This window comes from uncultured Veillonella sp., from assembly GCF_963524655.1.
Taxonomy (GTDB): domain Bacteria; phylum Bacillota; class Negativicutes; order Veillonellales; family Veillonellaceae; genus Veillonella.
Map to the genome: position 1 here is coordinate 1 of NZ_CAURHA010000013.1, position 43,162 is coordinate 43,162.

40 protein-coding genes and 1 riboswitch are annotated in these 43,162 nt (G+C 39.9%); of the genes, 7 read left to right on the plus strand and 33 right to left on the minus strand.

All coding sequences use genetic code 11. The features are described 5' to 3' along the window. Positions 1 to 176 precede the first annotated feature (176 nt). A complete protein-coding gene (locus tag RYM16_RS04025; RefSeq protein ID WP_314982461.1) occupies positions 177 to 1,085 on the plus strand; it encodes a hypothetical protein in 909 nt (302 codons plus the stop codon). 87 nt (positions 1,086 to 1,172) lie between these two features. Here the strand turns inward: RYM16_RS04025 and atpC are convergent, their stop codons facing one another. The 16 genes from atpC to RYM16_RS04105 form a co-directional block, all read right to left on the minus strand. After that, positions 1,173 to 1,580, minus strand: a complete 408-nt coding sequence (gene atpC / locus RYM16_RS04030; RefSeq protein ID WP_314982463.1) for an ATP synthase F1 subunit epsilon — start codon at positions 1,578 to 1,580, stop codon at positions 1,173 to 1,175. Between the two features lie 3 nt (positions 1,581 to 1,583). After that, on the minus strand, positions 1,584 to 3,008 hold the full coding sequence (gene atpD / locus RYM16_RS04035; RefSeq protein ID WP_314982465.1) for a F0F1 ATP synthase subunit beta: 1,425 nt from the start codon (positions 3,006 to 3,008) through the stop codon (positions 1,584 to 1,586). A gap of 18 nt (positions 3,009 to 3,026) precedes the next feature. Further along, a complete protein-coding gene (gene atpG / locus RYM16_RS04040; RefSeq protein WP_009352465.1) occupies positions 3,027 to 3,881 on the minus strand; it encodes an ATP synthase F1 subunit gamma in 855 nt (284 codons plus the stop codon). Positions 3,882 to 3,884: 3 nt separating this feature from the next. Then, entirely contained in the window at positions 3,885 to 5,423 is a 1,539-nt protein-coding gene (atpA, locus tag RYM16_RS04045; protein WP_273298065.1) for a F0F1 ATP synthase subunit alpha, read from the minus strand. Between the two features lie 16 nt (positions 5,424 to 5,439). Next, positions 5,440 to 5,991, minus strand: coding sequence for an ATP synthase F1 subunit delta (gene atpH, locus RYM16_RS04050; RefSeq protein WP_009352269.1), 552 nt, complete (start codon positions 5,989 to 5,991; stop codon positions 5,440 to 5,442). Between the two features lie 4 nt (positions 5,992 to 5,995). After that, positions 5,996 to 6,493 (minus strand): F0F1 ATP synthase subunit B, encoded by a 498-nt coding sequence (atpF, locus tag RYM16_RS04055; protein WP_009352521.1) that lies wholly within the window; start codon positions 6,491 to 6,493, stop codon positions 5,996 to 5,998. 18 nt (positions 6,494 to 6,511) lie between these two features. Further along, positions 6,512 to 6,739, minus strand: a complete 228-nt coding sequence (atpE, locus tag RYM16_RS04060) for a F0F1 ATP synthase subunit C (protein WP_004695064.1) — start codon at positions 6,737 to 6,739, stop codon at positions 6,512 to 6,514. Positions 6,740 to 6,759: 20 nt separating this feature from the next. Next, entirely contained in the window at positions 6,760 to 7,458 is a 699-nt protein-coding gene (gene atpB / locus RYM16_RS04065; RefSeq protein ID WP_105097425.1) for a F0F1 ATP synthase subunit A, read from the minus strand. A 169-nt stretch (positions 7,459 to 7,627) separates the two neighbouring features. Beyond that, positions 7,628 to 7,864, minus strand: coding sequence for a hypothetical protein (locus RYM16_RS04070; protein ID WP_314982467.1), 237 nt, complete (start codon positions 7,862 to 7,864; stop codon positions 7,628 to 7,630). Between the two features lie 142 nt (positions 7,865 to 8,006). Continuing rightward, positions 8,007 to 8,201: an AtpZ/AtpI family protein gene (locus RYM16_RS04075; protein WP_314982469.1), complete on the minus strand. Its 195-nt coding sequence runs from the start codon at positions 8,199 to 8,201 to the stop codon at positions 8,007 to 8,009. Position 8,202: 1 nt separating this feature from the next. Further along, positions 8,203 to 9,345, minus strand: a complete 1,143-nt coding sequence (gene wecB / locus RYM16_RS04080; protein ID WP_314982471.1) for a non-hydrolyzing UDP-N-acetylglucosamine 2-epimerase — start codon at positions 9,343 to 9,345, stop codon at positions 8,203 to 8,205. Positions 9,346 to 9,402: 57 nt separating this feature from the next. Then, entirely contained in the window at positions 9,403 to 10,554 is a 1,152-nt protein-coding gene (locus RYM16_RS04085) for a glycosyltransferase family 4 protein (RefSeq protein WP_273298076.1), read from the minus strand. 34 nt (positions 10,555 to 10,588) lie between these two features. Next, entirely contained in the window at positions 10,589 to 11,947 is a 1,359-nt protein-coding gene (locus RYM16_RS04090; protein ID WP_314982473.1) for a PFL family protein, read from the minus strand. An 8-nt stretch (positions 11,948 to 11,955) separates the two neighbouring features. Further along, a complete protein-coding gene (locus tag RYM16_RS04095) occupies positions 11,956 to 12,231 on the minus strand; it encodes an ACT domain-containing protein (protein ID WP_009352316.1) in 276 nt (91 codons plus the stop codon). 114 nt (positions 12,232 to 12,345) lie between these two features. Further along, positions 12,346 to 13,983, minus strand: coding sequence for a phosphoglucomutase (locus tag RYM16_RS04100; RefSeq protein WP_314982475.1), 1,638 nt, complete (start codon positions 13,981 to 13,983; stop codon positions 12,346 to 12,348). A gap of 204 nt (positions 13,984 to 14,187) precedes the next feature. Continuing rightward, positions 14,188 to 15,120, minus strand: a complete 933-nt coding sequence (locus tag RYM16_RS04105; RefSeq protein ID WP_105097431.1) for a YitT family protein — start codon at positions 15,118 to 15,120, stop codon at positions 14,188 to 14,190. Positions 15,121 to 15,325: 205 nt separating this feature from the next. Between RYM16_RS04105 and ispE the strand changes: the two genes are divergently transcribed. The 4 genes from ispE to RYM16_RS04125 all read left to right on the plus strand — a co-directional run bounded on the left by ispE (position 15,326) and on the right by RYM16_RS04125 (position 20,295). Then, positions 15,326 to 16,222 carry a 4-(cytidine 5'-diphospho)-2-C-methyl-D-erythritol kinase gene (gene ispE, locus RYM16_RS04110; RefSeq protein WP_314982477.1) on the plus strand — a complete coding sequence of 299 codons (897 nt, stop codon included), beginning with the start codon at positions 15,326 to 15,328 and terminating at the stop codon, positions 16,220 to 16,222. Beyond that, positions 16,219 to 16,917 carry a GntR family transcriptional regulator gene (locus RYM16_RS04115; protein WP_314982479.1) on the plus strand — a complete coding sequence of 233 codons (699 nt, stop codon included), beginning with the start codon at positions 16,219 to 16,221 and terminating at the stop codon, positions 16,915 to 16,917. The genes ispE and RYM16_RS04115 overlap by 4 nt, the downstream gene beginning before the upstream one ends. Before the next feature lie 282 nt (positions 16,918 to 17,199). Beyond that, complete coding sequence (locus tag RYM16_RS04120) at positions 17,200 to 18,639, plus strand: sodium:alanine symporter family protein (protein WP_105081621.1); 1,440 nt, start codon at positions 17,200 to 17,202, stop codon at positions 18,637 to 18,639. A gap of 399 nt (positions 18,640 to 19,038) precedes the next feature. Next, complete coding sequence (locus RYM16_RS04125; RefSeq protein ID WP_054748267.1) at positions 19,039 to 20,295, plus strand: Glu/Leu/Phe/Val dehydrogenase; 1,257 nt, start codon at positions 19,039 to 19,041, stop codon at positions 20,293 to 20,295. 88 nt (positions 20,296 to 20,383) lie between these two features. Here the strand turns inward: RYM16_RS04125 and RYM16_RS04130 are convergent, their stop codons facing one another. The 7 genes from RYM16_RS04130 to RYM16_RS04160 form a co-directional block, all read right to left on the minus strand. After that, positions 20,384 to 20,875: a QueT transporter family protein gene (locus RYM16_RS04130; protein WP_314982481.1), complete on the minus strand. Its 492-nt coding sequence runs from the start codon at positions 20,873 to 20,875 to the stop codon at positions 20,384 to 20,386. Between the two features lie 581 nt (positions 20,876 to 21,456). Next, on the minus strand, positions 21,457 to 22,146 hold the full coding sequence (queC, locus tag RYM16_RS04135) for a 7-cyano-7-deazaguanine synthase QueC (protein ID WP_314982483.1): 690 nt from the start codon (positions 22,144 to 22,146) through the stop codon (positions 21,457 to 21,459). A 68-nt stretch (positions 22,147 to 22,214) separates the two neighbouring features. Further along, entirely contained in the window at positions 22,215 to 22,970 is a 756-nt protein-coding gene (locus tag RYM16_RS04140) for an exodeoxyribonuclease III (RefSeq protein WP_274204157.1), read from the minus strand. A 152-nt stretch (positions 22,971 to 23,122) separates the two neighbouring features. Further along, on the minus strand, positions 23,123 to 23,350 hold the full coding sequence (locus RYM16_RS04145) for a hypothetical protein (RefSeq protein ID WP_009352277.1): 228 nt from the start codon (positions 23,348 to 23,350) through the stop codon (positions 23,123 to 23,125). A gap of 13 nt (positions 23,351 to 23,363) precedes the next feature. Next, on the minus strand, positions 23,364 to 24,182 hold the full coding sequence (locus RYM16_RS04150) for a sulfurtransferase (RefSeq protein ID WP_314982485.1): 819 nt from the start codon (positions 24,180 to 24,182) through the stop codon (positions 23,364 to 23,366). Positions 24,183 to 24,363: 181 nt separating this feature from the next. Then, a complete protein-coding gene (locus RYM16_RS04155) occupies positions 24,364 to 24,768 on the minus strand; it encodes a (deoxy)nucleoside triphosphate pyrophosphohydrolase (protein WP_314982487.1) in 405 nt (134 codons plus the stop codon). Between the two features lie 8 nt (positions 24,769 to 24,776). Next, positions 24,777 to 27,680 carry a DEAD/DEAH box helicase gene (locus RYM16_RS04160; protein WP_314982489.1) on the minus strand — a complete coding sequence of 968 codons (2,904 nt, stop codon included), beginning with the start codon at positions 27,678 to 27,680 and terminating at the stop codon, positions 24,777 to 24,779. Between the two features lie 315 nt (positions 27,681 to 27,995). Between RYM16_RS04160 and RYM16_RS04165 the strand changes: the two genes are divergently transcribed. Then, a complete protein-coding gene (locus RYM16_RS04165) occupies positions 27,996 to 28,931 on the plus strand; it encodes a YiiG family protein (RefSeq protein ID WP_265137815.1) in 936 nt (311 codons plus the stop codon). A gap of 42 nt (positions 28,932 to 28,973) precedes the next feature. Here RYM16_RS04165 and RYM16_RS04170 read toward each other — a convergent pair whose 3' ends face one another. From RYM16_RS04170 to RYM16_RS04215, 10 genes are all read right to left on the minus strand, one after another. Further along, positions 28,974 to 30,527 (minus strand): ABC transporter substrate-binding protein, encoded by a 1,554-nt coding sequence (locus tag RYM16_RS04170; RefSeq protein ID WP_314982491.1) that lies wholly within the window; start codon positions 30,525 to 30,527, stop codon positions 28,974 to 28,976. Positions 30,528 to 30,933: 406 nt separating this feature from the next. Further along, positions 30,934 to 31,749 (minus strand): dipeptide/oligopeptide/nickel ABC transporter ATP-binding protein, encoded by an 816-nt coding sequence (locus RYM16_RS04175; protein ID WP_314982493.1) that lies wholly within the window; start codon positions 31,747 to 31,749, stop codon positions 30,934 to 30,936. Beyond that, the gene (locus RYM16_RS04180; RefSeq protein ID WP_314982495.1) at positions 31,742 to 32,539 is read right to left on the minus strand and encodes an ABC transporter ATP-binding protein; all 798 of its coding nucleotides are present in this window, start codon (positions 32,537 to 32,539) and stop codon (positions 31,742 to 31,744) included. The genes RYM16_RS04175 and RYM16_RS04180 overlap by 8 nt, the downstream gene beginning before the upstream one ends. Positions 32,540 to 32,551: 12 nt before the next feature. Then, positions 32,552 to 34,120, minus strand: coding sequence for an ABC transporter substrate-binding protein (locus tag RYM16_RS04185; protein ID WP_314982497.1), 1,569 nt, complete (start codon positions 34,118 to 34,120; stop codon positions 32,552 to 32,554). A gap of 160 nt (positions 34,121 to 34,280) precedes the next feature. Beyond that, positions 34,281 to 35,102: a nickel transporter permease gene (gene nikC, locus RYM16_RS04190; protein WP_288992300.1), complete on the minus strand. Its 822-nt coding sequence runs from the start codon at positions 35,100 to 35,102 to the stop codon at positions 34,281 to 34,283. Then, positions 35,102 to 36,040 (minus strand): nickel ABC transporter permease, encoded by a 939-nt coding sequence (gene nikB, locus RYM16_RS04195; RefSeq protein WP_314982499.1) that lies wholly within the window; start codon positions 36,038 to 36,040, stop codon positions 35,102 to 35,104. The genes nikC and nikB overlap by 1 nt, the downstream gene beginning before the upstream one ends. A gap of 161 nt (positions 36,041 to 36,201) precedes the next feature. Then, positions 36,202 to 36,389: riboswitch (cobalamin riboswitch) on the minus strand. Positions 36,390 to 36,780: 391 nt separating this feature from the next. Then, entirely contained in the window at positions 36,781 to 38,112 is a 1,332-nt protein-coding gene (potE, locus tag RYM16_RS04200; RefSeq protein WP_274204167.1) for a putrescine-ornithine antiporter, read from the minus strand. Positions 38,113 to 38,669: 557 nt separating this feature from the next. Next, entirely contained in the window at positions 38,670 to 40,097 is a 1,428-nt protein-coding gene (gene argH / locus RYM16_RS04205) for an argininosuccinate lyase (protein WP_314982501.1), read from the minus strand. Then, positions 40,097 to 41,308 carry an argininosuccinate synthase gene (locus RYM16_RS04210; RefSeq protein WP_009352478.1) on the minus strand — a complete coding sequence of 404 codons (1,212 nt, stop codon included), beginning with the start codon at positions 41,306 to 41,308 and terminating at the stop codon, positions 40,097 to 40,099. The genes argH and RYM16_RS04210 overlap by 1 nt, the downstream gene beginning before the upstream one ends. 325 nt (positions 41,309 to 41,633) lie before the next feature. Beyond that, positions 41,634 to 42,440 carry a biosynthetic peptidoglycan transglycosylase gene (locus tag RYM16_RS04215; RefSeq protein ID WP_105098077.1) on the minus strand — a complete coding sequence of 269 codons (807 nt, stop codon included), beginning with the start codon at positions 42,438 to 42,440 and terminating at the stop codon, positions 41,634 to 41,636. A 363-nt stretch (positions 42,441 to 42,803) separates the two neighbouring features. Here RYM16_RS04215 and RYM16_RS04220 point away from each other — a divergent pair, with 363 nt between their 5' ends. Next, on the plus strand, positions 42,804 to 43,082 hold the full coding sequence (locus tag RYM16_RS04220) for a metal-sensing transcriptional repressor (RefSeq protein WP_009352282.1): 279 nt from the start codon (positions 42,804 to 42,806) through the stop codon (positions 43,080 to 43,082). The last annotated feature ends 80 nt before the right edge of the window (positions 43,083 to 43,162 follow it).

The window sequence follows — 43,162 nt, forward strand, 5'->3', positions numbered from 1 at the left end:
GAGCGCCTGCCTTACAAGCAGGATGTCGGCAGTTCGATCCTGTCATCGTCCACCAGACCAAAGGAGCAAGCATACTGCTTGCTTCTTTTTTTTGTATATGTGATATAATAGTACCAGTTGTTTTGTTTGTAATTTTAAATTGTGATTTTAAAAGAGTTTTATTAAGAGGAGGAATTATGTTTCGTAACTTCGGACTCTGTAAACGTCCCCTACTTTCAGTACTAGGTGTACTACTTGCATCTACATTAGCAACAGCTAATGCTGCTACAATTGATATGAGTCAATTGATTTCTAATGGAGCTAAACCTGTCATAATTAGTTCTACGACAGCCAACCAAAATAGTGCTGCACCTATCGTAAATATCGAAACCAATACACAGCCTACTACAAAGGTGGCAAATACACCTGTATCTACACCAATTTCTGTCACTCCAGAAAAGGCGACTATTAATCCATCTAACGCTAATTATGATGGCCATTTAGAGAACTTCCCGAGCCGTAAAGTAACGATTGTTGTACCGGCTAAATTACGCAATGAAAATACAGCACAATTTGGTCATTATATGACAGATCGCTTGTCTAATACGCTTAAATATCCGTATTATGATACTGCTATTGTAAGTACTAATACACCAACTGCACAAATCAGAGCTGTTGATCTTGCTCAAATTGCAGCGGCCCAAAATTCTGAAATTGTTATTATGCCAGTACCATTACAAGACATCTATGTACAAGTTAATGGTGTTAATAGTCCATATGCATATAACGATGAAGATCGTGAAATCTACATTACTGCAAAAGTGAATGCATTATTGTACTACTACGATGTAAACGACAAAGTTGTTCACACTGTTCGTACAGGCTTCAACCAAACTGATGATTCTTTGACTATGCCAACACATAAGGCTGTTTGGAACAAAGTTATGACCGTATTACTTGATAAACTGCCATACAAACGCATTCCGACAGACCGTGACCGTTACCAAGCACCTGGTATTAACTCTGAAACACCAGTTGTACTTGATTTCCAAGTAGAACAACCTAGAAATACAGCGTACTCCTTAAAAGGCGTTAGCGTATTATAATGAACAAATAATTTAATAACACCTAAATACGCACTAACACGTAAAATACGTACAACAAAAGGCTAGCCCCTCGGCTAGCCTTTTGTCTTATAGTTGTTTAGTTACATGCAAACGCAATAAGGCACGTTGCAATGCCGCTTCTGCTCGCTCTACATCAATATCAGGTGTAGGATTAGCCAAACGGCCTTCAGCACGCTCTTTGGCACGCTGAGCACGTTCCACATCAATAGATTCTGGATCTTGGCAATCTGGTGTTACAATACTCACCTTATTATGTTCGATCTCACAGAAGCCACCAAATACAGCAAGTTCACGAGATGTTCCATCTGGTTGATCAATGCGTAAAGGCGCTAAGTCTAATGCAATAATCATAGGTGCATGATTTGGCAAGATACCAAAAGCACCATCGATAGCCTTACCTACGAAAAAAGTAGACTGACCTTCGAATACGACTGCATCAGGTGTAATTATTTGTAGGGTCATAGGTTCCGCCATGGATTATTCCCCCTTCTCTTGCATTTCCTTTGCTTTTTGAACGGCTTCATCAATGGTACCAACCATGTAGAATGCGCCTTCTGGCAATTCATCATGTTTACCATCTAAGATTTCTCTAAAGCCTCTCAATGTTTCGGACAATGGTACGTATTTACCAGGAGAACCTGTAAATACTTCAGCTACGAAGAACGGTTGACTCAAGAAACGTTGAATCTTACGCGCACGAGATACTGTGAGTTTATCTTCGTCAGACAATTCTTCCATACCAAGGATTGCGATAATATCTTGAAGATCTTTATATTTTTGCAATACTTCTTGCACGCCACGCGCTACAGCGTAGTGTTCTTCACCAAGTACATGTGGGTCCAAAATACGGCTTGTAGAATCTAACGGATCCACCGCTGGATAGATACCAAGTTCCGCAATGGAACGAGACAATACTGTTGTCGCATCCAAGTGAGCGAATGTCGCCGCTGGAGCAGGGTCAGTTAAGTCATCGGCAGGTACGTATACAGCTTGTACAGAAGTAATAGAACCTTCTTTTGTAGATGTAATACGTTCTTGTAATGCCCCTACGTCATTAGCCAATGTAGGTTGGTAACCTACGGCGGATGGCATACGACCTAAGAGGGCAGATACTTCAGAACCCGCTTGGATAAAGCGGAAAATGTTATCGATGAACAAGAGCACGTCTTGTTTCTTCACATCACGGAAGTATTCAGCCATTGTAAGGCCTGTAAGGCCTACGCGCATACGAGCCCCTGGTGGCTCATTCATTTGGCCATATACGAGGGCTGTTTTGTTGATAACGCCGGACTCTTTCATTTCATTCCACAAGTCATTACCTTCACGAGTCCGTTCGCCTACACCGGAGAATACGGAGTAACCACCGTGCTCTGTAGCGACATTGTGAATCAATTCCATGATCAATACGGTTTTACCTACACCGGCACCACCGAAAAGACCGATTTTACCACCTTTTACGTATGGAGCAATAAGGTCAACGACCTTAATACCTGTTTCCAAGATTTGTGTATCTGGAGAAAGGTCATCAAATTTAGGTGCTGGACGGTGAATCGGCCATTTTTCATCAGCTGCAACTGGAGCTGGATCATGGTCTACAGTTTCACCAAGTACGTTAAAGATACGGCCCAACACGCCTTCCCCTACAGGGACGGAAATAGGATTGCCAGTATCTTCCGCTTCCATATTACGTGTCATACCGTCAGTAGAGCTCATCGCAACGCAACGAACTGTGTCGTCACCTAAATGTTGCATAACCTCTACTACGATTTTTTGTCTATCGTGTGCTTTATGGTCATGGTAGACGTGGATGGCGTTGTAGATGGCTGGCAAATGACCAGCATCGAAGCGCACGTCTACAACTGGGCCGATGACCTGCACAACTTTACCAATATTATTACTCATCGACAGATGTCTCCTTATTTATTGCAAGGCATTAGCGCCACCAACGATTTCAGAAATTTCGTTTGTAATACTAGATTGACGCAACTTGTTATATTCAAGGCCTAAGGACTCAATGAGTTCCCCTGCATTATCTGTAGCAGATGTCATGGCAGTCATACGAGCACCTAATTCACTAGCTGCAGATTGCAACAATCCATTATAAACAGTAATTTCTAAATATTTTGGTAGCAACGCCTCCAAGACAGATACAGCAGATGGCATGAAATCATACTCTTCGCCCTTTACCTCATCTTGTGGTTGCTCTATCGGCAACAAGCGCTCAGCCTGTGCAATTTGCGTCATAGAATTTACAAAACGTGTATAGATCATGATGACTTCGTCAACTTCATGACGTTCATATAATGAAAGTGCTTCATGCATGATGGCACGAGCATGTTCATAGGAAGGTTTATCGGAGAAGCCCGCATAAGACTTATCGATATGAATCCCTCTGGATTTCATACTGTCTCTAGGTTTTCTACCCGCCGTAATTACACGGTATGTACTAGGATCTTTGCCTTTTAATTCTTCCATAGCAAACTTAAGTACATTAGACGAGAATGCCCCAGCAAGACCTTTATCCGCACCAACTACAATATAGCAAGTACGTTCAACAGGTCGAACATCTAAAAGAGGACTTTCAAAGCCTTCTAAATCACTATTAGACATATGACGCAAGATTTGCCCAATCTTTTCTGCGTAAGGACGGGTAGCTTCCGCTTTTGTTTGTGCCCTACGAAGACGAGCAGAGGCTACCATCTTCATCGCTTTAGTAATTTGTTGCGTATTGGTAACACTTTTTATGCGTTTTCGCAAATCTTGTGCACTAGCCATACATTACGCCTCCTTACGAGACACTAATGTATGAGTAGAACCAAATGCTTCTACACATTCTGGGATTGCTTGTTTCAATAGATTTTCAGTTTCGTCCTCGATTTTCTTGGACGTTTCAATATTTGTGATAATTTCAGGATAGTTAGCTTTCACATAACGCAACAATTCCGCTTCGAATGCCAATACATCCTCAACTTGAATGTCTGCTAAATAGCCTTTTGTACCAGCATAGAGGTTAATAACCATTTCAGCTACGCTCATTGGCTCATATTGGCCTTGTTTCAACATTTCAGTTAAACGTTGACCACGATCAAGTTGAGCACGTGTAGCCGCATCAAGGTCAGAACCGAACTGAGCAAAGGCAGCCAACTCACGATATTGAGCAAGGTCCAAACGCAATTGGCCCGCTACTTGTTTCATCGCTTTAGTTTGCGCACTACCACCTACACGGGATACGGACAAGCCTACGTCAACAGCTGGACGAATACCAGAGTAGAACATATCTGTACCCAAGAAAATTTGACCATCCGTGATGGAGATTACGTTTGTTGGGATGTATGCAGATACGTCACCCGCTTGCGTTTCGATAATAGGCAACGCTGTAATGGAACCGCCACCAAGTTCAGGTGAAAGTTTCGCAGCGCGCTCTAATAGACGGCTGTGTAAGTAGAATACGTCGCCTGGATACGCTTCACGCCCTGGTGGACGGCGTAACAATAGGGACATAGCACGGTATGCAGCCGCTTGTTTTGTTAAGTCATCATATACGCATAATACGTGTTTGCCTTGGTACATGAAGTATTCACCCATGGCAACACCAGCGTAAGGAGCGATATATTGAAGAGGTGCACCAGTAGATGCACTAGCAGATACTACGATTGTATACTCCATAGCGCCTGCTTCTTCAAGCTTTTGTACTACACGAGCAACAGTAGATTCTTTTTGACCAATGGCTACATAAATACAAATAACATCTTTGCCTTTTTGGTTCAAAATAGTATCTAATGCAATCGCAGTTTTACCAGTACCACGGTCACCAATGATAAGTTCACGTTGACCACGTCCGATTGGTACCATCGCATCAATCGCTTTAAGACCTGTTTGTAAAGGTTCGTTTACAGATTGACGATCCGCAATACCAGGTGCTGGATGTTCCACAGGACGGCGTTCTGTAGCTTGGATAGCACCCTTACCATCAAGAGGTTGCCCAAGAGGGTTTACTACGCGGCCAATCAAGGCATCCCCTGCAGGAACGTCCATAATTTTGCCAGTACGGCGTACTTGGTCGCCTTCTTTAATCAAGAAATCATCACCTAATAGTACGGCACCAACATTATCTAATTCTAAGTTCAAAACCAAGCCATATACGCCGTGAGGCAATTCTAACAACTCACCGGCCATGGCTCTTTCAAGACCATAAATATGGGCGATGCCATCCCCTACGTCGAGAACAGTACCCACGTCATCGACATTGAGGTCAACATCATAGTCCTGAATCTGCTGTTTGATTATAGCAGTGATTTCTTCAGGCTTCATTTTCATATATACCCATTCACCCCTATCTAATAGAGTTCGTTCTTAATAAAGATTTTTCTAATTCTTCTAAACGGCGAGCTACAGAGCCATCGATGCGTTTATCCCCTACTTGGATAATGATACCACCCATAATAGATGGATCTTGACGTACGGATAAGATGACATCTTTTCCTGTAACCTCTCTTAGTTTAGCTTGTACAGATGCTTCTACATCAGCTGTGATTGGTTCTGCCACAGTTACAGTAGCTTCCAAAATACCACGAGCTTCACGTGATTTTTGAATAAACGCTGCAATAGCTTCCGCTATATAACGATGACGTCCACGTTTAATCATCACATAGATAAAGTGTAGAGCTACTTTGTCGATACTAGATTCAAAGATTCTACCAACAAGTTTAATCTTCGCATCTTCAGTAACGATTGGATTTTCAAGGAATGAACGAAGTTCAGGCTGTTCTGCCATAACGGAAGCTACATAGCCTAATTGCTCCTCCATGAGTTCCAAATTATTTTGTTCTTGAGCTAATTCAAACATAGCCGAACCATATTTATCTGCTACAATTTCTATGCTCATCGTATCACAACCCTATCGTTTTACTATCAAGTTGACGAATAGCGTCTTCGATCAATTTTGTATTAGTTTCGCTGTTCATATCTTTAGCAACAACTTTACCAGCCATAGCTACAGATAAGGAAACAACTTCATTGCGCAAGCTGTTCATAGCGCGATCGCGTTCAATAGCGATATCTTGACGAGCACGATTTTTTTCTTGTTCAATTTGTTCACGTGCTGTCGCTAATTGTTCGCGTGTTGTATGTTCTGCTTCTTGAACTGCTTTTTCAACAATTTGTTGTGCTTCTTGACGTGCTTTAGCAATTTGAGCAGCATAATCAGCTTTAAAGCCCTCTGCCTCTACACGAGCTTTTTCTGCAGCTTCTAAGTCTTTAGCAATTCGTTCTTTACGTTCTGTCATCATAGCCAATAATGGTTTATATGCAAAACGAGCTAATAGCCAAACTAATATAAAAAAGTTCAACATTTGAGCAAGAATCGTTCCAAGGCTTAAGTCAACCAAGGTTATTCCTCCTCGTTATTATCTGAATAACAAAATAAATGCTACTACTACACCGATGATAGGCATCGCTTCGATCAAACCAATCGCTACGAACATAGTAGACATCAATTGACCACGCAATTCAGGTTGACGCGTAATACCTTCAATTACTTTGCTAGATACAAGACCGTCACCGATACCTGCACCAATGGCACCACAACCTACTGCGATTGCTGCTGCTAATGCGAATAAACCTTGAGCTTCCATAATATACCCTCCATAAAAAATTAATGATCCTCACTAAGAGCCATCCCCAAGTAGGAGGCAGTAAGAACGGTAAAAATAAAGGCTTGAATAATACCAATGAATAAACTAAAAGCAATCCATATCCATGGTACCGGTACAAACCAAGGCAAATTGTACAATACTTCTAACAGAATTTCACCAGCTACGATATTGCCGAATAGACGGAAAGCAAGTGTAACTGGTTTTGCAATTTCTTCAAAGATATTAAGGATTAACAAAGCCTTATATGGTTGAACAAAATGATTGAAATAGGATAAGCCTTTAACTTTAATCCCCATAACCCATACCACTAATGTGCTACATAGAGCTAATGCAATTGTAGTATTAATATCGGATGTTGGTGATGTTAAAGCCTTAAACGTTGGCAGTAAGCCCAGTTCGTTTCCTACAAAAATAAATAAGAAAAACGTAAATAACAAGGAACTCACCATTGGCCAATGACGACCTAAGTTCGGAGCTAATTGCCCCTCTAAGCCTTCCAATATAGATTCAACTATATTTTGCAAGCCTACAGGCACCAATTTTCGTCCCCGGGTGGCTAGTACTGTTATCAGTATTACAATAGCCATAGTAACCCATGTAGCAATTAAAGTATCCAAATTAAATGTCAACCCTAACCACTGCACGACTTCATGGTGTCCCGCATGTAATTCCACGTTCTCAACCCCTTCCATAGACATAATAAAGAACTAATATATTTACAATAAATATAAATATAATATATATGTATCATCATACATCGTTATAGATATATAATCAACAGTCGAAAGGTAAACAATTCGAATTACTCATAAATGTATTGTGTATAATGCATTATTGGAATATATCTATAATTTAACACACATAAGATTAGAAATTTCGACTAAGCCACCAGTAAACAGCATATAATGCGGGCTGAATAAGTGCCACACCAACAAACATGCTAATAGCCTCTACACCGGGAATCTTTAATCCTAAGACTACTAATGAACCTACTAACATAAGACGCCATATCATCTGTCTACGAGCTTTACGAACGGCTTTGTAAGGATCCCCTGATACAATGGATTGACCATGCAAAGCTAAACTTAGCAAGTAAAGTACCATTATAAAAATCCCCCAAAACCATCCCCATAGATACTGTTCTAGGCCACATAAAACTTGTATTATACCGCCTAAAAAGGCAATAAAAAAACAAGTCAGCAGCACACGCACTATGAATTTTACATATTGATTCATATATACCTCACTACTTAACTTGTTTGTATAACATATAAAAACCTGCTATAGCTCCAATAAGACCAAATATAACCATACAGAGTGGCTCCGTTTGAAGCCATCCATCTAGTTTATATCCTATCCAAATAAAGCCGCCTATACAGGAGACCAGTGTGACCCCCGCCGATGTTGCCATAGCGAGGGCTTTCACAAGATCCTTATCCATATTATTTACCAAATCGTTCAGGACGATTAGGATCGCCTAAGAACTCATGGCGCAACGCTTGGATGATGCGTTCAGATGCTTTGCCGTCACCGTAAGGGTTAACGGAGTTAGACATCAATTTATAAGCTGCTGTATTGCTCAACAATTCATGAGCCGCTGCATGTACTGCATCTTTATCAGTACCGACAAGGCGAACCGTACCAGCTTCAACAGCTTCAGGGCGTTCTGTTGTATCGCGCAATACGAGAACCGGTTTACCAAGGGCTGGTGCTTCCTCTTGAATCCCACCAGAATCAGTAAGAATCAAATAAGATTTAGCCATTAAGTTCGCAAATGGTTCATAATCAAGTGGATCGATTAAGGTAACACGTTCTACAGAACCGAGTTCCTCTTGTACAACTTGGCGAACCTTAGGATTCTTATGTACAGGGAAGACCACTTGAATATCTTCAAATTCATTGATTAAATCGCGAATAGCTTGATATACGTGGCGCATTGGCTCACCCAAGTTTTCCCGGCGATGTGTGGTAACAAGAACTGTGCGTTTTTCAGGATCTAGGCCATTAATAGCCGCATCGTCGAATACATAATTATCTTGTACCGTTGTATCAAGGGCATCTATAACAGTATTGCCTGTTACATATAGATGATCTGTATTGATATTTTCTTTCTTGAGATTGCTTTCAGAGCTAGAAGTCGGTGCAAAATGATAGGTCGCAATAGAGCCCGTCAATTTACGGTTCATTTCTTCTGGGAACGGAGAGTAAATATCACCGGTACGAAGGCCCGCTTCTACATGGCCTACAGGAATCTCTTGATAGAAAGCTGCCAAAGCACCTGCAAAGGTAGTTGTAGTATCACCATGAACGAGTACTACATCAGGTTTTGCTTCTTCTAGTACATCCTTAAGACCTAACAAGGCACGATTTGTCACATCGTACAAGGTTTGGCCTTGGCTCATAATATTTAAGTCGTAATCTGGGGTAATATTAAACAAGTTTAGTACTTGGTCGAGCATATCGCGATGTTGCGCCGTAACGGTTACAATCGGTTCCATATCTGATGCTGCTTCTAATGCTTTTACAAGAGGAGCCATCTTGATAGCCTCAGGTCTTGTACCAAAGATTGTCATAACTTTTAACATAGTTGCCTCCAACATAGTAGGATAGAAAAAATGGGGCGCCAAGCGCCCCACATATGGTTATTCCTTATGGGAACCCTCTGATTCCTCTAAAGCTTTCGCCAATTCTTCACGATCAAAGGAAATAGTTTCATCTGAATCGCTGCGTTCAATTGTAGGACGCGGTAGTGGATGTCCAGCCGCATCACTATGAGTAATAACCCCAAGGCGACGAGCCACAAAAATACTACCTAAGAAGATAACGAGTACCAATGCGATGCCAATCCATGCATTGACCTCAGCTACGATGACGGATACGCCACCAAACAGAGCTGTTACAGCATACATCATCAGTACAGCTTGCTTTTGAGTTAAACCTTGCGCTAATAAACGATGATGCACGTGACCTTTATCAGGTTTGAAAATTGGACGACCGCTAATTTTACGTCGTACGATAGCAAATAATGTATCCAGAATTGGTAAGCCAAGTACGATTGCAGGAACGACTAATGCAATAGTGGCTGCCGTTTTAACAGCACCCATTACAGAAATAGCTGCTAAAGTATAACCGAGGAGCATAGAGCCCGTATCACCCATAAAGATTTTTGCAGGGTTAAAGTTATACCGCAAGAACCCTACTGTTGCACCTGCAAGTGCAAGAGATATACATGCTAAGTCAGTTTGGCCAAGTTGTAATGTCATCGCACATACAGCAATGCATGCAATAAAGGAAATACCTGCTGCCAACCCATCAAGGCCATCAATAAGGTTTACGATATTCGTAAAACCTACAATCCAGAAGATCGTCAATGGAGCTGCCCAATATTTAAGGTATACTACACCACCCCAAGGAAGGTTGATGAAATCTACACGAATATCATAAGCTACCAAAATAGCGGCTGCTATGATTTGGCCCATTAACTTAGTTTTTGGCTCAATCTGTTTAATATCATCCCAAATGCCTACAAGCACCAGAATAACAGTACCAAGTACAAAGCCAAATAGTTTATGATCATGCGGGATAGATCCATTAAAGAGGACCGATCCTACATAACCGAGAAAGATTGCTAACCCACCAAGTCGTGGAATAGCACCATGATGCACCTTACGGGCATCAGGTTTATCTATTGCCCCTACAGCAACGGCAAAGCGTTTTACCAAAGGGGTTAGTGCAAAGGTTATGATGAGCGCTAGAGCAAAGGCCCATACATAATCGAGCACATAATCACTCATAAGATACCTCCAACAACTAGGTTGAAAAACGAGATTAGTTCGTTAAGCTACGAATAGGTGCAGGAATACGACCACCGCGAGCGATGAACTCAGCTGCACTATACGGACTCACTTCAATAATTGGGGCATAACCTAATAGCCCACCAAACTCAACAACCTCTCCAACAGTTTTTCCTGGTACAGGAATTACCCGAACTGCAGTTGTCTTATTATTAATCATACCGATAGCTGATTCATCTGCAATAATAGCAGAAATTGTATCAGCCGTTGTATCGCCAGGAATCGCGATCATATCAAGGCCTACAGAACATACACATGTCATAGCCTCTAATTTATCAAGTGTTAAACTACCACAAGATACGGCATCAATCATACCCGCATCTTCAGATACAGGGATAAATGCACCACTGAGACCACCAACGTGAGAGGATGCCATAAGGCCGCCTTTTTTCACTGCATCATTCAATAATGCAAGTGCTGCCGTAGTACCGTGACAACCACAAGAGGACAAGCCCATTTCTTCAAGAACATGAGCTACCGAGTCACCTACAGCTGGCGTTGGAGCCAAAGATAAATCGATAATACCAAACGGTTTACCAAGACGGCGAGATGCCTCTTGTGCTACTAATTGGCCTACACGAGTAATTTTGAAAGCAGTACGTTTAATAGTTTCTGCTACAACGTCAAAGGATTGACCACGAACGGATTCAAGGGCATGTTTAACAACACCTGGGCCAGATACGCCTACAGAAATGGCGCTATCCCCTTCAGTGACACCGAAGAAGGCACCCGCCATAAATGGATTATCCTCAACAGGATTACAGAAAATAACTAGCTTGGCACAGCCAAGAGCATCATTATCCTTTGTAAGTTCAGCGGTTTTCTTAACAATGATACCCATGTCGCGCACTGCATCCATGTTGATACCAGTTTTAGTGGAACCCACCGCAACAGAGCTACATACGATATCCGTAGTTGCCAATGCTTCAGGAATAGAGTCAATTAAAATGCGGTCAGCTCGTGTAGTTCCCTTTGTTACAAGGGCAGAGAAACCGCCGATAAAGTTAACCCCTACAGCCTTCGCAGCGCGATCCATAGCTTCTGCTACAGGCACATAAGATGTTAAATCACTACCACCAGCCACTAGAGAAATTGGCGTTACAGAAATACGCTTGTTTATGATAGGAATACCAAGCTCGCGTTCAATATCTTCACCTGTAGATACAAGGTGTTCTGCTTCTTTTGTAATGCGATCATAAATGCGATCACATAGCTCTTTGCCAGAGCTAGATGCGCATTCTAACAAGCTGATCCCCATCGTAATAGTACGAACATCAAGCTTGTTATCATGAATCATCTGATTCGTTTCCAAAATATTGTCGATAGATAACATAGTGCCTCCTATCCTACACGGTGCATGCTCAAGAAAATATCTGCATGCTGTGCACGGATTTCAACACCAAGTTCTTTACCTTGTGCATTCAAAGCCTCTTGGATAGATGTAAGGTTTTTCATATCTTCAGACTTTGTTTCACACATCATAATCATATTGAAAACGCCATCAAGAATGGTTTGATTAATAGACATAATATTTACACCGTGGTCAGCAAGTACTGTACTGACCCCAGCTATGATACCAACGCGGTCAACGCCGACAACGGTAACAACTAATTTCATAACATCACCTTTTCTAAGCACTACAAACTATATAGCCAATATAGGGTATTCAATAAACTATATTAATATATTATATCACATTTATTACTTTTAGACGGTGAAATCTTTATGAGATTACACTTCGTCAGATAATGCGGCTGTAACAATTTCTTCACCCGCCGTTAAGAGTGCGATAAGACCTTTATCCCCTTTATAGCTTTCACCATAAATTTTATATAAGTCTTCCGTGCCAGAAGGACGAGCCACAAACCAACCGGTTTCGGTTTCTACACGAACACCATCAATAGGCATATCCTTGTACAAGGACGTAGTGCGTACATTCGTAATAGCATCTCCATCGACCTCTGTAGCCGTAATAGAGCTTGCATTTAACTGTTTCAACTTAGCCTTAGCTGCCTTCGTACAAGCCGCATCAATACGACCAAAACGAGGGTCTCCACAACCTTCGACAATATTGTTATACAGTCTATCTACAGTAGCGCCCATTACAGCGTACATTTCCATGGCCAATAGAGCCATTACCATACCATCTTTATCGGTAGTCCATACGGTACCGTCTTTTTTGAGGAATGATGCACCAGCAGATTCTTCGCCACCGATTCCAATTTCGCCATCAAATAATAAAGAGCTGAAATATTTAAAACCTACAGGTACTTCATAAACAGGAATATCTTTTACGGCCGCCCATTTATCTATCATTGTAGTACAAACAACGGTTTTACCTACCCCTTTATCCTTCCAACCACGCGTTGTAAATAGATAATCCGCAGCAGTTACAAGGAATGCATTTGGAGAGGTAAGACCATCCGCACTAACGATACCATAGCGGTCATAGTCAGGATCATTACCTACGGCCAAATCATAGTTACCGATTTGCTTGATAACATCGGCCATGGCATATTCAGAGGAGCAATCCATGCGAACCTTGCCATCATGGTCATACGTCATAAAGCTAAAGGTTGGATCGTACTCATCATTGATAATATCCATATTGAGATTATAACGCTCTTTAATAGCGCGCCAATAACCAAGACCACTACCACCAAGAGCGTTTACAAGAACCTTCGGTTTAGCACATTGAATAGCTTCCATATTAATGATAGAAGATAATTCTTCAACATATAAACCTTTATAATCATATGGAACTTGTCGGTCTGGTTCAATATTATCGATACTAATCCGTTTAAATCCTTCTAATTCACAATATGCACGTACATACTCATTAGCGCGAGTTTCAATCCACTTTGTAACAAGAGTATCCGCAGGACCACCATTCGTCGCATTATACTTGATACCACCATTATCTGGAGGATTATGGGACGGTGTAATCACAATGCCATCCGCCTTATGATCGTGGCTTTCATTATAGCGAATAATCGCGCGAGACACAGATGGAGTCGGTACGAAATCCATATCCGCATCAACCATAGCCATCACGCCATTTCCAGCGAGCACCTCTAGCACAGTTATTAGGGCAGGCTGAGACAATGCATGTGTATCTTGCCCAACAAAGAGCGGACCAGTAGCGCCAAATTGGCCACGGCCATCACAGATTGCCTGCGTAATAGCCGCTACATGTAAATCCGTGAAAGTACCATTTAAGGATGTACCACGATGGCCAGATGTACCAAAGGATACTAATTGTGTCGGATCTGTAATATCCGGTGCATTATCAAAATAAGCATCCACAAGGGTTTGCACATCAATAATATCTTGTTCTTGTACAGGCGTACCTGCTAATTTGTGAGCCATAGGAACCTCCTAACCTCATCATGAGAGAATCTCTCTCGAATTATTAATTTTATATTTTTACAATCAGATACAAGTAATCTACAAAATGTATATAACATTCACTAAAACATTATATTTACACATAATTAATATAAGATGACAAAGAACAACAATTTCCATAAAAATATTATTTATATTTGTTATTTTTTTCTTCTTATAGCTATTTTATTTGTTATCCGTTACAACAGCAGTAGCATCTTGAGCTATTGTACCTTGTGCTTTCAACTGATTGGTTACCTCAGTAGGCAAAATAGGACGAGTAAAACCTTGTCCAATAACCTCTTGAGCATCGGTAATCAAGATAAATACATTTGGATCTGCTTCTTCAATAACCTCTTTCAATTTGTTAACTTGTAACAGGTTAACCGCTACCATAACAATATTTTTTGGCGTTCGAGTATAGGCACCAACACCTTCGATGATCGTTGCGCCACGACCTACCTTGTTGATGATACATTCGCAAACATCATCGGTACGATAGGTGATGATGAAAGCAACCTTTCGTTGGTTGAAACCGATTACAACCTTATTGGTTATAATAGTATATACATACACACTAATAAGTGTTACCGCTACTGCTTCAAGACCGACAACGCCTACAGCAGCTAATAGAATGGCACAGTTGATGGCACTATTAATAGATCCCATTTGAAGGCCATAATATTTTCGAACGATAAGAGCAATTGGATCAAGACCACCTGTATTACCGCCTACACGGTAGACAATACCAAGACCTACACCAGTCGTAATACCGGCCATCATGGAACTCAGCAAAGGATCCTTAATAATCATGTCATACTGCAGGAAATCAAAGAGATCGATCATCCAAGATAACATGAGTGTCCCGTATAGCGTCTTTACTACGACACGCGTTCCAAGCCATTTCCAAGCAGCCCAGAATATAGGAATATTTAAAATCATATTCCAAGAACCCACGGATAAGCCAGTTACATAATATAAAATCAAACCGACCCCACTAATACCAGTACTAACTAGTTTATGGGGCAATACAAAAGCATCAATACCGGCACCAAATATGGCACATCCAACGGCGACCATAAGGCATTGATACACAACATCTTTATACTTGGCGAACATAGCTCCCTCCAAATTGCCATTTCACTATAAATATTCTATAATGAACTAACTAAACTATACGCTATTTACAATACTGTTAAGAATTGAACAACATGTGTATACAAAATCATCATAAACCACTTAATGGTTATTTTCAATCACTTTATAACAGTATAAAATAAACATATAAACTGCATATATTATGTACATTATGAACGAGGCTATTATGAGTAAAAGTTTTGAGCAACTCGGTTGCAGTAAAATCAACATCGGTCTGGCTATTACGGGTAAGCGTGACGACGGCTACCACGATATCGATTCCATTTTCCAATCCATTCGTCTTAGCGACTCTATTTATTTTGCTAAACACCATTCCGTAGTGTTTTCTGGAGGTGCTCCAGAGTTGCCGGACTACATGCAACAACTGGTAACCTACGACGAAGACAATTTAGCGCTCAAAGCGTTACGCGCAGTACAAACCTATACAGGTTGTAAGGCAGGTGCGGCTATTCATTTATTAAAACGCATTCCTATTCAAGCAGGCCTCGGCGGTGGCAGTGCAGATGCAGCAGCCATGCTATTAGGTCTCAATCGCTTCTGGGACTTACGCCTCACCCAAGAGGAGCTGTTAAAAATCGGTGCCACTCTCGGCTCTGACATACCATTTCTATTGCAAGGTGGTACAGCACGCGGCACAGGTCGCGGCGAAATACTAACCTATAAACAATCGCCAGAACCGCACTGGTTATTACTCGTTAAACCAAAGGTATCTGTTTCTACAGCAGTTGCTTATGGTCGCTTTAACGGCAAATCAGAAGCTACTAAGAAAACAATTGATACTGTATTAAGCCACGTTGAAAATAACGACTTGAAATCTGCTTTCACAAGCAGTGCTAATACCTTTGAAGAGCTATTATTCCCAGATCACGAAGAACTTGTAATCTGTAAAGAGTTCTTTACAAGCCGTGGATACCCAACCATCATGACTGGCAGCGGTCCAACGATGGTAGTATTACTCGATAAACCAATGGAGGCATTGCAGCTTCAAGAGGAAATTAAAGCAGCTGGCCACGATTGGCTCTCCCTCATTACTAAAACGTGTACACAGGAGGACTTACCATGACAAAACGGTTACAACCTATACGACTCGATGCGTATAAACCACTGAGAGAAGTTGTAAGTGAAACATTGCGTCAAGCCATCCAAGATGGAATATTAAAGCCTGGTGAACGTCTCATGGAAATCCCTCTCGCTGAAGAGTTGGGCGTGAGCCGCACACCGATTCGCGAAGCCATTCGTAAATTAGAACTAGAAGGCTTTGTCGTTATGGTTCCTCGTCGTGGTACTTACGTTGCCAATATTTCTTTAAAAGATATTACCCAAGTATTTGAAATTCGATCGGCCCTCGAAGAATTAGCCGCAGGTCTTGCAGCAGAACGCATCACCGAAGAAGAAATCGAAACCTTAGAACGAATGCTTGTAGAAATCGGCGACCACATGGAAAATAAAGACATGGATTCCGTCGTAGCTGCGGATGTAGAGTTCCACGAAGTGCTGTACCGTGCATCTCGTAACGAACGATTAGCGGACATCGTCCATAACTTGCGTGAACAAACCTACCGCTTCCGTAGTTTCTCTATGAACCAACCTGGTCGACTTAGAAAAACTTGGGAAGAACATCGTCAACTTGTAGAAGCCATTGCTACTCATAATGCCCCACAAGCTCGTAAACTTGCAAGAATTCATATGGAACATTCTGAGCAAACCCTATTACAAGGTATGGAAGAGTCCCAAGAATTCGGCCATTCACAGAAGTAATACACAACTATATACGAAAAACATAAAATCACAGCTCTTTGGGCTGTGATTTTGTTTTTTGTATCCAGTATTATGCATTTCTCTCATATAGCTCTAACTCACATGTTAATTGAACTTTTAAAGTTTTCCTGCCTAATTTATAAAAATTTTATGCCATGCTAGTACTGAATTAGCATAGCTTTTAGTCATAATACCATGTCTTTTTTACATACATTCGTTGTATAATTTATTCTAAAGGCGTGCGATTTATATGGCTTTATTTAGAGAAAGGACTGATACTCAATGCAAGCCCAGTTAAACGCTACAATATCTTTGATCAATGGATATTTGTGGGATTATCTTATTATCTTCATCCTCATCGGTGCAGGTCTTTATTTCACATTTACAACTAAATTCGTACAAATTCGATACTTAGGTGAAATGATTCGACTCATTGCAAGTAGTGCTGGTGAGAAAACTGAAAAGAATCACATTTCTTCATTCCAAGCGTTCTGCGTAACCACAGCATCTCGTGTAGGTGTTGGTAACATCGCAGGTATCGCGATTGCCGTAGTAATCGGTGGTCCTGGTGCTATCTTCTGGATGTGGGTTATCGCACTTCTTGGTGCCTCCACAGGCTTCGTAGAATGTACATTGGCCCAAATCTACAAAAAACCTCTAGCTAATGGTGGTTTCTATGGCGGTCCAGCTTACTACATCCGTCAAGGTTTAAATAGCCCTGGCTTCTCCGTTTTATTCGCAGTACTTATTACTATCACATTTGGTTGGATCTACAACTCCGTACAAGCTAATACATTAGCAGCATCCTTGGTAACTCTCGATGTTCCTGCTCATATTACTGGCGGTATCGTAGCTGTCTTAATTTTATTCATCGTATTCGGTGGCTTAAGTGCAGTTGCAAAAGTTGCAGAAATTCTAGTTCCTGTAATGGCATTTGCTTACATCGGCACAGCATTATACGTTATGATTACTAACATTACACAATTGCCGCATGTATTCTACTCCATCTTCTCTCATGCATTCACACTTGATGCAGCTGGTGGCGGTCTCTTCGGTGCCGTTATGATGACTGGTATCAAACGTGGTCTATTCTCAAACGAAGCTGGTCAAGGTTCCGTTCCTAACGCAGCGGCTACAGCTACTGCAAATCACCCAGTTGAACAAGGTTTAATCCAAGCGTTCGGCGTATACTTAACAACATTCATCATCTGTACAGCATCTGCGTTCATCGTTCTTATCATTGGCGATTACACGACTACAGGTCTTACAGGCGTTGCATTGGTACAACATAACTTAGCACAAGAACTTGGTCCATGGGCTCCATACGCAATGGCATTGTTCATCGTTATGTTCTCTTTCAGTTCCCTAGTTGGTAACTACTACTATGGCGAAATCAACATCACTCACCTTACAGATAAAAAGATTTACCTAAATCTCTTCCGTCTTGGTGTAGTAGCAATGTCTTACATTGGTTCCGTTGCATCCCTTGAACTTGTATGGAATGCTGCCGATTTATTCATGGCACTTCTAGTTCTTACAAACGTTACAGCTATCGTGCTTCTTAACAAACAAGCAGTTGCTGCACTTGCTGACTACGTAGATCAAAAACGCCGTGGCATCAAAGTCCCTGTATTCAACAAAAAAGTACTACCTACTCAAGAAGGTTTAGTATGGTGGGGCGATGGCCAAACTACAGACAGCTCTGCTGCTGAAAAACATTAATCAATCGATTAATTAAATCATTACACACATAAGGGTCCTTATTCCTCCGAATAAGGGCTCTTATTTTTTTGTAAAAGCTTTTAATTTACATACTAATCTCGGTCAACTAAAAGAAATTTATACACTACGCCAAAACTACTAAAGCAAATTTATACATTAAATCGAAATAACTGAGCAATTTTATACACTAGCCGTGGAAGGCTAAAGCAATTTTTTCTCCTTTAATAGCAGTGAGTAAAATCACAGTATTTATCTATATTTTTACTTACTTTCAACGATTTAAAACTATAGAATATATTTATAAAAACGAAAAGGGTATTATGTATACAACGTCGAATACATAAGTATGTGAAAATTTAGCACAATTAATAAATTTACTCTGATATTCAGGAGGCAATTATGAGCGGTTACAACCCATATGAAAACATGCTAAACACTTTAGACGTAGCAGCTGAGAAACTCGGCTACTCTCGTAGCGATTACGAAGTATTACGTCATCCAGAACGCGAATTAAAGGTAGCAGTACCTCTTCAACTAGACAATGGTGATGTTCGCGTATACGAAGGCTATCGTTGCCAACACTCCACATTACGCGGCAGTGCTAAAGGTGGTCTTCGCTTCCATCCAGATTCCGATGAAAACGAAGTTCGTGCATTGGCAGCTTGGATGACTATTAAAAACGCGATTGCTAACATCCCTTACGGTGGTGGTAAAGGCGGTATCAAAGTTGATCCTAAAACTTTAAACCCTCGCGAATTAGAACGCTTAACTCGTAACTTCGTACGTCGTATTGCTCCAATCATCGGTGTTAATACTGACGTTCCAGCGCCAGACGTAAATACAAACTCCCAAATCATGAGCTGGATTGCTGACGAATACAGCACATTAAAAGGCGAATGGAGCCCTGGTATCGTTACTGGTAAACCTATCGAAGTAGGCGGTTCCTTAGGTCGTAATGAAGCGACTGGTCGCGGCTGTCTCATCGCATTACAAAGTTACTTAGCTAAGAAAAACCTAGACATCAAAAACCTTACTGTAGCAGTTCAAGGCTTCGGTAACGTAGGTTCCGTAGGTGCTCGTCTTATCGCTCAAGCAGGCGCTAAAGTTGTTGCTATCGGCGACGTAAGCGTTAACATCTACAACCCTAACGGTATTGATGTGGAAAAAGCGTACGAATATGCTAACTCCCATGGTCGTTCTCTTGAAGGTTACAGCGAACCAGGTATGACTACAATTGGCGCTCAAGAATTATTGGCTCAACCAGTTGATGTATTGTACATGGCAGCTCTTGAAAACCAATTGAACAAAGACAACATGGAAAACATCCAAGCTAAAATCATCTTGGAAGGTGCTAATGGCCCTACTACTAATGATGCAGATAAATACTTCTATGAAAAAGGTATCGACATCATCCCTGACGTTCTTGCTAACGGCGGCGGCGTAGTTGTATCCTACTATGAATGGGTACAAAACAAAGCAAGCTTCTACTGGACTGAAGAAGAAGTTAACGAAAGATTAACTAAAAACATGCAAAATAGCTTCGAAGCTGTTTGGGAAATGCAACATAAATACAATGTACCACCTCGTCAAGCAGCGTACATGGTTGCTCTTGAACGTCTCGTAGTTGAAACTAGATGGCGCGGTTATAACTGCTAATCCATTCTACCTCCATAACATTTAGCCATAAAAAAGGCGTAAGCTCATTTGAGCTTACGCCTTTTTGTTTGCCTATAAACCTTTTTATTTACTTGAAAGCACCTACCAAAGCTGCCACACTAGGACGGCTGATCAATGCTTTCACTAAAACAGAGCCAAGAACGGCTGGGATTGTTTGACCTACTATAAGGTTCAATACTAATGGCCAGTATGGAAGGCCAAGCAACGGGCTGAGCCATAACGGTACGCATAATGCAGGTACAAAGATAATAGGAAGCATCGCCCACCAAGCGCTGAGACCAAGCTTACGCATACCTACGATAATACCTGTTGTTAAAATACCAACGCCAAAGCCGCCTACCATATCGAGGATACCAAGACCCCCGAACAGGAAGTTAGAAATGAGGTTGCCAATCCCCATTGGAATTACCAAGAACGGAAAGGCATAAGCAAGTGCATATAATGATGTTGCTATACGAATTTGATACGCCCCGAAAGAAACGCTTTGCGTTAAATACAATACAACGATGTACAATGCCACAACCATAGCAGAAATAGTCAATTTACGTGTAGTAATCATAACACTCACCTCCTCAAAATAAAAAAAGCATGGCAAAACTACCATGCTATAAATGCTTATGAATTTCCGTAGTTTTGTTTAGAGACAGGATGGTTTCAAACTGTCTTATTTAGTTGTGCACTTATAATATCATATATTTTCGATATTTACAAGTCGAGAGAAGTTTAAAGCGGCCTATTACAGTAACTACTATCTATGTAATATTGGCAAGGACGGGGTGGTGGCAGATACCTTTCCTCATCGCTCCACTGGCTATACGGTCATCGGCCTAGGGCCTCGACCTGCCAAAGTCGCTCTTTGAAAAGGTATCTACCACCACTGCGAATTTAGAAAATCAATGTTACGGATATTAGTAATTCTAAAGGCCGTTTTGACTCAGCATCCTCCAAATGATAAATAATATGAAGTATATTACTCATCAAAGCGCCTCAACTAGTCTAAGCCAGTTGAGGCGAGCTAGTGACATATAAGTCCACCTAATCCCCAATATACTATCTTATCTATTAGAACATATAGCAAAGTAGCCACCTAAAAGGCGGCTACTAATATAATCCAGTTTTAGTAGATGTAGAGAAGTTCTATTATTGTGCTGGGTCTTCGACGCCGTTGGCTTGGAAGGCGGCTTGTCTGTCGATGCAGGTACCGCAGTGTCCGCATGGTTTGTCGCCGCCTTCGTAGCAGGACCAGGTTAGGTGGTACGGAACGCCTAGGCGTAGACCTTCTTTTACGATGTCTGCTTTGTTGGAGTTGATAAATGGTGCTTCTAGGGAGCATTCTTTACCAGATCCTTCGAAGATGGCGTCACCCATGGATTTGTAGAAGTGTTCTGTACAGTCTGGGTATGCATTGCCAGCCGCATCATCGCTATGGGCACCGTAGTAGATATAGCCGCAGTCTAGAGATAAGGCTAAGGAAGCAGCCGCAGATAGGAATAGACCATTTCTAAATGGCACATAGGTGCTAACCGTACCTTCCCCTTCTGTTTCTTGTTGTTCCTTGTATGAACCTTGAGGTATTTCCTCTGTGGATTGGGTCAATAAAGAGCAATTGCTGAAGGCAAACAATTTAGTGACATCCATCGTTTTACCTTCAATTCCATAATAAGCGAGAATAGATGCAGCAGCCTCTAGTTCTTTACTATGTTTTTGACCGTATTGAATGGATAAAGGCACTACATTGTCTTTGCCAAATCTTTCAATAGCTAGCGCTAAACATGTAGTACTATCTACACCACCGCTGAATAAGACAACAGCCTTTTGTTTTTGTGCCATAAGGTCTCCTTTCACCTATTACAACAGCCCCATCCTAAGATGAGGCTGTAGATTATACTTTCAATATATTATAAATCGATATCTAATTCTACTGGGCAGTGATCAGAGCCAAAGATTTGTTGGTGAATTTTAGCTTCTTGAATTTTGTCATCAAGACGTTTAGAGGTGATGAAGTAGTCAATTCTCCATCCTGTATTCCGCTCACGAGCTTTGCCCATGTAGGACCACCAACTATATTGCTCAATTGCATCTGGATAGAGGTGACGGAATGTATCTGTGAAACCAGCACCTAACAGTTCTGTCATTTTTGCACGCTCTTCATCAGAGAAGCCTGCATTTTTACGGTTTGTCTTAGGATTTTTAAGATCGATTTCTTGATGCGCTACATTGAGGTCACCACAGAGAATGACTGGTTTTTTCTTATCTAATTCAAGCAAATAGTTGCGGAATGCATCTTCCCAAGTCATACGGTACTCAAGACGAGCCAATTCACGTTGGCTATTTGGTGTATAGCAGCATACTAAATAGAAATTGTCATATTCAGCAGTAATAACACGGCCCTCTTGATCGTGTTCTTCAATGCCGATACCATTAGTTACGGACAACGGTTTAATACGCGTGAATACAGCAGTACCACTGTAGCCTTTTTTCACAGCGCTATTCCAATATTGCTCATAACCTGGCAACTCCAAAGAAATTTGTTCTGGTTGCAATTTCGTTTCTTGCAAACAGAAAATATCTGCGTCTAATTCGTTAAAGGATTCCATAAAACCCTTTGTGACAGCGGCGCGTAGACCGTTTACATTCCAAGAAATTAATTTCAATTCTTACTCCTTTCCGATACTTCGCATCAATCTAATACGTTTCACCTTATTCAACTTGGTGAAAGTCTCGTTTACAAAAAATAAGGTTTTACTTGATTTGCACTTAATCTATGCTAAATATAAGCTAATCTAAGGGTTATATTATGACTATATTACTGCTTTTTATGTTTTTTTGCATGTCTAGCTTCAGCACGAGCCTTGCGCGCATTTTCGTTGGCTTTAAGGTCACTTTCACGTTTCTCACGGAAATAATTAGCTACCGTAGACAAAATAAGAACAACCAACACAGTAACATTAAACATACCTGGTCCAAAGTTATAAATGTGATAACACATATAGGCAAAGGCAACAACCGTTAACAAATGCTTTAAAAGATTCATTTGACCTCCTATATTAGTTTAATGTTTCTACACCTGTATTAAGTGGGAACCCATCATAAGTTACCCAATCACTAGAGCTACCAACATATAATGCGGACTCCAAGCCGACTTCGCTCATAGTTAACAATGCATTACAAGCTGTAACGCCAGAACCGCAATAGGTTACAACAGGTCGATTTTGATAAATTTCATTATAATACTCAGCCTCTAAGTCTTTTACAGACTTCGGACCATCGACTGTATAGCCACTTTCATAGAAATGATTAACAGCACCAGGAATATGTCCTGTCATGCCATCCATCGTATCTACTTGTGATCCATCGTAACGGAAAGGCGCACGAGCATCGATGATAACATGGTCACCACTTTCACTAGCCTTGAGTACCTCATCACGACTCATAACCATATGCGTTTGCAATTCATAGTTAAAAACAGACGGTTCTGCAGGTAACGGAGTTGGTTCTTTAGTTAGACTATGACCTTCCTTAACCCAACGTTCAACACCACCAGACAATACGCGCACATCCGTTAAGCCCATGTAACGCAACATCCACCAAAGGCGTCCCGCCAAGAAAAGCCAAGAGTCATACACAACAACCTTGGAATCACGAGTGATACCATAAGACTCAAAGGTATGAGCCAAACGCTCCATATCTGGCAATGGATGTCGGCCACCATGCTCGCCCAAAGGACCTGTTAAATCCTTATTTAAATCCACCGCGTAAGAACCTTTAATATGACCTTTTTTATAATCTTGATAGCCTCGAGCATCTAAAATAATGACTTCGTCGAGACAAGCTAACAATTCATTAGGAGTGATAAAATTTGACATAGGTACTCCTTTCATATAATTATATCGAAAAATACAAATCTGATAATATTATTATATACGAGTACAAGAGGATATACAATTTATTTTGGTATAGTGAAAGTTATTTAATACCTTAAGATGTAAAGCAAACACGAAAAGCCCCTATCTAAGATAGGGGCTTAAACGTAATTAAATATTAGGCTTATAGACATTTATATATGGCATCTACCGCATCAATATCAGCAGGAAGCCAATCCACAGAATATAAAGTATCTTTTGATAACCATTTAGCTGCTTCATGTTCTACTAACGTAATATTAGAATCTTTTACTAAGGAACATAAATAGCAATGCATTGTTAAATCAAACTTTTCATAACCAGTATATTCAATAGTAATAATATGCTCTTGAACATTAATATCAGCTTCTAGCTCTTCTTTGATTTCTCTAATAAGAGCTACATCATGAGCTTCACCTGGTTCAATTTTACCACCTGGAAACTCCCATCCATCCTTTAGATCACCATAACCACGTTGCGTTGCTAATACGGTATTGCCCTTTTTTATAATAGCAGCTACAACTTCAATATGTTTTCGTTGTTCACTCATATATATCCTTATCCATTAACAATATAATCATAAATATCATCCCGTACAGGTACTTCAAGCACATATTCTAATTCTACTGCCGCAGTACCATTGGCCATTGAAATTTCTTTAGCATTCTCCTGACCGGTAGAATGAATGGGTCCTAAATAATAAAACTCTTTAGACTCCTCATCATCTTTGTTCTTCCTTACAAATAAATGCATTGCAACACCTAATGCATCAGCATTAAATGCAGTTTGTACATCATCAGAGGTAAAGGTTCGTTTATTCTTAGATATAGCTTTTAGTAATCCTGGATTTTCAAATCTATCCTCATACTTAATAGTATCTTGAATATCATCAGCTTTATGATAGTTGATAAACACAGGATATGTTTTTGTTTCCTTATGAAATTTATATCCTCCAATATTGAGAGGTACTTCATTTTGAGGCCACTCTAATAATTGGCAAACTTGTTCATATGTATATTTTTCATATAAAGCAAATGGTGTATTGCCATAAATATTATCTTTATACCTTTCATTAAACTGCTTGAAACCATATGTAACAAGTTCTTGAACTTGTTCTTTAAAATTATTATCTTCTAAAGCCTGTTTAAAAATTGGAGATATACCATACTTACCATTAGAGAACTCAATAAACTCACTATCTTCAAAAGTCTTTTGTGCTACTTGAACGCCAAATCGATTTGTCATCATATTGATAAGATTAATTCGTCCATATTCAGATAAATCTACATTGTAATTATTATAAAGTTCTTCAGATACATAGTTAATGATATCGTCACGACCATCTAATAATGCCTGTAAAACTATAAGCTCTCGGGCACGCATCCCTACCGTTAATTTTTGAGATATAAAATGCAACATTCGCTCCTGAACAGGCGTAAAGGATATATCATAGTCCTTATCCTTAATCTTTATCAAGAAATGATGATAGGACTTAAATTTACTAAAAATTCTACTTACATCAATGGAGCCATGATCGGCAAAATCAGCAATTTTAGGAATACGCCCCAATTTAAAACGTAAATTAAAATACGCTTCCTTTATTAATTTCATATCTGAAAATCGAGCAGTATCAATAGACTCATAAATACGCTGTTTAGCTATTTTATCAAAGTGCACCGTCGAGGTACCTGGAATAATACGATTACCAGCCTGTACATAACGACGTAAAGTGTCTTTGTTATAACTCCTATCACCAGATAATGCTATAGGAATCATAAAGTTATTGGTATAGTTACCGATAAAATCTAAAATAACAACATATTCCTTGTCTTCAAATTTACGCAAACCACGTCCGAGTTGTTGAATAAAAATGATTGGACTTTCAGTTTGACGTAACATAATAACTTGATTAATCTCAGGGATATCAACACCTTCATTGAATATATCAACCGTAAATATATAGTCAAGTTGCTCATCTATACGACCTTGGTATTCTCCTGTACCAGTTAAACGAGCAATTGCTTTCTCCCTAACTTCTTGACTATCTTCACCAGTTAAACAAATCGTACGATAAGCACCACGTTCGTTAAATGCATCAGATAACTCTTTGGCTTCAATTCTATTAGCACAGAAAACAAGCCCTTTTACACGACTGCCACTATGTCCAAAGTAGCGAATCTTTTCTATAATTTTATCTACTCGCTCCTTTGTAGATAAATTCGAGAAAGATACGTCCATATCGGATATATCTTCTTGAGTATCCACCCATAAGTCACTAATCCCAAAGTAGTGGAATGGGCAGAGTAAATCCTCTTCTAAAGCCTGTTGTAAACGAATTTCGTAAATAATATTGTGGTCAAATAATTCATATAGATCATAACCATCAGTTCGTTCTGGACTTGCAGTCATCCCCAATAAAAACTGTGGTTCAAAGTATTCAATTATGCGTTGATAACTATCTGAACCTGCACGATGTACTTCGTCAATAATAATACAATCAAATTCCTTCGGATCATACTGTTTCATTACATCATCTCGACCCATCATTTGCATGGTTGAAAATACATGTGTTGCATTATAGTGTTTCGCATTTCCTGATACGAGTCCAAACTGAATTGAACTGTCGTTATAAATTCGTTCAAAACTTGCAATCGCTTGCTTTGCAATTTGTTCACGATGGACTAAGAATAAAATTCTTTTAGGCTTCATCTCTCGCATAGCAAAAGCGGCTGCATAAGTTTTACCAGTACCCGTAGCAGATATCAAAAGGCCTCTTCTTGCATTATTAGCTCTTAGCTCATTGAAGTTAGCAATAAACTGTTGTTGCATGCTATTTGCTTCTAAATGAACCAAATCTATAGCTCTAAATTGTTCTGCTACAGTTTTTTGAGAGGCTCGCTCAGGCCGTACCCATCTAGGTTTATACCACGGAATAAACTCTTCATAAGGAATGGCAAACTCGGAATTCCAATATAGATCAAACTCTTCTGTAATTTCCCGGGCATATGTATCACTACAATGCGCTTCAGACCGAGTATTCCATTCACGATTTTTCTTTAATGCATTAATAGTTAAGTTAGAGCTGCCGACAATAATTTGATAAGATTCATCTTTTCTAAAGATATACCCTTTTGTATGAAAGCCATGACCACTACCATTTGTAGTGCAATAGACTTTTAAATCAATATTCTTTAAATTTCCTAAGTCTTCTAAAACTTCTGGACTATTAAAGCCAAGATAGTCTGTCGTTAATATACGACCTCGAACACCACGATCTTCTAATTCCTTAAGAATTGGCTTTAATGTTAGTAAACCTTCTGGTGTTATAAATGCTACAGATATTAAAAACTCAACACAACTGCGTAAGCCATCTTCAATAGCTGATAAAACATTACGACCTTCCCCATTAGCAATAAGTTCTGAAGATGTAGCAAAATTGATTAAACGATTCGATTCTGACATAACGAACTCCCCATATAATTAATACTATACTTGCTATTATACCAGCCGCAGCAGCAGCGTCTAGGGTATATATATTTTTATACCCAAAACCTTATATATTCATTTGATATGCACCCTGTTTCATCTGTAAATCGCAATATATAAATATTAATATATGTTCACATCGAATAATTTCATCAATCCCTTATGATTATTACTGGCATACGTCTTTTTTGTCGCTTAGAGTTGTGATATAATGTAACTAATTACTCTTAGGGGCGTAGTGCGCCCAAATGGATCCAAAAGAGTTAGTGTGTTTGCAAGGAGCGTACGCAGTTGAAAAAGGGGTACATCAAGTTAATAGCGGCCATCGTACTCGGTGCAGCTATTATCGGTGGTGGGATTTATGGAGTGTATACACTTCTGTCATCCAATACAACGACAATTTTATATCGATCAACGGTTGACGATAAGATCAACGCAATTCGTCCTTATATTGTTGCATTAGACACATATAACTCGTACAGCGTAGCTTATGCTAACCAATTACAACCAACTCTTGAAGAGTTGCGTAATAGTTCCCATAACACGACGATTACCTTGCCAAAATATAAGGATCTCAAAACTGCTTTAGAAGCAGCAAAACAAGATAGTTCTACTCCATATGAAGACGTAAACCAAGCAACAAATGACGTACTCGCCGTACTTGATCAAATTATTCCGATTGCAGATCAGTTGCAAGCTTACTATGTAGAACGTCGATTTGAAAAAGATAATTTCAAAGGCAGCGATGAGCTAGCTGCACAATATGTACCATTAGCTGAACAATTCTATGCTACGTATAATGCATTAGATTTAGCTTTAGATAATCGTAACAATGAACTCTACACTGAGCGCATGAACGAGTATCAAGGCGAAAAACGGGAAAATGCGGTTAATTTTATTGAATTAAACCTCATGACAGCACAAACTATCGACCTTATTGATCCAGATGGAAATACGGATACGCAAAAGGTTGAAGCTAACTTACAGCAAATTTCACAACGCATTAACAAATTACAACCTGGTACTACTTCAGAAACACAAAATGCTGTGCGAGAGTATCAAGATGCTGTAAAAGAGTTTGTTGCAGAAGCCCGCAACTATATTATTATTAACTCATCTTATGGCGAAGCCTATACGCAATTATTTATTAAGTATAATAAGATGATTAGCAAAGCCAATGCCATAAATATGGCAGACTTAGATGTAACAGAGAAAAATAAAAAATAAAGATATACAAAAAGAGGACCAAATGGTCCTCTTCTATTTTGTCTATTTAAGTTTAAGGTCTTTTGTAATGATGTAGTATTCAGACGGTGTCATCTTAATACCATCAATCTTCTTATTACCTACGATATTGGTTTTAGGATAGCCTAAGAATAATGCTACAGCGTTATCTAGCATGAGTTGTTGTGCGTTGATAACAGCATTACGGCGTGCCACAGGATCGTTAGCGCTTTCACCAAGGGCTAACAATTCATCAAAACGTGGATCGGAGAAGCCTGAGCCATTAGTTTCAACGCCTGTACCCCAATATTGTTTCAAGAACCATACTGGTTCACCTGTATTAGCAGTTACTACACTAGAGATAATCATGTCATAATCCCCAGATTGAGATAAGGTGTCAATCACAGCATAGTCAACGATTTTAATTTGTAAATCTACACCGATTTTTTTGTAGTCTGCTTGTAATGCTTCTGCATATAATGGCAATTCAGGACGAGATGTATAAGCATAGAAATCGAGTACTAGGTTTTCACCATCTTTATCTACAATGCCGTCGCCATTCGTATCTTCATAGCCTGCACGTTTAAGTAATTCTTTAGCACGTGCTACATTGTATTTATTAGGATCGCGCAATTGGTCAAAGCCATAATCAATGGATGGTGGCAATGGAGCCTTACCCGCTACAAATGTGTCCTTCATGAGATTCTTCGCATAAGACTCACGGTCTGCAGCGGCAATAAGGGCCGCACGCAAATCAGGATTTTGTAGCTTACCTTTTTGCCCCATACGAACAAATACATCACGCAAGGAAGCTACTTCATAGATAGTAAAGTTCTTATCATTTTGGAATATACCGTATTCGCCAGGACCAATGCTAACGGCCATATCTACATCGCCCGCTTGTAATGCCAAGGCACGTGTGTTGGCATCGTTAATAGATGGAATTTCAACCTTAGCAAAGCCTACCTTACCATCCCAGTAATTATCGTTACGTTTGAGTTCTGCACGCTCTTTTGTGAAAGAGGATACTACATATGGACCCGTACCGATAGGACCTTCCTTAGCAATATCACGACCATCAGCCTCTGCGGTGACATCCATAATTAGGAACAATGGATCTCCAAGCAAGTTTGGCAAGTTATAGTATTCCTTGTCAGTCTTAATCGTAAGCTCCTGCCCCTTAGCGGTGATTTCTGTATAGTTAAAGAACGTTTTTGCTCGTTTACTCTTCGCAAAGGTTCTTTCTAGAGATGCTTTTACAGCCTCTGCTGTCAAACTTTTACCATTTGAGAATTTTACTTTATCGTTGATGGTGAAAGTCCAAGTCAGCTTATCATCACTTTGTTTCCAAGAGGATGCTAACCAGGGTTTAGCATTCATGTGATCATCAAATTTTATTAGTGTTTCCCCTACACCATATCGTACAACAGCCCAGCTAAAATAGTTTTCTGTTGGTTCTAATGTACCTGCAAAGCTAATGGCCCCTACCTTTAATACATCATTAGACGGAGCAGCGTTTTGATTCATACAACCAACAGTGCCTAGCACAGTCATACCTAAGGTCATACCAATTAATAAAGCCTTGCGTAAACCTTTCATTTACACACCTAACCTTTCTACATTCATTAACTATTATGTATGCTCAGACACTCACTATGTTGTGCGTTAACATAACCTAGTAATCCTAACTCAATTTTACAACAGTTAATATAGAGAGAATCTATGTATATCACTTCATATGAGCATATTTTGTTATACCCATATGGGTATATTTCATATAGTCAACTATACTATATATTCGGTGTTAACACAATAATTATTTACGAAAGATTTCGATATATCTATTTTAGAACGCTTATATCTATATTTCATAAAAAAATAGCAGTTAGCTTACAAGCTAACTGCTATTGTAATGTACCTACAGGATTTAAAATTCTATATTTTAAATCTATACACTCAAAGTTTAATTTTTAAAATCTATATACGCTTAAATGTATTTCTTATACTATGCTTCTAATGCAGCCTCTTCCATTGTAAGTGGCTTATGATCTTCACCAATTTCAAAGATGGAGCTCAATAGAACCTTTGTATAAGGATGCTTTGCGTCAGCTAAGTGGATTGCATCTAATTCTTCAACGATATCGCCTTTGTACATTACGACCACCTTGTGGCACATAGTACGAATGAACGCAATATCATGAGCGATAAATAGGTATGTTAAGTTTTTCTTTTTTTGTAAACGCGCCAATAGGTACGCAATGGAGTCTTGTACAGATACGTCTAAGGCACTAGTAGCCTCGTCTAGAACAAGAATTTCTGGCTCTAATACGATAGCACGAGCAATGGCCACACGTTGACGTTGACCACCAGACATTTCATGAGGATAGCGATGCATAAACTCGCGAGGTAAATCTACCATTTCAAGATAATCACCAGCAATCTGTTCTTCTTTTCCTTTTTCTAGAAGGCCAAAATTGTATAGTGGCTCAAGAATAATATCCTTTACCTTCATACGCGGATTAAAGGCTGCCGACGGATCTTGGAATACCATTTGAATTTTCTTGCGGTATTCTTTCGTTTGCTCAGAGTTCATATGTTGAATCTCTACACCATCTACATAAATCTCGCCTTCCGTGATAGGAAGCATCTTCATGATCATACGAACCAAAGTCGTTTTACCAGAACCAGATTCCCCTACAATCCCAAGGGACTGGCCTTTTTCTAAGGTGATATTAATATTCTTACACGCTTCGAGCTCACCACCAGTGGGAAGTGGGAATCGTTTATACACATTTTTAATTTCTACTGCGTATTTAGTCAATGTAACGACCTCCTCCCAATGTTGGTACCGCATCTTTTAATTGCTTCGTATATTCATTAGATGGATTTTCCAAAATGTCTTGTGGGGTACCTGCATCTACAACACGGCCTTTTTTCATAACAATGATATAGTCGGACATGTAGGCTGCTACACCAAGGTTATGCGTTACCATAACAATTGCAGAATTATGTTCTTTAGCAAGTTCAAGCATTTGCATAACTACTTGAGACTGCGTCGTTACATCTAGTGCCGACGTCGGTTCATCACCAATGAGTAATGCCGGGTCTAAGGCTAATGCCATGGCAATGCCCACACGTTGTCGCTGACCACCGGATAGCTCATGAGGATAACGGCGCAATATATCAGCACCATTAGGCAAGGATACAGCTTCTAGTAAGGCAATAGCACGGCGATCACATTCGTCATTATCGATTTCAATATGAGCCTTAAATAGTTCTCTAAATTGTTTACCAATGCGAACGATTGGATCCAGTGCACTACCACTATCTTGGAAAATCATGGCCATATCTTTACCACGTATAGCTCTCCACTCTGACTTAGATAGGGTGCGAAGGTCTTGACCATTAAAGATCATTGTACCATCTGTGACCTCACCACCTACAGGTAATAAACCCATGAGGGCCCGGATCACGGTAGTTTTACCGGATCCAGACTCACCTACGATGGTTAATACCTTGCCGCGTTCCAAGGTAAAATTCACATCCATAACAGCAGGCACACCTTGGTACGCGATGTTAAGGTTCTCTACAGTTAGTATGTTTTCTGCCATTATAGCTCCTTATTATTTTGTAATTTTATTAGTAATCCAGTAGTAGTCACTTGGGTACATTACAGCACCTTTCAAGTAAGAACCAGTAACGATATTAGTTTTAGGGTAACCTAAGAACAATGCAGCACCATCATTCATCAATATTTGTTGAATTTGAATTGCATATTCACGACGTTTTGCAGGATCGAATTCAGTTTCAGCTGCGTCGAGTAATTGGTCAACTTGTGGGTTGGAGTAACCAGAACCGTTTTGAGGGTTGGAACCATCCACATTAGTATGCCAGTAGTTAGCTAAGAACCAGATTGGATCGCCTGTATTAGCAGTTACGATGTTGGAGATAAGCATATCATAGTCGCCATCTTGACCCATTTTATCAATCAAGTTATAGTCAACTGTTTTGATTTTCATGTCGATGCCCACTTTTTTGAGGTCAGCTTGTACTGCTTCTGCATAAAGTGGCAATTCTGCACGAGAGTTATATACTACGAAGTCAAATGTTAATGGTTTACCATCTTTATCTAGGATGCCGTCACCATCAGTATCTTTCCAACCATCTTCAGCTAACAATTGTTTAGAGCGTTCAGGATTATACGCATTAGGATCTTTCAAGTCCTTGAAACCGTAGTCCATGGATGGCGGAATTGGAGCAGAACCAGGAATAAATGTACCTTTTAACAATACATCGGCATAGCTCTTACGGTCTGCTGCAGAAATAACAGCAGCGCGAACCTTGTCGTCACCAAGAATACCTTTTTGGTTAATACGAGCCAACACTACACGAAGAGATGCAATTTCATCTACTTTAAATTTATTGTTGCCTTGGAATAAACCAATTTCACCAGGACCGATGTTAACGGCCATATCTACGTCGCCAGATTGCAAGCTCAATGCACGCGTATTAGGATCATCGATGGAAGGAATCTCAACAGTTTTGAATGGTACTGCACCATCCCAGTATTTTTCGTTCGCTGCCATTTCAGCACGTTCTTTAGTGAAGGATTTAACTACATATGGGCCTGTACCGATAGGGCCTTCTTTAGCGAAGTTACGACCATCTTTTTCAGATTGTACGTCAACGATGAGGAACAGTGGATCCGCCAAAAGACCTGGCATATTAGGATATTCTTTTGTTGTATGAATAACTAATTGTTGACCATTAGCTTCCATAGAGTCATATTCGAAGAATGTTTTCGCACGGTTAGACTTTTCAAATGCACGTTCAATAGATGCTTTTACTGCAGCTGCATCTACTTTTTTACCATTAGAGAATGTTACTTTATCGTTAATTGTGAAAGTCCACGTTTTATGGTCTGGGGATACTTCCCATTTAGATGCGATCCAAGGTTGCGGTTTCATTTGCTCGTCGAATTTAGCCAATGTTTCGCCTACACCATAGCGCATTACAACCCAAGCGAAGAAGTTTTCCGTAGGTTCTAAAGTAGAAGCGAAGTTAGTTACGCCTACTTTCAATACGTCTTTATTTGCAGAGCCGTTGTTATCGGAGCCACAACCTGCGATGAAGGAACCCATCATTACAATGCTAAGACCTGCTAAGAGGGCTTTTTTCCAAGATTTTTTCATGTAAAATCTCCTTGTACCACTACATACAAAACATAAAAACATTTAACATCATGACTATGACAATCCTACATAATCAGTGATGGAAAAAACATACATTATAATCTATCCACCTAGACACTTTCATAAAAGACAGTTCTAGAAAATGAATACATCTCATAGATTACCCTTGGTTCTTCGGATCCACTACGTCACGCAAGGAATCAGACCAAAGGTTAAAGATCGCTACTACGATAAGGATAGATATACCAGGGAATGCCATGAGCCAAGGACTCGTCTGCAAGTACTGGCGACCTTCATTGAGCATAAGGCCCCATTCTGGTGTTGGCGGCTGAGCACCAAAACCTAGGAAGGATAGACCTGCTACTTCGATCATGATGGCCCCAATATCTAAAGCGCCTGTGGTAATAACGAGAGGCATGATATTAGGAATAATATGACGTCTAAGAATTGTAGATGTATTAGCACCCATCATGACAGCTGCCGTTACATACTCCTCACCACGCACCTTAAGTGTCATAGAACGTACAATACGAGCATATTTTGCCCAACCAACAACGGACAAGGCTAAAATCGTATTCACAATACTACCACCCAAAATACCAGCAATAGCAATGGCCAATACGATACCAGGGAAGGATAGCATAATGTCAGTGATACGCATGAGTACCATTTCAACTTTACCGCCAAAATAGCCTGCTGCTGCACCAATGATAGTGCCTACGCTAACCATAATGACAACAATGGTAACACCCATGAACAAGGATAATTGAGTACCATAAATGATGCGAGACAATACATCACGACCAAGCTTATCTGTACCAAACCAATGTTGACTACTTGGCGCTTGTAATGCTTGACTCAGATTTGAGGAAAAAGCATCACCCGGAGCAAGCCATGGTGCAAATATAGCTATAAGAACTACAACAATCATTAAGGTGCTATAGAAAGAGAACAATTTATGTTTTTGAATGAATTCTGCCATTATGCTCTCTCCCTTTTCAGTCTAGGGTCTAATAGTACATATGACGCATCAATTAATGCATTGATGCACATATAGGCTAAAGCAACCCACAATACAAAGCCTTCGATCAAGGGATAGTCGCGCATGGTAATAGCGTAAACTGCCATGTTCCCTAGGCCAGGCCAAGAGAATACCATTTCTACAACTGCTACACCACCTAATAGCCAGCCCATGACAACACCAAGAATAGTGATGAGCGGCAAGACGGCATTTGGCAAAATATGACCAAATAAAATCTTCATCTCACTGACACCACGAGCACGAGCACCGATAACGTAATCCTTTTCCATTTCTTCAAGGATAACGAGTCGGACTTGGCGCATATACTTAGAACCAATTACGACAGCTAATGTAGCAGCTGGCAAAATTACACCTATTGGCGTTATACGAGATGTAGCAATTGGTACAAGACCTAGTTTAAGACCGAAGATATAAATAAGTACAAGACCTAACCAAAATGATGGCATAGATACGCCTACAAAGGATAAAGATCTCAACACATAGTCTACCCATTTATTACGATTTACGGCGCTTATAATCCCTGCTGGCAATGCATAAAGCAGAGTAAATACTAAAGCAGTACCTGCTAACATTACTGTCCCCGGTAAAGCCTCCAACATACGATCTACTACTGGCTTTTTAGCAGAGTAACTCATCCCTAAATCACCTTGTGCAGCATTCACAACCCAGTTTGCATATTGCACTATAAACGGTTTATCTAACCCAAGCTGAGCTCGAGTCTCATCGATGAGCTCCTGAGACACGATAGTGTCTGCCGTTTCTAGTAGCATCGTTACTGGATCGCCTGGTGCTAAATAGGTGAGACAAAATGTCAAAAATGTAATGCCAAACAAGGTCACAAGAAATTGCCCCAACTGTTTGACAAAGCGTTTGCCCATAGGCGCCTCCTAAACTCTCTAAACACTAACAACAAATCAAACGAACAACTAATGTTACCCTCTGCTTAACGCAGCAGTAATACGTCAAAACAAAGGAAAATAAGTCACCTGAGAAACTCAAAAAGGTTAGTCGCCTGACTAACCTAAATTAAGCACAGTATATGCTACCATGCATTTAGAGCAGGCTTTCTGACTCAGATTCATCGCAACATTTCGGCCTTCCCAGTTTCCCAGTGACCCTATAATGAAATCTTGCTCCTCATTACAGCTATTTGCATAGTATGGGATTTACACCCATTTTCCTCTTTTACGCTCGGTGAATACCGACACTCATTAGTTCATTCATTTTTATCGATTATAAATATACTATATTAATATCCTATTTACAATACGCATACCCCTTATGGGTATACGTACATCGTAGATTTTCAATATAATTTTTATACTAATAAAAATTATCGATTACTGATTAAGTCTCTATTTATGTATAAACCTATACAAATCACTTTATATATGTGACTTTTTACCGTATTAACTGTATGCAACTGTATATATATTAATTATTATTATAACGGTAATTTTCTCATGAATTTTTTTTATACATACCGAAAAAACTTTTAATCACTTTAGCAACTATCAATTATTTATAATTAATAAAACCATAATTAATAAGTTTGATTAATATACCAAAAAGAGGCTGTTACTTAGTAACAGCCTCTAATAAGACGAGAGATATTCAGTTAATCGATACTTTGTTGTAAGCGGTGCGCTCTGCGTGTATCCCACGCTTTACGCAAAACATAGATCACGAAACCGATGCTTACCGCTACTGCACTACCTACCATAGCATCAAATCCACATGCGTAGATTGCATATAAACAGTAGATAACGCCTGCGCCGAACAGGTAGTTGGAACGTTTAATGCGGCTTTCAGCTACACCAGCCATACGCATCATTGTAGGTACTGCCAAGATGCACAATACATACGGTACTACGTTAGTTACAACCGCTAAGTTTACTAAGATTTCAAATTGCTCACGCAAGGAGTCGCTTGCAGTGAACAAAGTAAGTAATGTTTCAACAGCGAGTAAAATGAATACGCCACGAACAGGAGCGTCTTTGCTATTTACACGAGCGAATACTTTAGGGAAGTAACCGTGTTCCGCTGCGCTTTTGAATACGCGAGACAATGTGAATTGCCAGCAAAGTAAAGCGCCAAAGCAAGAAATAACCATAGCAGCCATAACGATGTTTGCAATTGTATCATTGAACATGTATACGAATGTCAAACCGAATGGTGCGTTAGAATTTAATAAGTCAACGTTAGGAACGATACCGGCCATAACGTTTGTGGACAAGATGTAAACCACCGCCACTGCTAATGTACCTGCTACAGTTGCAATAGGTACGTTTTTCTTTGGATTCTCAACAGCATCAGCATTAGCCGCTGCGGACTCAAACCCTAGGAAGCCCCATAATGTTAGGGAAATAGATTGTTTTACCGCATCATAAAGCGGAAGATCATTTGGGTTCCATGCCGCCCAATAGATAGACGGATCAAACCAATACCAGCCGATTGTACCGATTAAAAGAACCGGAACAATAGAGCCCCAAATAGTCATGTTGCTGAGTCGACCTGTGAAGCGATTGCCTCGGAAGTTCAAAATCGCTGCAAACCACAAGAGCACAATTGTTACTTGGCTTGTTTGTGTTGCATTAAGGTCAACACCAAAGAAAGCTGCGCCATAACCTACGGCAGAAACCGCGATGGCGATATTAGCAATGATGAGAGATATGCTGTAAGCATAGCTCGCCATAAAATGTCCAGTTTTACCGAAGCGGTGTTCTGCATAACCGCCCATGCCCCCTTTATTTTGGGAGAACATACCCGCTTGAGCAAAAATATACGCTAGTAAAAGCGCACCCACAGCTGTCACGAGCCAAGATAAAACTGAAATAGTACCAACTTGAGCCAAATTAGTTGGTAACATAATGATCCCAGCTCCTAGCATATTGGCTGCTACCATTGTGGTTAGCTGGAATACAGACATTTTTTTAGCGGTCGTTTTCATGTATCAATCCCCTTTCATAAGGTGAATTTTTTCTCGTCCATAATTCACTTAAATATAATATACCGCTAAGTAAATCCAGTTCGTGCTGTGATGGGCTTGAATGTGGATTTACCGTTGTTATTCTTATTACGAATTACATAATAACACCTATGAAACCAAAATGAAAGTACTTTATTGGCGGACAAGCCATATTACACGAATTGAATAAATTATAGGTAATTTATTATCTAAAACGAACAGAACCCATTTTAACAATGACAGTGTATATTTTTACCCTATTTTATTCTGTGTATATATGTAATTTTTCCTATCTATCACGGTTATAGTGTCCTAGTACAAGACTATTATTTTCTCGTAGTCTACTGTATACGTACACAATTTTATACTTTTTTAATAGTACATTATCAATTAGAAACGCCTTTTTATAGGTATTATCTGACTTTTAAACGAAAAAAATCGATATACACATGAGCTTTGAGCTCTATATAGAGCTTCTAAAACAGACTTATATGTATATCGATCTTAAGTTTTCAATAGAAAGTTAAAATGTAAAACACTTATTCTTGTGCAGATTCAACAATAGCTTTCCATTCTGCAATTTGTTTTTCTTCTCCGGCGATAACAGCTTTACCATTATTACGTTGTCTTTCCACACATTCTGGAGCAGTACCAGAGTAGTTGTTACGACCTGCTACGCAAGCTTCGATAGAAATAGCATCACGGATATCTGCATCAAAATGATGTGAGATGGCTTTGAAGTCCTCAACGGATAAATCAAGCAATACGCAACCTTTTTCAATACAATGATGTACAGCATTACCTACGATTTCGTGAGCTTCACGGAATGGAACGCCTTTTTTCGCAAGGTAATCGGCCATATCTGTAGCATTAGAGAAGTCATCATCGAGGACAGCTTTCATATGCGCCCCATTGACCTTCATACCGCGAATCATTGCCGCATTGATGGACAAGGCAAAATGTACTGTATCAATAGCATCGAAGATGCCCTCTTTATCCTCTTGCATATCTTTGTTATAGGTAAGCGGCAACCCTTTTAAGGTAGTTAAAAGACCTAGTAAGTGACCATAGGTGCGACCAGTTTTACCACGAACAAGTTCACATACGTCAGGATTTTTCTTTTGTGGCATAATGCTAGAGCCTGTGCAATGAGCATCATCAAGTTCAATAAAATTAAACTCATTGGTAGACCACAAAATCAATTCTTCGCTAAGACGGCTCAAATGCATCATCACAAGAGACGCAAAGGACAAGAATTCAACTACATAATCACGGTCGGATACAGCATCCATACTATTTTCGTAAATACGAGAGAAGCCCAATAGCTTTTGTGTATAGGTTTGATCAATACCGTATGTAGAACCTGCTAAGGCCCCTGCACCAAGTGGCATGATGTCTGCGTGTTTGAAGACCATCAACAAACGGTCAAAGTCGCGTTCTAGCATAGAGAAGTATGCCATCATATGATGACCAAATAATACAGGTTGTGCCCGTTGTAAATGCGTATAACCAGGCATGATAACATCACTGTTTTTTTCAGCCGTTTCGATGAGCGCTTTTTGCATATCTACGATAAGCTCGCCCATTTCTACAACAGCTTTACGCACGTACATGTGCAAATCTACTGCACATTGGTCATTACGGCTACGGCCGGTATGTAAGCGGCCACCTGCTTCGCCAATATCATCTGTTAGGCGCTTTTCAATATTCATATGAATATCTTCAAGAGCTACGGAGAATGGGAAGTCCCCTTTATCGATTTGGCCTTTTATCTTTGTTAAGCCCTCAACAATAGCGTCCCGATCTGCGTCGGAGATAATATTTTGTTTTGCCAGCATTGTAGCATGTGCTTTACTGCCTGCAATATCTTCGGCGTACATCCGCGCATCAAAAGCGATAGAGGATGTAAAATCCTCTACCGCTTTATCAGTGCCTTTTGTGAAACGCCCGCCCCACAATTTAGCCATTATTTACCTGCCTTTTCTTTCATCAATGCATTAATTTTGAGAGGTAAACCGAACAAGTTGATGAAACCAGCCGCATCAGCTTGGTTGTATACATCATCTTCTTCGAATGTTACGAAATCTTCGCTGTACAAGGAGTATGGAGATGTAGCACCAGCAGAAATGATGTTGCCTTTGTACAATTTAAGTTTTACATCGCCAGTTACAGTTTTTTGAGTTTCATCAACGAACGCTTGCAAAGCATACATCAATGGTGCAAACCACATGCCATCGTATACGAGTTCAGCATATTTGTTAGCAATGAGTTCTTTATAGTGGTATGTAGCTCTGTCTAGGCAAAGATATTCAAGTTCTCTGTGAGCATACATGATGATGGAACCACCTGGGTTTTCGTAAACGCCACGGGATTTCATGCCTACTAATCTATTTTCAACGATATCTACAACGCCTACGCCATAGTGTGCGCCAATTTCGTTGAGTTTTTCTAACAATTGTAATGGAGTACCTTCTTGGCCATCTACCGCTACAGGTACGCCATCTTTGAAGGATACAGTTACATAACCAGCTTCATCTGGAGCTTGCTCAGGAGTATGTGTTACCAAGTACACATCATCTTTAGGAGCATTTGCTGGGTTTTCAAGATCGCCGCCTTCATGGGACAAATGCCATACGTTTTGGTCCATGGAGTACGGATGTTTTTTAGTCGCTACTACTGGAATGTCGTGCTTAGCAGCATATTCCATGCAGTCAGTTCTAGATTTCAAATCCCACTCTCTCCAAGGAGCGATAATTTTCATATTAGGAGCCAATGCTTTAATAGCCAACTCAAAACGAACTTGGTCATTACCTTTACCAGTCGCACCGTGAGCGATAGCATCAGCACCTTCTTTTTCGGCAATATCTACGAGGATTTTACCAATCAAAGGTCTTGCGAAGGATGTACCTAATAAATATTTACCTTCGTAAACGGCACCCGCTTTTACTGTAGGCCACACATAGTCTTTTACGAACTCTTCTTTAGCATCTACAATGTACGCTTTAGATGCACCAGATTTGATCGCTTTTTTCTCAACTGCATCATAATCCTCAGGTTGGCCCAAGTCTACGCATACGGCGATAACTTCAGAACCATAATTTTCTTTTAACCAAGGAATAATAACGGATGTGTCCAAACCGCCAGAATATGCGAGTACTACTTTATTTGCTTTACCCATGATAACACCTCATAAAAAACTTACACTCTATTTAGACTCATATAATCTATATTATATCAGACCATTGTGAAAGCACCGTGGTTGTATCTGCTACCAACGGTCACCTTCTCCTTCTGACAAAAAATAGTATACACCTGTATAATTATAAATGCAAGCATAATTTTTATTCATTTTGATAATATATTTCGGAACGTAACTATCCGGATATAAAATAAGCTATACTATGTATTCGCCTACACAATATAGCTTATTTAGGTATGTTATTTAGGTATGTATTAGTTATATATTATTAAATACTTTAATTATATACCAAGTTTATATTACATTACTCTTCCACAAGCCCTAATTCTTGTTGGTATGCATAGTCTGCCTCAGCTTGTGTAATCATGCCTTGGTCTACCATTTGTTCTAGGACAAGTTTTTGTCGCGCCTTTGCCCCTTTATAGTTCGTATACGGATCCAAGTAGGATGGCGCATTAGGTAATGCTGCGAGGAGTGCACTTTGGGCCAAGGTCAATCGACTCGGACTTGTTCCAAAATAGCCATGGGATGCCTCATAGATCCCGTAGTAGCCATGACCATAATATACAGTATTCAAATACATCGTTAGGATTTCTTCTTTTGAGTAATAATGTTCCATTTCACTAGCGAGAATGGCCTCTTCCACTTTACGACTCATAATTCGTTTGGATGAAAGGAAGAGATTTTTCACGAGTTGTTGTGTAATGGTACTGCCACCTTCGACGGTTTCCCCAGCGATAGTATTCGTATAAAAGGCACGTATGATGCCGAGCACATCAATGGCGCCATGGTTATAATATCGCTTGTCCTCAATGGCAACAAGGGCATTTTTAGTATATTCAGGAATCACGTCACCCTTAACCCAGTGATCTTTTTTAATACGTTGATTCAGTGCTATTTCTACCTTTTCCTTAAAGGTAAATAGGCGGATAATCCGGTCCGTACGGCTAAGCGTATCTTCACTTTCTTCTATTCGTTTTTCAACAGTTGTATGAGCGTTACTTTCACGATCTGAACCTTGATAACTATGGTATCCATCGTATATAAACATAGCCAATATGATGACTACCACAAACACCAGTAAGTTTCGAAGGTAATGAAATACTTTCATTGCTTTCACCTATTTCATAAAGGCCTGTAGCTAAACGCATATAATATAGAGATAATTATGCAACAATAGATCTACAGCGCCTAATACATATACAAACACAATGTGTATTAAAAGTATTGTATCACATCAATCAAGAAGAAGATATGAGTCATACTAGGTTTTATGGATGCCCATCGTGCAAAATATATTTGATAATTTAGATACTGTATGTAAAAGCCTACCTAAAAATATACGTTCCATACAATCATAAATCTATATATGTAGATTTAATGCATATTAGGTTTACTTATTAAGTTGTATTACAGTCTTTAGATAGAGTATAATTAATGAGATGATAAAAAACATGCCCATTGGAGGAGTAATATGAAACAGTGTATGGATTCAGAAAATCTGCATCGCCGATTGCGTAAAATCTTAGGTCAAGTGCAAGCTATTGATCGAATGATTGAAGAAGACATTCCTTGCGAAGATGTGTTGAGCCAAATTAATGCAGCTAAGTCTGCACTACACAAGGTGGGACAAGTAGTTCTTGAAGGTCACATCAACCACTGCGTACGTGATGGTATCGAGCATGGCGACGTAGACAAAACTATTAGCGACTTTACAAAAGCTGTAGAACGTTTTGCTAATATGGGAAAATAGAGAAGAGGCTAAATCGCCTCTTCTTTGGCTTATAGGACAAAAAGTGTGTGTAAAAACCCTTATAACACTAGATATTTACT

Excerpts from the sequence above, each read along its gene's own strand:
- RYM16_RS04025 (WP_314982461.1), top strand. The coding sequence starts at position 177 with ATGTTTCGTAACTTCGGACTCTGTAAACGTCCCCTACTTTCAGTACTA.
- atpC (WP_314982463.1), bottom strand. The coding sequence starts at position 1,580 with ATGGCGGAACCTATGACCCTACAAATAATTACACCTGATGCAGTCGTA.
- atpD (WP_314982465.1), bottom strand. The coding sequence starts at position 3,008 with ATGAGTAATAATATTGGTAAAGTTGTGCAGGTCATCGGCCCAGTTGTA.
- atpG (WP_009352465.1), bottom strand. The coding sequence starts at position 3,881 with ATGGCTAGTGCACAAGATTTGCGAAAACGCATAAAAAGTGTTACCAAT.
- atpA (WP_273298065.1), bottom strand. The coding sequence starts at position 5,423 with ATGAAAATGAAGCCTGAAGAAATCACTGCTATAATCAAACAGCAGATT.
- atpH (WP_009352269.1), bottom strand. The coding sequence starts at position 5,991 with ATGAGCATAGAAATTGTAGCAGATAAATATGGTTCGGCTATGTTTGAA.
- atpE (WP_004695064.1), bottom strand. The coding sequence starts at position 6,739 with ATGGAAGCTCAAGGTTTATTCGCATTAGCAGCAGCAATCGCAGTAGGT.
- atpB (WP_105097425.1), bottom strand. The coding sequence starts at position 7,458 with ATGTCTATGGAAGGGGTTGAGAACGTGGAATTACATGCGGGACACCAT.
- RYM16_RS04070 (WP_314982467.1), bottom strand. The coding sequence starts at position 7,864 with ATGGTACTTTACTTGCTAAGTTTAGCTTTGCATGGTCAATCCATTGTA.
- RYM16_RS04075 (WP_314982469.1), bottom strand. The coding sequence starts at position 8,201 with ATGGATAAGGATCTTGTGAAAGCCCTCGCTATGGCAACATCGGCGGGG.
- wecB (WP_314982471.1), bottom strand. The coding sequence starts at position 9,345 with ATGTTAAAAGTTATGACAATCTTTGGTACAAGACCTGAGGCTATCAAG.
- RYM16_RS04085 (WP_273298076.1), bottom strand. The coding sequence starts at position 10,554 with ATGAGTGATTATGTGCTCGATTATGTATGGGCCTTTGCTCTAGCGCTC.
- RYM16_RS04090 (WP_314982473.1), bottom strand. The coding sequence starts at position 11,947 with ATGTTATCTATCGACAATATTTTGGAAACGAATCAGATGATTCATGAT.
- RYM16_RS04095 (WP_009352316.1), bottom strand. The coding sequence starts at position 12,231 with ATGAAATTAGTTGTTACCGTTGTCGGCGTTGACCGCGTTGGTATCATA.
- RYM16_RS04100 (WP_314982475.1), bottom strand. The coding sequence starts at position 13,983 with ATGGCTCACAAATTAGCAGGTACGCCTGTACAAGAACAAGATATTATT.
- RYM16_RS04105 (WP_105097431.1), bottom strand. The coding sequence starts at position 15,120 with ATGTTCGCCAAGTATAAAGATGTTGTGTATCAATGCCTTATGGTCGCC.
- ispE (WP_314982477.1), top strand. The coding sequence starts at position 15,326 with ATGAGTAAAAGTTTTGAGCAACTCGGTTGCAGTAAAATCAACATCGGT.
- RYM16_RS04115 (WP_314982479.1), top strand. The coding sequence starts at position 16,219 with ATGACAAAACGGTTACAACCTATACGACTCGATGCGTATAAACCACTG.
- RYM16_RS04120 (WP_105081621.1), top strand. The coding sequence starts at position 17,200 with ATGCAAGCCCAGTTAAACGCTACAATATCTTTGATCAATGGATATTTG.
- RYM16_RS04125 (WP_054748267.1), top strand. The coding sequence starts at position 19,039 with ATGAGCGGTTACAACCCATATGAAAACATGCTAAACACTTTAGACGTA.
- RYM16_RS04130 (WP_314982481.1), bottom strand. The coding sequence starts at position 20,875 with ATGATTACTACACGTAAATTGACTATTTCTGCTATGGTTGTGGCATTG.
- queC (WP_314982483.1), bottom strand. The coding sequence starts at position 22,146 with ATGGCACAAAAACAAAAGGCTGTTGTCTTATTCAGCGGTGGTGTAGAT.
- RYM16_RS04145 (WP_009352277.1), bottom strand. The coding sequence starts at position 23,350 with ATGAATCTTTTAAAGCATTTGTTAACGGTTGTTGCCTTTGCCTATATG.
- RYM16_RS04150 (WP_314982485.1), bottom strand. The coding sequence starts at position 24,182 with ATGTCAAATTTTATCACTCCTAATGAATTGTTAGCTTGTCTCGACGAA.
- RYM16_RS04155 (WP_314982487.1), bottom strand. The coding sequence starts at position 24,768 with ATGAGTGAACAACGAAAACATATTGAAGTTGTAGCTGCTATTATAAAA.
- RYM16_RS04160 (WP_314982489.1), bottom strand. The coding sequence starts at position 27,680 with ATGTCAGAATCGAATCGTTTAATCAATTTTGCTACATCTTCAGAACTT.
- RYM16_RS04170 (WP_314982491.1), bottom strand. The coding sequence starts at position 30,527 with ATGAAAGGTTTACGCAAGGCTTTATTAATTGGTATGACCTTAGGTATG.
- RYM16_RS04180 (WP_314982495.1), bottom strand. The coding sequence starts at position 32,539 with ATGGCAGAAAACATACTAACTGTAGAGAACCTTAACATCGCGTACCAA.
- RYM16_RS04185 (WP_314982497.1), bottom strand. The coding sequence starts at position 34,120 with ATGAAAAAATCTTGGAAAAAAGCCCTCTTAGCAGGTCTTAGCATTGTA.
- nikC (WP_288992300.1), bottom strand. The coding sequence starts at position 35,102 with ATGGCAGAATTCATTCAAAAACATAAATTGTTCTCTTTCTATAGCACC.
- nikB (WP_314982499.1), bottom strand. The coding sequence starts at position 36,040 with ATGGGCAAACGCTTTGTCAAACAGTTGGGGCAATTTCTTGTGACCTTG.
- potE (WP_274204167.1), bottom strand. The coding sequence starts at position 38,112 with ATGAAAACGACCGCTAAAAAAATGTCTGTATTCCAGCTAACCACAATG.
- argH (WP_314982501.1), bottom strand. The coding sequence starts at position 40,097 with ATGGCTAAATTGTGGGGCGGGCGTTTCACAAAAGGCACTGATAAAGCG.
- RYM16_RS04210 (WP_009352478.1), bottom strand. The coding sequence starts at position 41,308 with ATGGGTAAAGCAAATAAAGTAGTACTCGCATATTCTGGCGGTTTGGAC.
- RYM16_RS04215 (WP_105098077.1), bottom strand. The coding sequence starts at position 42,440 with ATGAAAGTATTTCATTACCTTCGAAACTTACTGGTGTTTGTGGTAGTC.
- RYM16_RS04220 (WP_009352282.1), top strand. The coding sequence starts at position 42,804 with ATGAAACAGTGTATGGATTCAGAAAATCTGCATCGCCGATTGCGTAAA.